This window comes from Paraburkholderia sp. GAS333, from assembly GCF_050435665.1.
In the GTDB taxonomy this organism is placed as follows: domain Bacteria; phylum Pseudomonadota; class Gammaproteobacteria; order Burkholderiales; family Burkholderiaceae; genus Paraburkholderia; species Paraburkholderia fungorum_A.
This window is the reverse complement of record NZ_JBNDKS010000001.1, coordinates 1,377,152-1,434,822: the sequence shown is the minus strand read 5'-3', so window position 1 is coordinate 1,434,822 and position 57,671 is coordinate 1,377,152. Positions and strand designations below refer to the sequence as shown.

The 57,671-nt window shown below is 62.7% G+C and carries 49 protein-coding genes (2 of these 49 running past the window's edge); 22 read left to right on the top strand and 27 right to left on the bottom strand.

Going from position 1 to position 57,671, the window contains the following annotated elements:
• The 3 genes from ABH945_RS06435 to ABH945_RS06425 form a co-directional block, all read left to right on the top strand.
• Positions 1-674 carry the 3' portion of an AraC family transcriptional regulator gene (locus tag ABH945_RS06435; RefSeq protein WP_074764028.1) on the top strand. Its footprint begins 322 nt before the window's first position, so the window shows 674 of its 996 coding nt (coding positions 323-996); its start codon lies beyond the left edge, outside the window; its stop codon occupies positions 672-674.
• Between the two features lie 308 nt (positions 675-982).
• Positions 983-2,434 carry an APC family permease gene (locus ABH945_RS06430; protein WP_429250044.1) on the top strand — a complete coding sequence of 484 codons (1,452 nt, stop codon included), beginning with the start codon at positions 983-985 and terminating at the stop codon, positions 2,432-2,434.
• Between the two features lie 75 nt (positions 2,435-2,509).
• Positions 2,510-3,724 (top strand): porin, encoded by a 1,215-nt coding sequence (locus ABH945_RS06425; protein ID WP_429250043.1) that lies wholly within the window; start codon positions 2,510-2,512, stop codon positions 3,722-3,724.
• A 39-nt stretch (positions 3,725-3,763) separates the two neighbouring features.
• Here the strand turns inward: ABH945_RS06425 and ABH945_RS06420 are convergent, their stop codons facing one another.
• The gene (locus ABH945_RS06420) at positions 3,764-4,129 is read right to left on the bottom strand and encodes a hypothetical protein (RefSeq protein WP_074764030.1); all 366 of its coding nucleotides are present in this window, start codon (positions 4,127-4,129) and stop codon (positions 3,764-3,766) included.
• 164 nt (positions 4,130-4,293) lie between these two features.
• The gene (tam, locus tag ABH945_RS06415; protein ID WP_429250042.1) at positions 4,294-5,109 is read right to left on the bottom strand and encodes a trans-aconitate 2-methyltransferase; all 816 of its coding nucleotides are present in this window, start codon (positions 5,107-5,109) and stop codon (positions 4,294-4,296) included.
• Positions 5,110-5,252: 143 nt separating this feature from the next.
• Here tam and ABH945_RS06410 point away from each other — a divergent pair, with 143 nt between their 5' ends.
• Positions 5,253-6,149, top strand: coding sequence for a LysR family transcriptional regulator (locus ABH945_RS06410; RefSeq protein WP_074764032.1), 897 nt, complete (start codon positions 5,253-5,255; stop codon positions 6,147-6,149).
• Between the two features lie 43 nt (positions 6,150-6,192).
• Here ABH945_RS06410 and ABH945_RS06405 read toward each other — a convergent pair whose 3' ends face one another.
• Positions 6,193-7,023: an oxidoreductase gene (locus tag ABH945_RS06405; RefSeq protein WP_429250041.1), complete on the bottom strand. Its 831-nt coding sequence runs from the start codon at positions 7,021-7,023 to the stop codon at positions 6,193-6,195.
• 223 nt (positions 7,024-7,246) lie between these two features.
• Here ABH945_RS06405 and ABH945_RS06400 point away from each other — a divergent pair, with 223 nt between their 5' ends.
• From ABH945_RS06400 to ABH945_RS06390, 3 genes are all read left to right on the top strand, one after another.
• Positions 7,247-8,155, top strand: a complete 909-nt coding sequence (locus tag ABH945_RS06400; protein ID WP_429250375.1) for an AraC family transcriptional regulator — start codon at positions 7,247-7,249, stop codon at positions 8,153-8,155.
• Positions 8,156-8,222: 67 nt separating this feature from the next.
• On the top strand, positions 8,223-8,846 hold the full coding sequence (locus tag ABH945_RS06395; RefSeq protein ID WP_074764035.1) for a glutathione S-transferase family protein: 624 nt from the start codon (positions 8,223-8,225) through the stop codon (positions 8,844-8,846).
• A 160-nt stretch (positions 8,847-9,006) separates the two neighbouring features.
• A complete protein-coding gene (locus tag ABH945_RS06390; protein WP_074764036.1) occupies positions 9,007-9,366 on the top strand; it encodes a hypothetical protein in 360 nt (119 codons plus the stop codon).
• Between the two features lie 52 nt (positions 9,367-9,418).
• Here the strand turns inward: ABH945_RS06390 and ABH945_RS06385 are convergent, their stop codons facing one another.
• On the bottom strand, positions 9,419-9,778 hold the full coding sequence (locus ABH945_RS06385; RefSeq protein ID WP_074764037.1) for a darcynin family protein: 360 nt from the start codon (positions 9,776-9,778) through the stop codon (positions 9,419-9,421).
• 112 nt (positions 9,779-9,890) lie between these two features.
• Between ABH945_RS06385 and ABH945_RS06380 the strand changes: the two genes are divergently transcribed.
• Complete coding sequence (locus ABH945_RS06380) at positions 9,891-10,529, top strand: TetR/AcrR family transcriptional regulator (protein WP_074764038.1); 639 nt, start codon at positions 9,891-9,893, stop codon at positions 10,527-10,529.
• 96 nt (positions 10,530-10,625) lie between these two features.
• On the opposite strand, the gene fabV is transcribed toward ABH945_RS06380, so the two are convergent.
• Complete coding sequence (gene fabV, locus ABH945_RS06375) at positions 10,626-11,822, bottom strand: enoyl-ACP reductase FabV (protein ID WP_074764039.1); 1,197 nt, start codon at positions 11,820-11,822, stop codon at positions 10,626-10,628.
• Positions 11,823-11,983: 161 nt separating this feature from the next.
• Between fabV and ABH945_RS06370 the strand changes: the two genes are divergently transcribed.
• Positions 11,984-14,506: a penicillin-binding protein 1A gene (locus ABH945_RS06370; protein ID WP_429250040.1), complete on the top strand. Its 2,523-nt coding sequence runs from the start codon at positions 11,984-11,986 to the stop codon at positions 14,504-14,506.
• A gap of 119 nt (positions 14,507-14,625) precedes the next feature.
• Here the strand turns inward: ABH945_RS06370 and ABH945_RS06365 are convergent, their stop codons facing one another.
• Entirely contained in the window at positions 14,626-15,978 is a 1,353-nt protein-coding gene (locus ABH945_RS06365; protein ID WP_074764041.1) for an MFS transporter, read from the bottom strand.
• 136 nt (positions 15,979-16,114) lie between these two features.
• The gene (locus ABH945_RS06360) at positions 16,115-18,004 is read right to left on the bottom strand and encodes a glycoside hydrolase family 15 protein (RefSeq protein WP_429250039.1); all 1,890 of its coding nucleotides are present in this window, start codon (positions 18,002-18,004) and stop codon (positions 16,115-16,117) included.
• 390 nt (positions 18,005-18,394) lie between these two features.
• Here ABH945_RS06360 and ABH945_RS06355 point away from each other — a divergent pair, with 390 nt between their 5' ends.
• The gene (locus ABH945_RS06355; protein WP_074766407.1) at positions 18,395-18,682 is read left to right on the top strand and encodes a hypothetical protein; all 288 of its coding nucleotides are present in this window, start codon (positions 18,395-18,397) and stop codon (positions 18,680-18,682) included.
• A gap of 60 nt (positions 18,683-18,742) precedes the next feature.
• Here ABH945_RS06355 and ABH945_RS06350 read toward each other — a convergent pair whose 3' ends face one another.
• The 6 genes from ABH945_RS06350 to ABH945_RS06325 form a co-directional block, all read right to left on the bottom strand.
• Complete coding sequence (locus tag ABH945_RS06350) at positions 18,743-19,939, bottom strand: porin (RefSeq protein ID WP_429250038.1); 1,197 nt, start codon at positions 19,937-19,939, stop codon at positions 18,743-18,745.
• Positions 19,940-20,042: 103 nt separating this feature from the next.
• Positions 20,043-21,359 carry a c-type cytochrome gene (locus tag ABH945_RS06345; RefSeq protein WP_429250037.1) on the bottom strand — a complete coding sequence of 439 codons (1,317 nt, stop codon included), beginning with the start codon at positions 21,357-21,359 and terminating at the stop codon, positions 20,043-20,045.
• A gap of 10 nt (positions 21,360-21,369) precedes the next feature.
• Entirely contained in the window at positions 21,370-22,974 is a 1,605-nt protein-coding gene (locus ABH945_RS06340) for a GMC family oxidoreductase (protein ID WP_074764044.1), read from the bottom strand.
• Positions 22,975-23,026: 52 nt separating this feature from the next.
• Positions 23,027-23,623: a sugar dehydrogenase complex small subunit gene (locus tag ABH945_RS06335; RefSeq protein ID WP_074764045.1), complete on the bottom strand. Its 597-nt coding sequence runs from the start codon at positions 23,621-23,623 to the stop codon at positions 23,027-23,029.
• Positions 23,624-24,194: 571 nt separating this feature from the next.
• A complete protein-coding gene (locus tag ABH945_RS06330; protein WP_074764046.1) occupies positions 24,195-24,635 on the bottom strand; it encodes a cupin domain-containing protein in 441 nt (146 codons plus the stop codon).
• Positions 24,636-24,639: 4 nt separating this feature from the next.
• The gene (locus tag ABH945_RS06325; protein ID WP_429250036.1) at positions 24,640-25,320 is read right to left on the bottom strand and encodes an FMN-dependent NADH-azoreductase; all 681 of its coding nucleotides are present in this window, start codon (positions 25,318-25,320) and stop codon (positions 24,640-24,642) included.
• 206 nt (positions 25,321-25,526) lie between these two features.
• On the opposite strand from ABH945_RS06325, the gene ABH945_RS06320 reads away from it, so the two are divergent.
• From ABH945_RS06320 to ABH945_RS06305, 4 genes are all read left to right on the top strand, one after another.
• Positions 25,527-25,964, top strand: a complete 438-nt coding sequence (locus tag ABH945_RS06320; protein WP_074764048.1) for a MarR family winged helix-turn-helix transcriptional regulator — start codon at positions 25,527-25,529, stop codon at positions 25,962-25,964.
• A gap of 122 nt (positions 25,965-26,086) precedes the next feature.
• Positions 26,087-27,595 (top strand): efflux transporter outer membrane subunit, encoded by a 1,509-nt coding sequence (locus ABH945_RS06315; protein WP_429250035.1) that lies wholly within the window; start codon positions 26,087-26,089, stop codon positions 27,593-27,595.
• 42 nt (positions 27,596-27,637) lie between these two features.
• The gene (locus ABH945_RS06310) at positions 27,638-28,891 is read left to right on the top strand and encodes an HlyD family efflux transporter periplasmic adaptor subunit (RefSeq protein ID WP_429250034.1); all 1,254 of its coding nucleotides are present in this window, start codon (positions 27,638-27,640) and stop codon (positions 28,889-28,891) included.
• 117 nt (positions 28,892-29,008) lie between these two features.
• Positions 29,009-30,571: a DHA2 family efflux MFS transporter permease subunit gene (locus ABH945_RS06305; RefSeq protein ID WP_429250033.1), complete on the top strand. Its 1,563-nt coding sequence runs from the start codon at positions 29,009-29,011 to the stop codon at positions 30,569-30,571.
• Positions 30,572-30,612: 41 nt separating this feature from the next.
• Here ABH945_RS06305 and ABH945_RS06300 read toward each other — a convergent pair whose 3' ends face one another.
• Positions 30,613-31,680 carry a DNA-binding protein gene (locus ABH945_RS06300; RefSeq protein ID WP_429250032.1) on the bottom strand — a complete coding sequence of 356 codons (1,068 nt, stop codon included), beginning with the start codon at positions 31,678-31,680 and terminating at the stop codon, positions 30,613-30,615.
• 175 nt (positions 31,681-31,855) lie between these two features.
• Between ABH945_RS06300 and ABH945_RS06295 the strand changes: the two genes are divergently transcribed.
• Positions 31,856-33,100 (top strand): tyrosine-type recombinase/integrase, encoded by a 1,245-nt coding sequence (locus ABH945_RS06295; protein ID WP_074764053.1) that lies wholly within the window; start codon positions 31,856-31,858, stop codon positions 33,098-33,100.
• A gap of 115 nt (positions 33,101-33,215) precedes the next feature.
• Positions 33,216-33,812, top strand: coding sequence for a hypothetical protein (locus tag ABH945_RS06290; RefSeq protein ID WP_429250031.1), 597 nt, complete (start codon positions 33,216-33,218; stop codon positions 33,810-33,812).
• An 82-nt stretch (positions 33,813-33,894) separates the two neighbouring features.
• Here ABH945_RS06290 and ABH945_RS06285 read toward each other — a convergent pair whose 3' ends face one another.
• The 3 genes from ABH945_RS06285 to ABH945_RS06275 form a co-directional block, all read right to left on the bottom strand.
• Positions 33,895-36,180 carry an LPS-assembly protein LptD gene (locus ABH945_RS06285; RefSeq protein WP_429250030.1) on the bottom strand — a complete coding sequence of 762 codons (2,286 nt, stop codon included), beginning with the start codon at positions 36,178-36,180 and terminating at the stop codon, positions 33,895-33,897.
• 152 nt (positions 36,181-36,332) lie between these two features.
• Positions 36,333-36,722, bottom strand: a complete 390-nt coding sequence (locus ABH945_RS06280; protein WP_074764056.1) for a hypothetical protein — start codon at positions 36,720-36,722, stop codon at positions 36,333-36,335.
• On the bottom strand, positions 36,715-36,891 hold the full coding sequence (locus ABH945_RS06275) for a hypothetical protein (RefSeq protein ID WP_171910173.1): 177 nt from the start codon (positions 36,889-36,891) through the stop codon (positions 36,715-36,717). Before ABH945_RS06275 ends, ABH945_RS06280 begins: the two co-directional genes overlap by 8 nt.
• 345 nt (positions 36,892-37,236) lie before the next feature.
• On the opposite strand from ABH945_RS06275, the gene bamA reads away from it, so the two are divergent.
• Positions 37,237-39,546 (top strand): outer membrane protein assembly factor BamA, encoded by a 2,310-nt coding sequence (gene bamA, locus ABH945_RS06270; protein WP_429250029.1) that lies wholly within the window; start codon positions 37,237-37,239, stop codon positions 39,544-39,546.
• 101 nt (positions 39,547-39,647) lie between these two features.
• On the opposite strand, the gene ABH945_RS06265 is transcribed toward bamA, so the two are convergent.
• Complete coding sequence (locus ABH945_RS06265) at positions 39,648-40,286, bottom strand: ATP phosphoribosyltransferase regulatory subunit (RefSeq protein WP_216350607.1); 639 nt, start codon at positions 40,284-40,286, stop codon at positions 39,648-39,650.
• Between the two features lie 622 nt (positions 40,287-40,908).
• On the opposite strand from ABH945_RS06265, the gene ABH945_RS06260 reads away from it, so the two are divergent.
• From ABH945_RS06260 to ABH945_RS06250, 3 genes are read left to right on the top strand one after another with little or no spacing between them, the layout of a single operon-like run.
• Positions 40,909-41,484, top strand: coding sequence for a DUF2760 domain-containing protein (locus ABH945_RS06260; RefSeq protein ID WP_429250028.1), 576 nt, complete (start codon positions 40,909-40,911; stop codon positions 41,482-41,484).
• Positions 41,481-43,328: an Hsp70 family protein gene (locus ABH945_RS06255; protein ID WP_074764060.1), complete on the top strand. Its 1,848-nt coding sequence runs from the start codon at positions 41,481-41,483 to the stop codon at positions 43,326-43,328. Before ABH945_RS06260 ends, ABH945_RS06255 begins: the two co-directional genes overlap by 4 nt.
• The gene (locus ABH945_RS06250) at positions 43,325-46,204 is read left to right on the top strand and encodes an Hsp70 family protein (RefSeq protein WP_429250027.1); all 2,880 of its coding nucleotides are present in this window, start codon (positions 43,325-43,327) and stop codon (positions 46,202-46,204) included. The genes ABH945_RS06255 and ABH945_RS06250 overlap by 4 nt, the downstream gene beginning before the upstream one ends.
• A 199-nt stretch (positions 46,205-46,403) precedes the next feature.
• Here ABH945_RS06250 and ABH945_RS06245 read toward each other — a convergent pair whose 3' ends face one another.
• Positions 46,404-47,435: a GGDEF domain-containing protein gene (locus ABH945_RS06245; RefSeq protein WP_253189641.1), complete on the bottom strand. Its 1,032-nt coding sequence runs from the start codon at positions 47,433-47,435 to the stop codon at positions 46,404-46,406.
• A gap of 316 nt (positions 47,436-47,751) precedes the next feature.
• Here ABH945_RS06245 and ABH945_RS06240 point away from each other — a divergent pair, with 316 nt between their 5' ends.
• Both ABH945_RS06240 and ABH945_RS06235 read left to right on the top strand, forming a co-directional pair.
• Positions 47,752-48,969: an amidohydrolase family protein gene (locus ABH945_RS06240; RefSeq protein ID WP_429250026.1), complete on the top strand. Its 1,218-nt coding sequence runs from the start codon at positions 47,752-47,754 to the stop codon at positions 48,967-48,969.
• Positions 48,970-49,066: 97 nt separating this feature from the next.
• Positions 49,067-49,996, top strand: coding sequence for a LysR family transcriptional regulator (locus tag ABH945_RS06235; RefSeq protein ID WP_429250025.1), 930 nt, complete (start codon positions 49,067-49,069; stop codon positions 49,994-49,996).
• A gap of 19 nt (positions 49,997-50,015) precedes the next feature.
• Here ABH945_RS06235 and ABH945_RS06230 read toward each other — a convergent pair whose 3' ends face one another.
• The 8 genes from ABH945_RS06230 to phnX all read right to left on the bottom strand — a co-directional run.
• Positions 50,016-50,684, bottom strand: a complete 669-nt coding sequence (locus tag ABH945_RS06230; RefSeq protein ID WP_429250024.1) for a glutathione S-transferase family protein — start codon at positions 50,682-50,684, stop codon at positions 50,016-50,018.
• 7 nt (positions 50,685-50,691) lie between these two features.
• On the bottom strand, positions 50,692-51,900 hold the full coding sequence (locus ABH945_RS06225; RefSeq protein ID WP_429250023.1) for a Rieske 2Fe-2S domain-containing protein: 1,209 nt from the start codon (positions 51,898-51,900) through the stop codon (positions 50,692-50,694).
• Positions 51,890-52,816 (bottom strand): aromatic ring-hydroxylating oxygenase subunit alpha, encoded by a 927-nt coding sequence (locus ABH945_RS06220; protein WP_083379947.1) that lies wholly within the window; start codon positions 52,814-52,816, stop codon positions 51,890-51,892. Before ABH945_RS06220 ends, ABH945_RS06225 begins: the two co-directional genes overlap by 11 nt.
• 10 nt (positions 52,817-52,826) lie before the next feature.
• Positions 52,827-53,993 (bottom strand): BMP family ABC transporter substrate-binding protein, encoded by a 1,167-nt coding sequence (locus ABH945_RS06215; RefSeq protein ID WP_429250022.1) that lies wholly within the window; start codon positions 53,991-53,993, stop codon positions 52,827-52,829.
• Between the two features lie 46 nt (positions 53,994-54,039).
• Positions 54,040-54,858, bottom strand: coding sequence for an alpha/beta fold hydrolase (locus tag ABH945_RS06210; RefSeq protein ID WP_429250021.1), 819 nt, complete (start codon positions 54,856-54,858; stop codon positions 54,040-54,042).
• Positions 54,855-55,832, bottom strand: a complete 978-nt coding sequence (locus ABH945_RS06205) for an isopenicillin N synthase family dioxygenase (protein WP_429250020.1) — start codon at positions 55,830-55,832, stop codon at positions 54,855-54,857. The genes ABH945_RS06210 and ABH945_RS06205 overlap by 4 nt, the downstream gene beginning before the upstream one ends.
• A 142-nt stretch (positions 55,833-55,974) precedes the next feature.
• Positions 55,975-56,928, bottom strand: coding sequence for a LysR family transcriptional regulator (locus ABH945_RS06200; RefSeq protein WP_429250019.1), 954 nt, complete (start codon positions 56,926-56,928; stop codon positions 55,975-55,977).
• 187 nt (positions 56,929-57,115) lie between these two features.
• Positions 57,116-57,671 carry the 3' portion of a phosphonoacetaldehyde hydrolase gene (phnX, locus tag ABH945_RS06195; RefSeq protein ID WP_429250018.1) on the bottom strand. 248 nt of this gene lie beyond the right edge of the window, so only the last 556 of its 804 coding nucleotides appear in the window; its start codon lies off the right edge, out of view — the gene reads right to left on this strand; it ends in the stop codon at positions 57,116-57,118.

Sequence of the window (57,671 nt, the reverse complement as noted above, 5' to 3'; positions counted from 1 at the left end):
CGCTTGCGCTTGCGTCGTGGCAGAACACGACGACGTGTGAAGTGCTGCGCGACGACGAATGGCCGATCTGGACTTATCAGATCGCGAGTCCGCAAATCTGGCCGCGTCGTCAGGATGCGGAGTACAGCATCTCGACGATGTGCCACATGATCCGGCTCGTGCGCGGCTCGGCATGGAATCCGGTGGAGGTGCATTTCGAGCATGCCGCACCGGCGGACCTCAAACCGTTTGCACGAATCTTTCGCGTACCGGTGCGCTTTCAGCAGCCTTTCAATGGCATTATTCTGCGTCCGCAGGATCTGGACGCGGCGCTGAAAAGTGCCGATACGCAAATGGCGCGGATGATGGAGCGCCACGCGACCGACCTGATTGCAAACGACGCGATTCAGCACGGCATTGTCGAGCAGGTTCGCGATCTGATCACGCGACGGCTCGCGCATGAAAAGCTGATCGTCGCGGATATTGCAAAAGATCTCGGCCTTTCGCATCGCTCGTTGCAACGGCACCTCGCGCAGGAGGGCACGTCCGTGCGTCAGATTCTGCGTGAGGAGCGGCAACGCAGCGTAGAAGGCCTGCTGGAGCGCGACGAACTGACCAATGCGGCGATCGCACGCGCGGTCGGTTACGCCGATGCAACCGTGTTGTGGCGCGCGACGCGCAATTGGAAAAAATAAAAGTACGCGAGCAGAAGTAGAGGCTTTCACTACTGAAAGCCTCTAGCGAAAAACGCAGGCAAAAGCCGAAACACTCCGGCTTCCTAAGCAATCATCGGTCGATTAAGTACAAACCCGCGAATCCCGCAATCGCGCCGGTATTGGCGCGGTTTATCGAAAATTTGGCGCGGTTCGCGAAGTCGTTTTATTTTTTAGCTACCTAACATGCGCTCAGCCCGAAGCATTTGACGTCGGTTAAACGAGCGCCATGACCAGCAATAAAAAGGGTTCTGGCGAGTGTCAAACTAGCCAATAACATAGAGGCAGCGATGAACGAACCCTATTCGCCGACCACCCTGGTCGACGCGGAGAACCCCGTGGAATTGAAGGGCAATACGCTGGGCTTGTGGCAGATCGTGTTTCTCGTGATATCCGCGGCCGCGCCGCTGACCGGCATGCTCGGCGCAGTGCCGCCCGCGATCAGTCTCGGCAACGGTGCGGGTATTCCCGGCGCATTCGTGATTGCCGGTGCGATTCTGTTGATCTTCAGCGTCGGCTTTGCGTCGATGAGCCGGCATGTGGTGCGCGCGGGCGCGTTCTACGCGTATATCACCGCCGGACTCGGGCGTCCGCTCGGCATGGCGGGTGCACTCGTCGCGCTGATGTCGTACACCTTCATCCAGATTGCGCTATACGGGCTCTTCGGTTTCTTCTGCACCGTGATCCTGTCACCACTTCTTCACACCGCATTACCATGGTACGGGTATTCGCTGATCTGCGTGGCGGTGGTGCAATTCACCGGCATTCGCGGCATCGATCTGAATAGCCGTTTGCTCGGCGTGCTGATGTGCCTCGAACTCGGCATCCTGTTGCTGCTGTCGGTCGCGATTCTGATTCACGGCGGCGGCCCTAACGGCCTCACACTCGCGCCTTTTTCGCCGGACCATGTATTCAGCGGCCATCTGGGCATTGCGGTGATGTTCGCGTTCGCGTCGTTCATCGGCTTCGAGGCTACTGCGATCTACGGCAAGGAATGCCGCGATCCGAAAGTCACCGTGCCGCGCGCAACGTATGTGTCGGTCGTGCTGATTCTCGTGTTCTTCGCCTTCGTGACGTGGACGATTGTCTGCGCGTACGGTCTCGCCGACGTCGTCACGGTCGCCACCAAACAACCCGGCGATTTCTGGTTCATTCAGTCGGGCAAGTACCTCGGCGGTGCCGTCACGACCGTGATGAGTTTTCTTCTGCTCAGCAGTATTTTCGCGAGTCTGCTGTCGTTTCATAACACGCTGGTGCGCTATATCCACGCATTGAGTATGGAAGGCATCCTGCCGCAAGTACTCAACCGGGTGCACGAAAAATACCGTTCGCCGTATGTCGCGAGTTATCTGCAAACGCTGTCGGTGTGTGTGCTGCTCGGGCTTTATATCGCAGCGGGCAGCGACGTGTTCAACATCGTGTTTAGCTGGAGTTCGGCACTCGGCACGATCGGCGTCGTGATGCTGCAAGCCGTGACGAGTTTTTCGGTGATCGCGTTTTTCCGCAAGACGCGCAAGGACACGCGTGTGTGGCACTCGTTGATCGCGCCGTTCGTCGGCGGCATCGGCCTCGTGTATATCGGCGTGATTCTGGTGCGCAATCTCGACGCGCTCAGCGGCTCCGATAGCCCGATCGTCAAGTCGTTCCCGTGGATCGTGTTCGCCGTGGCGCTCATCGGCGTGGTGATCGGTCTCATCCTGCGCAAAAAGCGGCCGGATATTTACGCAGGCTTCGGCCAGTAAATCGTCCGCGCAAAACGGCGAAAACCACGCAACGTCCGCGAAAAAAGCAGTCAACCTCACTTCCGGCAGACAACCATGGCAGACAAATTCGTCAAGCGCTCGGCGCTTGCGCTGGCCGCGCTCGGCCTTTCGATCGGCGCACACGCGCAATCTTCAGTTACGTTGTACGGCACAGTGGACGCCGGTCTCGTCTACACGACCAATCAGCAGACGACGCACGCCGACGGCAGCACCAGCGGCCACGCGAACTATCAACTGGCGGGCGGCAATCTGGTGCCGTCGCGCTGGGGCCTGATGGGCACCGAAGATATCGGCGGCGGCACCACGGTTAATTTCACGCTCGAGAACAGCTTTCTGACCGGCAACGGCGCGATGCTGCAATCGAATACGCTGTTCAACCGCAATGCGTGGGTCGGCGTGAGTAACGGCACCTATGGTTCGCTGACGCTCGGCCGTCAATACGATCCTTTCTCCGATTATCTCGGCGCTTACGCGTCGAGTAATAACTGGGCGACGCTCTACGGCTCGCATTTCGGCGACGTCGACAACCTGAACGAAGCGTTCAATTTCAATAATTCGATCAAGTACATCAGCCCGAGCTTCGGCGGTCTGACGGTTGGCGGCCTGTTCAGTCTCGGTGGCGTCGCGGGCAATTTCTCGCAGAACAAGGGATGGTCGCTCGCTGCGAATTACGCCAATGGCCCGTTGTCGTTGAGCGCGGGTTATCTCGAGTTGAATCAGCCTTTGCAGGCTGCGTTGGGGGGCGCCAGCGGCTATATCGGCGACTTCAGTTGCGCGAATGAGAGCGCGTCGTTCTGTCTGCTGCAGGACGCGAGCAAGGTGCGGATTTTCGGGGCAGGGGGATCGTATGCGTTCGGCAAGGCCAGTGTCGCACTGACCTATACGCACACGAAGTTGTCGCAGAGCCAGTACTTTGCGACTGCGGCGCGGCCCGACGGCGCGGATATTTCGTTCGACATCGCCGAATTGAATACGACGTACGCGCTGGCGCCCGATCTGCAATTAGGTTTCGCGTACATTTTCAACGACGCCAAACCGTCGGGCGGTTCGTCGACGCGAATTCACCAGGTGAACCTGGGCGCCGTGTACAGCCTCTCGAAGCGCACAGCGGTCTATGCGGTCGCGATCGGGCAGAAATCGTCGGGTGCGGGCCTGGGGATCAATCCGTCGACAGGAGACACAGAGAACCTTGCGCAGATTCCGAACATCGTCAATTCGGACACAGACAAGCAACTCTCCGTGATTGTCGGATTGCGGCATAACTTTTAAGCCGCGACTGCGCTGCACGACGTGTGCAGCGCGACCGACCTAATCCGCTATACGCTTGTCGGCCAGTGCGCTCTGGCAATCGGCCAGTACCTGTTTGAGCAGGCGCGCCTGCGGATCGATTTCGTCGGTGTCGAGTATTTCCTCGACGGCGTCGCGCGCCCAGTCGGTATCGACAAAACGCGCATGGCGTCTGGCGATTTCGACAGCGGTGGCCGACAGCTTCGCGATGCAAAGCCAGTCGGCTTCGCGCGAGCGGCGGTCGAGCCATTTGTGGGCGGCCTGCACGTGAAATGCCGCGTCGGGCCAGTCCTCATTCAGGTAATAAGCACCAAGACTTCCGCATGTGAGCCAGCACAACAGCTCCAGACGGTCACGTGGACTCAGATGATGGCGTACATCACTCATGGCGACGCTCGCTGCTGAAAGTTGCTTTCCGATGAGGACGACGGTTTGCCGCCCTTTGCTTACAGCAACAATATCACGCTGAATTGACCAGCGGCAATGCCTGAGCGCCCTTGGCTCGCCGTCGCTGCGCAAGCCGTGCAGCCGGTGTGTGGGCTACCGCACGGCTAGCGCGTGGCGACGACGAAAAGCCGTGGAAACGGCAGCAGTACCGTGCCGTCCGCGAGCGCCGGATAGGCCTTCGCGATCTCGTCGCGATATCGCCGCAGGAACGCGTCGCGCTGCGTGTCGTCGAGGCTGGCCAGGAACGGCCGCAGCGCGCTTCCCTTGAACCATTCGACCACCGCATCGGCGCCGCCCGCGAGCGGGTGGTGATAGACGGTGCGCCATACGTCGACACGCGCGCACAGCGGCTTGAGCAGCGCGTAGTACCAGTCGGCACCGAGCCGCAGGGTGCGCTCCACGCCCTTGAGCCTGTCCGCCCACGGCCCTTGCGCCGCGACTTCGCGCATCAGACGGTGCGCTGGTTCGTCGAGATTGTCGGGCATCTGCACAGCGAGGCTGCCGCCCGGCGCGAGTTTGTTCACGAGCGACGGAAACAGCCGCTGATGGTCGGGCACCCATTGAAACACCGCATTCGCCAGGATCACGTCGTACGGCCCAACGGCGTCCCACGTCGATACGTCGCTCAACTCGAAGCGGCATTGCGGCAGGCGCTGGCGGGCCGCGTCGATCATGTCGGCGGAACTGTCGATACCGCTGACGGCCGCGTCCGGCAGATGCGCGGCCAGCATCTCGGTGGAGTTGCCGGGGCCGCAGCCGATATCCACCGCGACTCGCGCCTGGGTGGCGGGGACCGCCGCCAGCAGATCGCGGACCGGGCGCGTGCGCTCGTTTTCGAACAGCACGTATTGCTTCGCGGCCCAGTCCGGGTTCGATGCCGTCGATGCGGATGTCGATGTCGATGTCGATATCGATGTCATATGGCGCTCCTTTGTATTGTTGGGGGCAGGATCGTCTGAGAGATCAGGTTGGCGACATTCCACAGCGATCCAATCCGCTCATTTTCAGTGTCGAATCGGGCAGAGTAAAATGAATTTATCATTCCGATTCCTGCATTTTTCTAATGAAAATCGACACCCTAGGTGTTCAGGCTTTCGTCGCCATCGCGGATCGCGGCAGCTTCCAGAGCGCGGCCGATTCGCTGCATGTCACGCAAACGGCCATCACGCAGCGTCTGCGCAAGCTCGAAACGTTTCTCGGCGTCACGCTGATCGAGCGGACCACCCGCTCCATGGCGCTAACCGAAATCGGCCGCAGTTTTCTGCCGCAAGCACGCCGCCTGCTTGGCGAACTTGCCGACGCACTGGTCGAAATCCGCGAGACCGGTGTGGCGCGTCGCGGCGACGTGTCGATTGCATGTGTGCCGACAGTCGGCGTGCAGTATTTGCCGCGCATTCTTCAGGCTTATTCGGCGCGTTATCCGCATAACCGGATCAGGATTCTCGATCACGCTTCGTCGGCGGTCGAGGAGGCGGTGCTGCGGCGTGAGGTGGAATTCGGCATCAATATCGCGCGCGATCATCATCCCGATCTGGACAGCGTGCCGCTCACCGAAGACCGCTACGTGCTGATCTGTCGCGACGATCATCCGCTCGCGAAACGGCGGCGCATCGCGTGGGCGCAATTGCAGTCGTATCCGCTGATTTTCGCGGGCGAGGTCAGCGGCAATCGCGCGTTGCTCGACGTCGCACTGGAAACGAGCGGTCTCGCGCTGCGCTCGTTCTATGAAGTGCAGCGCAGTTCGACCGCGGTGGGCCTCGTCGCGCAGGGCGTTGGCGCGGCGGTGGTGCCGGGGCTGGCGATTCAGAAGGGCGCATACCCGGCGGTGCGGACGATCGAACTCACGCAGCCCGTGGTGTCACGCACGCTCGTGCTGGTCGCGCGCAAGACCGCGCAACTGTCGCCGGCGGCGCAGGCGCTGTACGACATGATCCGGGAGCAGGCGACGCTGAGCGGTTGATGCACGAGCCGCCCGCAAAGCGTCGCTTGCGAGGCACGGCGCGCTACGCGAAATCGGTCGAACGCGACAGCGCTTCCCACGCGTCGATCTCCGTTTGCAATGCGGTGAGCTTCGCTTTCACCAGATCGACCGCATCGTTGCCGAGCAGCAGATGCACCGGCGGATTCGGCGCCTCGACGATCTTCAGCAACGCCTGCGCCGCCTTGCGCGGATCGCCCGCCTGATTGCCGCTCTTCGACTCGCGCGCCGCGCGCACGGGATCGAACAGCGCGTCGTAATCGGCGATGCTGCGGCCCGAGCGCACCATCGAGCGGCCGGCCCAATCGGTGCGGAAGGAGCCGGGCGCGACCGCCGTCACGTGAACGCCGAACCCGGCCACTTCTTTCGCCAGCGTGTCGCTGATGCCTTCGAGCGCGAACTTGCTGCCGCAGTAATAGGCAATGCCGGGCATCGTAATGAAGCCGCCCATCGACGTGATATTGACGATATGTCCGTGACGGCGTTCGCGCATGGCGGGCAGCACCGCCTTGATCATCGCCACCGCGCCGAACACGTTGACGTCGAATTGCCGCCGCATCGCGTCCAGCGGCGATTCTTCGAGCGTGCCTTCGTGCCCGTAACCTGCGTTGTTGACCAGCACGTCGATCGGTCCGATGGACTCGCTCAACGCCGCCAGCGCGGGTGGGATCGCGTCGAAATCGGTCACGTCGAGCACGACCGCGTGAGCGCGTCCAGGGGCGAGCGCGATGAATGCGTCGCGTGCGCCTGCGTCGCGCACCGTACCGGCGACGATATGGCCCGCGTCAAGCGCCGCTTGCGCGAAAGCACGTCCAAAGCCGGAACTGACACCGGTAATCAGAAACGTTTTACTCATGATGTTTCACTCCTTGAAGGTTGCCGTCGATTGAATCCGGCACAGGACTGAATGGTAAAAGCGGCGGCTTCGCGCGCGAATGCCGGTTCATCTGTGGTGATTGCCTGATTCTATGAACGCGTGGATTTTTCGACGCACCCATGGCACATTGCAACCTGACCGGCAACAGGGGGCCAGAGCCGACGTGAAGCTGAATACAAGTAATCCGACTATCCGGCAGCGCATGGTGAGCCTGCTCGACACGCTGGCGCCGCTGGAGGGCTACAACCTGACCGCGTTGCCCGACGTGCGGTTTCTGCGCTCGAATCGTCCGCTTGCGCGCACCCCGGTGTTGTACGACCCGGGCATCGTGATCGTGTGTCAGGGGCGCAAACGCGGCTTTCTCGGCGAGACCGTCTATCTCTACGATGCACAGCACTATCTCGCGGTGTCCGTGCCGGTGCCGTTCACGATGGAAACCGACGCAAGCGCCGCGCGGCCTCTGCTGGCGATCTATTTCCGCCTCGATTTCCGGCTCGCCGCCGATCTGCTGCTGCAAATCGACGAGCGCGAAGGTGGCGTTGCCTCGACGCCCCTCGGCATGGTGTCGTCACCGCTCGACGCCCGGCTCGGCGCGTCGGTCTTGCGCTTTCTCGAAGCGATGAGCGTGCCATTGGAGGCGGAATTGCTCGGCCCCGCGCTGGTCCGCGAAATCTACTTTCACGTGCTGACCGGAGAGCAGGGCGGTTCGTTGCGCGCCGCGCTCACCGCGCAGGGACAGTTCGCGAAAATCGCGCGGGTGATCCGCAAGATTCACGCGTGTTATCGCGAGCCGCTCGACATCGGGCAACTCGCGCTCGAAGCGAATATGAGCGTGCCCAGCTTTCACGCTCACTTCAAAACCGTCACACGTACGTCGCCGATGCAATATCTGAAGTCGACCCGGCTGCATCAGGCGCGGCTTCTGATGGTGCGCGAAGAGACCACCGCGGCGCTCGCGAGCGTGCAGGTGGGCTACGAAAGCACGTCGCAATTCAGCCGCGAGTTCAAGCGGCTATTTGGCCGCACGCCGGTCGAAGAGGCCGAGCGGATGCGAAAAAACTTCGCTATACCGCCGCCCGCTCCGGGCTCGATTTTCGTGGCGTCGCATTAGTGCGGCTTGCACGCCGCAGGCTGCTGCGGCTCATCCATCTCAACCCTTCGTCAAGACCCGACCCGCCATGCTGCAGATACTCGGCAAGACTTCATCGATCAACGTTCGCAAGGTTCTGTGGACCTGTACCGAACTCGGACTTTCCTTCGAACAGGAAGACTGGGGCGCGGGATTCCGCTCACCGGACACGCCGGAATTTCGCGCACTCAATCCGAACGCGATGGTGCCCGTGATCCGCGACGGCGACTTCGTGCTGTGGGAGTCGAATTCGATCATCCGCTATCTGGCGGGACGTTATCGCGGCGAGTCGCTTTATCCGGCCGATCCGTGCGAGCGAGCGCGCTGCGATCAATGGATCGACTGGCAGGCGAGCGAGTTGAATCGCTCGTGGAGTTACGCGTTTCTCGCGCTGGTCCGCCATTCGCCCGCGCATCAGGACTCGCAGCAGATTGCGTTGTCCTGCGCCAACTGGTCGAAGCACATGGCGATTGTCGAAAGGCAACTGGAACACACCGGCGCGTTCATCGCGGGAAACGCTTTTTCGCTCGCGGACATTCCCATTGCGCTGTCGGCCAACCGCTGGCTCGAAACGCCGCTGGAACATGACGATTTCCCGGCGCTGGCGGCGTATATGACGCGGCTCGGCGAGCGGGAAGGCTATCGCAGCTACTGCCGGAACGGCACGCCATAAAAGCCGTACGCCGGGCATGCGCGCGCCGTTGCATGCCCGCAACGCTTACAACCATCCTTCTGCGATGCTTACGAATTTATATCCGTGCGGGTCTCCCTGCGCACCGCCTGCCGACTCACCTACAATGGCGGCTTTTGCGACATGAACTGAAGGTTCGACGATGCGGGTTTCAAAATTTGCGCTGGCTCTGCTGACGGCGTTTTTCACCCTGTTTTTCACCGTGAATGCCAGCGCCGAAATGACGGCCGCCCAATACAAGAAATGGGCTCACAGCGATAACAACTCGGTTTACGCGGCCTACATCACTGGCACGATCAACGCGTTCGGCTGGGCAAACGGCGATCTGGCGGCGCAGAAGCAGCCGCAACTGTTCTGCCCGCCGCAAAATCTCGCCATCGGCAATCAGAACGTGTACCCGCTGCTGGACTCGTTTTTCACGAACCACCCCGGTATTTCGGACGATTTCCCGATCGGCCTCGTGATTCTCCGCGCGCTTCAGGGCGCGTTTCCTTGCAAATAATGTTTTGTGTGGGCCGGCAGCGCCGGCCGCTTCGCTGAATCACGCAGCAGTTTCAAGCCGCTGCCAGCAATTCACGCGTTTTCTGCCTGGCGTCGGCGTTTTCCACGCCGGGCAGAATCTCGACCACTTCGAACAGACGATCCCAGATCGGCGTATCGCGCAACGCTTCGACGACCCTTTCGTACGCGTCATGGCTTTTTGCGTCCCACACCCAGATATCGGTGACGCGCGCCGAATAGAACTCGATGTCGTAGAAGCGCAGGCTGACTTCGCCCGCATGCTCTTTCAGAATCGGCACGAGGTGCTCGTTGAGCAGGCGGGCGCGCTCGTCGCCGGGGCAGGCGAGCCATTCGGGCCGCGTTTTGACGAGCATGAATACGGTCAGTACGGTGTCCTGGTCAGATGAAGTCATGATGGTCGGTTCCAGATGAGTGTCGGATAAGTGCCGTTGAAGGCGTGCTGTTTTCGCGAGAACACCGTTAGAATACGAGTGAACACTCATATTTAAAACTCGCATTCCAGCCATGGCCAAATCCACCGCAGAACAGCATCTGAAGCCCCGTAAATCACCGGTTCAGCGGCGCTCGGCAAAGACCGTCGAGGCCGTTCTCGAAGCAGCGGCTCGCATTCTGGAAGCGCACGGTCTGAACGGTTACACGACGAATGCGGTGGCGGAGCGGGCCGGCGTCAGCATCGGCTCGCTGTACCAGTACTTTCCAAATCGCGATGCGCTGACGGTGGCGCTGATCGAGCGCGAGACCGCGCAACTGATGGCGGACATCGAGGCCGCAGCGCAGCTGGAAGGCTCGCACGACAGCGTGCGGGCGATGGTGCAGGCGTCGGTCGCGCATCAGATGCGCAGGCCCGAACTGGCGCGGATCATCGACTTCGAGGAGCGCAGACTGCCGCTAGGCGAGCGCGATCAGCGGGTCGCGGACACGATTCACGGGATGCTGGTCAGCGCGCTGACCGTCAAAACGGGCGCACCCGAACTCGGCGACGCGAGCGAAGTCGCGCACGATCTGCTGGCAATCGTGCACGGGATGGTCGACTACGCGGGCGAGCGCAGCGAACGCGACGCGGCTGCGCTGGAAGTGCGCGTAATGCGCGCGGTGGATGGCTACGTGGGGCAGTCGCGCGTCGTCAGCGGCGACGCAACATAGCAGCGGGCCAAAAGAAAAGGGGCCACGCGGGCCCCCTGGGAATAGCAACAGCAACAATGCATCGGCTAAGCGGGGCCGCTACAGCCCCGCATCACCTCAAACCTGCACCAGCTTCGGAATCTGTACGTCCGGGTTGACGTCCGCTTCGTAATCCACGCCGGCAATCTCAAAGCCGAACAGACGCAGGAAATCGGTCTTGTAACCGGCGAAATCGGTGAGTTCGTAGATATTGTCGTTCGTCACCTGATCCCACAGTTCGAGCACCTTGCCTTGCACTTCGGGATCGAGTTCCTTGTAGTCCGCGCGCAGACGGCCTTCGTCGTCGACATGCGGCGCGGCGCCGTACAGGCTGTCCTTGTACAGGCCATAAACCTGCTCGATGCAGCCTTCGTGCGTGCCTTTCTCCTTCATCACCTTGAAGAGCAGCGACAGATATAGCGGCATCATCGGAATCGCCGAGCTGGCTTGCGTCACGACCGCCTTCAGCACCGACACGCGCGCGTCGCCGCCTTTGGCAGCCAGTTTCTCGCGAATCCCCAGCACCTTCTGGTCGAGGTCCTTCTTGGCCGCGCCAATCGAGCCGTTCCAGTAGATGTCGTGCGTGACCTTTTCGCCCAGGTATGTGAACGCGGTGGTCTTCGCGCCATCCGCGAGCACGCCCGCTTCGAGCAGCGCGTCGATCCACATCTGCCAGTCTTCGCCGCCCATCACGGCGACCGTGTGGTCGATTTCGGTCTGCGTGGCCGGTTCGAGCACGGTTTCCTTGATGACTTCCTTGTCCGTGTCGATGCCGCGCAGGTTCACGGCCTTGCCCACCGGCTTCAGCGTCGAACTGAAGGTTTCGCCGGTTTTCGGATGCGTGCGCTTGGGCGCGGCGAGGCTGTAGACGACCAGATCGACCTGACCCAGATCGCGCTTGATCACCTCGATGGTGCGCTGTTTGACTTCGTCGGAAAAAGCGTCGCCGTTGATGCTGGTCGCGTACAGGCCTTTTTCCGTGGCGAATTTCTCGAACGCGGCGGTGTTGTACCAGCCGGCCGTGCCCGCCTTGGTTTCGCTGCCGGCGCGTTCGAAGAACACGCCGAGGGTGTCGGCGTCGCTGCCGAACGCGGCGCTGATGCGGGCGGCGAGGCCATAGCCGGTCGACGCGCCGATCACGAGCACCTTCTTCGGGCCGTTCGCAATGGGACCGCGTGCCTTGACGTACTCGATCTGTTCCTTGACGTTGGCTTCGCAGCCGACCGGATGAGTTGTGACGCAGATAAAGCCACGCACGCGCGGTTTGATGATCATGAAGCACCTCTTGTCAGAATTGGCGACATTATAGTGGCCCTCGCTTTATGCGGGATCGATTGCCAGTCAGGCGAGCCGGGATACCCGCTGAACGCCGCAAAAATCGGCGGCCACCGCGCGTCTTGGTAGGATTGCGCCTTTCCAGGCAGACGGTAGCAAGTGTGAAGCGCATCATCCCCCCCATTCTGGCAGCTCTCGACAAAGCGCTGACCCTCGCGAATCCGCTCGTCGCACAGGCTTTGTGGCACCTGCGCCATCCCACCCGGCGCGGCGTGGCGTGGGCTGTCGCCGCGCTACCGGTGCTGTTGCTGCTGTATGTGCTGATCCTGATTCCGTTCACGCCGAGCATCGGCGATATCCGCAAGGCGAAGATCGAACAACCCGCGCAGATTCTTTCCGCCGACGGCAAACTGCTCGCCGAATTCAAGCCGTCCAACCGGGAGTGGGTGCCGCTCAAGGAAATCTCGCCGAACGTCGTGAACGCGCTGATCGCGACCGAAGATCACCGTTTCTACCAGCATTGGGGGCTCGACTGGCGACGGACGGCGTCAGCGGCGCTGCATACGTTTTCCGGTAACCGCCAGGGCGGCTCGACCATCACGCAGCAGCTCGCGCGCAATCTGTATCCCGACGAAATCGGCCGCGCGCCGACCCTGACCCGCAAGCTGAAGGAAGCGATCACTGCGTTCAAGATCGAAGCGCTCTACAGCAAGGACGAGATTCTCGAAACCTATCTGAACACGGTGCCGTTCCTGTACAACGCGTACGGGATCGAGATGGCGGCCCGCACCTATTTCGGCAAGTCGGCGTCCGATCTGAACGTGCTGGAGAGCGCGACGCTCACTGGCATGCTCAAGGGCAATAGCTATTACAACCCGGTACTGAATCCCGAGCGCGCGCTGGACCGCCGTAATACGGTGCTCGGCCAGATGGTCAAGTACGGCAAGCTGACGCCCGCCGCGTATCAGACACTGAGCCGCCGTCCGCTGCGAATCGATTTCGAGCGTCAGACGGAGCCGCCCGGACCCGCGCCGCACTTCGCTCAGCAGTTGCGTAAATGGCTGGCCGCGTGGGCCGACCGCAACGACTACAACATCTATTCGGACGGACTGGTGGTGCGCACCACCATCGATTCGCGTCTGCAGAGCATGGCGACCCAGGCGGTCACGCTGCAGGGCAACCAGTTGCAGGGCATCGCGAATTCGGCGTGGGGTGCGCGCGCCGGCTGCTCGGGCGCGAAAGACCTGATGCCGGTTTTCCTGCGCGAAACGCCCGACTACCGCGCCGCAAAAGATGCGGGCCTGAGCGACGAAGACGCGCTGAAAAAGCTCAGCGCCGACCGCGCGCTGGTGCAGTCCGTTTGCGACGCAAAAACCCGCGTGCAGGCCGATTTCCTCGCGATGGACCCGCGCAACGGCCAGATCAAGGCATGGGTCGGCAGCCGCGATTTCAGCCAGGACCCGTTCGACCACGTGCAGCAGGCACGCCGTCAGCCGGGCTCGACGTTCAAGCCGTTCGTCTACGCTGCGGCTTTCGAAGCGGGCGCGCAACCGGCCGATACGCTGGTCGACAAGCCGGTGGAAATTCCCCTCGCGGGCGGCGAAGTCTGGCGTCCGGGCGACGAGGACGAACCGAGCGAACGCAAGATCAGCCTGCGTGACGGCCTCGCGTATTCGCGCAACCGCATCACCGCGCAATTGATGGAGCAGGTTGGTCCAAACAAGGTCGCGCGGCTGGCCCGTGCAATGGGCGTGCGCGACAGCGAACTCGACCCGGTGCCGTCGCTCGCGCTCGGCACGAGCCCGGTCACGCTGAAGGAAATGGTGTCGGCGTACGGCACGATCGCCAATCTCGGCGGCTATGTCGAACCGGTGATGGTCACGCGTATCGAGAACCGCAAAGGCGACGTGCTCGCCGATTTCGAACCGGTCGCGCCGAAGCAGGAGTTGCCGGTGTCGACCGCGCGCACGCTCGTCGACGTAATGCGCGACGTGGTGAGCCGGGGCACGGGTTCGGCGATCCGCAGCCGTTTCGGCGTGCGCGGCGACGTCGCGGGGAAAACGGGCACGACGCAAGGCAACGCGGACGGCTGGTTCATCCTGATTCAGCCGCAACTGGTGGCGGGCGCATGGGTCGGTTTCAACGACAGCCGAGTGACCTTGCGCAGCGATTATTGGGGGCAGGGAGCGCATAGCGCGCTGCCGATCGTCGGCGATTTCTTCCAGCGCGCGCAGCGTTCGAGGCTGATCGACACGCGCCTGAAATTCGATACGCAGCAGGAGCCGGGCTGGTTCGCCGAGCGCACGGGCAGGTTGAAGGACTGGTTCGAGCATCTGTTTGCGGGATCGGCGCCGAAGACCGACGCGAAGGTCGTGGCGTCGCGTGGGTCGGCACGGCATGGATCGGTGGCCAGGCCGGCGGAGCCGGTTGCGCCGGCGGCTTCGGTTGACAGGGGCGCGTCGGTTTCAGCGGCGGCATCCGGGTCGACAGTCGAGCCGCGTGCGCTGCCGCCGATCCTGCCGGCGCCGGGGTTGTCGATTGAGCCGGGCAATGGAGCCGTCGACGGCGAAGCGCACGGTAACGGTGAACCGGCTTTCGCGCCGACACCTACGCCGGACGATGCCGTGCCGCCGGACGCAGGAAATTCTTCGAACGTGGGCGCGGGCGGAAATAGCGCGCAGTGACAAGGCCGTAGTTGAGACGGACGGGGCGCGCCATGGCGAGGAGATTGCATGGCGCGGTCAACGATGCCCGCGCCCATCCCGGCTAAAGACCCGCCCGCAGAGAAAAAACCGCCTCCGCGCTACGACCGCGCCACCTTCGCCCCACCCGCAGTCCCCGCGTCAGGCATCCCCGAAGACGCCTCGAGCGACGGGTCGTGATGCAGCAGCAACACGGCAGCCACGCCCACCAGACCCGCGCCCGCGAGGCACAGCAGCCCCGCGCCGAAGCCGCCGGTGCTGTCCTTGATCCAGCCCATCGCGAACGGTCCGAAGAAACCGGCCAGATTGCCGAGCGAATTGATCGCGGCAATCCCGCCCGCTGCCGCCGCACCCGACAGGAACGAAGCGGGCAAGGTCCAGATCACCGGCAGACAGCCGAAAATGCCGAACCCGGCGATCGACAGCGCGATCATCTTCAGCACCGGATTGTCCAGCCCGGCCGCCGCCGAAATCCCGCCCGCCGCGACCAGCAGCGCGATTGCCACGTGCCACTTGCGTTCGAGCTTGCGATCCGAGTGACGCCCCCACAGCACCATGCTGATCACGCCGACGATATACGGCAACGACGTCACAAACCCCGTTTGCAGATTGGTGAGCCCGAACGACTTCACGATTTGCGGCAGGAAGAAACTCAGCCCGTAGTTGGTTGCGTTCGCGCCGAAATAGATCAGCGCGATGGCGAGCACGCGCGGGTTGATCAGCGCTTCCTTCACGCTGAACGCGTGCACCGATTCGCGATGCGCGCGCTCCTGCTTCTGCCGCGCCATCAGCCAGTCGCGTTCTTCGTCGGCGAGCCAGTGGGCGTCGGCGGGCTTGTCGGTCAGATACAGCAGCACACCGAACGACAGCAGGACCGCCGGCATCGCCTCGATCAGATACAGCCATTGCCAGCCGGCCAGTCCGGCCCGGCCGTCCAGCGACAGCAGCGCGCCCGAAATCGGCCCGCCGATCACCGTGGACAGCGGAATCGCCGCCATGAAATAGCCGACCACGCGGCCACGATACGCGGCGGGAAACCACAGCGTCAGCAGGAAAATGATGCCGGGGAAAAAGCCCGCTTCGGCAATGCCCAGCAGAATCCGCAAGCCGAAAAACACGTGTGCGGCCGACATGCCGGTCCAGTGCGCGATATTGGGAATGAACGCCATCGCGCCCGCGAGAATCCCCCACGTGAACATGATCCGCGCGATCCAGCGGCGCGCGCCGAATCGCTCGAGCAGCAGATTGGATGGGACTTCGAAGAAAAAGTACGCGATGAAGAACACCCCTGCGCCGAAGCCGAAAGCGCTCGCCGAAAAATCAAGCGCCTTGTTCATTTGCAGTGCAGCAAAACCGACGTTGACGCGATCGAGATAGGCAATGAAATAACACAGCATCAGGAACGGCACGAGCCGCGCCATCACACGTTTAATAGTGCGTGTTTCGAGCTCCATCGATGTCTCCTCCGGTTTGCGTCCGGGTCGTTAGATTGATGTCGTTACAGACTAGTCGCTTAAAAGCATTTCAGGAAATGTTTTATGAAAGGCTGTGTGTCCGCGCTTACGCAGGGCTTCCGCGGCGGCCGAACGATCAGGTCCACGGAATGTGAACCTTGTCGAGATTGCGGTCCAGCTGGTACGCCGCGCTGATCAGAGCGAGGTGCGTCAGCGCTTGCGGAAAGTTGCCGAGCGCCTCCCCGCTGGTCGCGACTTCTTCCGAAAAGAGGCCGACGTGGTTCGCGTAAGCGAGCATTTTCTCGAACACGAGCCGGCCTTCGTCAACCCGTCCGGCACGCGCCAGTGCTTCGGCGTACCAGAACGAACATGCGCTGAAACCACCTTCGATTCCCGGCAGGCCGTCGAGCGTTGCGCCGCGCGTGTAGCGGAAAATCAGCGGATCGACTTTCAGTTCGGCGCCGATCGCGTCGAGCGTACCGAGCCAGCGCGGATCGGTCGGGCCGATGAAGCGCACCAGCGGCATCATCAACGCCGACGCGTCGAGCGTCTTCGACTCCGGCGTCTGCACGAACGCGTGCAGTTCGTCGTTCCAAAAATGTTCGTGGATGTCCCGATGAATCGCATCGCGCGTATCGAACCAGCGCTTCAGCGGCGCGGGCAGCGAGCGCTTTTCCGCGAGACGCAGCGCGCGATCCACCGTCACCCAGCACATCAGCCGCGAGTGGAGCAGGGGCCGCAAACCGTTGCGGAATTCCCAGATGCCGTGGTCCGCTTCGCTCCAGTGATCGACCACGTAGTCGACCGTGCGCGTCACGTCACGCCAGCCGTCGTACGAAATAGCGGCGCCGTATTTGTTGTACAGATAGATCGCGTCGAGCAGCGCGCCGTACACGTCGAGCTGGGTCTGATCGCGCGCGGCATTGCCGATCAGCGGAACGGCGGGCGTGCCGTTTGCGAGCGTGGCGACTTCGGTTTCGGCGGGCGGCTCGTTGCCGTCAACGGTGTACATCACCTTCAGTGAGCCGTCGGAATCGCAATGGCGGCTGCGCTCGGCGATCCATTTCATGAAGTGCCGCGCTTCGCCGGTGTAGCCAAGACGCAGCAGTGCGTAGACCGAAAACGCGGCGTCGCGAATCCACGTGAATCGGTAATCCCAGCGACGCGAGCCGTCGAGCGCTTCGGCAAGACCGAAGGTCGGCGCGGCCACGATGGCGCCGTATTCGCTGGAACTGAGCAGCTTCAACGTGAGGGCCGAGCGCATCACGACTTCGCGGTAGCGTCCGCGATAGGTGGATTGCGCGGACCAGCCTCGCCAGTAACGGATCGTGTCGGCCAACACCGTTTCGCAGTCGAACGGGTCGTCACGCAACGCGTCGGCGTCGCCGAAGACAAAGCCGGCGGACGCGCCGTTCTCCAGTTCGAATTCGGCATGCGCCGCGCCCTCGCTAGTGTCGATGGAAAGCGGGTGGGTGCTGTTCAGCCGCAGACGCAAGTCGCCTTCGGCGCTGCTGAATTGCACCGCGTGTTGTTCTACCAGTTCGACAGCGGGGACGCTGCGCGCATAAGCGAAACGCGGCTCGCAACGCATCCTGAAACGCATGCGGCCGTGCACCATCCGCACCACGCGAATCACGCAGTTCGGCAGCGGTGCGCCTGAGTTCGCTGAAGGCTTGTCGGGGCCATTCTCATTGCCGTCCTCGTTGCCGTTTTCAGGCACCGGCATGAAGTCCATCAGCTCGCACACGCCTTCGCCGGTCATGAAGCGCGTCAGCAGCACGTTGGTGTCCGGCATGTACATCTGCTTGACGTTGGCCGCGTCGTTCTCCGGTGCGATCGAGAAAGCACCGCCCTGCGACGGCTCCAGCAGACCCGCAAAAATGGCCGGCGAATCGATGCGTGGAAAACACATGAAATCGATCGAACCGCGCAGCGACACCAGCGCGGTCGTTTTCATATTGCCGATCAGGCCGCGTGCGTCGAGCGGCAGCGCAGGTCTCGAAGGGATGGGGCGCTCGTCGGGCATGGCAGCACACTCCAGGAAACGGCATCGGCGGGATTGCCCTGGTGCGGACCACGACGCGTCGTATGCAGGCACACGCCGTGCAATAGAGCAGAGGAAAGTGACAGGCGCCGCACTCCGCGAATCTCAACGGTGTTAGCAACGGCCGTGCCGCAAATCTCACGAACGCCGCGAACCGCCACGCGGACGCGATTGTTCAAGTGTCCGCAACAGTGTTTCCGTACGAATCGGCTGATCTCTTACGCGCGATTACGGATAATTTCGGTCTTGGCGAAAGGTTAAAACGAGGGTAGGTGTGACATGACGAATCGAGATTCAATCGATCTTGACGGTCTATCGATGAAGAACAGTGCGTCGCTCGCGCTGTCGGAGAAGAACCCGTGGCCGGCGCGAATGCGCGGCCTGGTGGTGGCGCTCGCCGCGTGTGCGAGCCTCGCGGGATGCGCGTCGGGAAGCGACGTCGCCGCCACTGACAAGCCCGGCACTTATACGGTGGCGGCCAGCGCGACTGGCGGCAGGATGGCGTGGGCTCGTGCGCATGTCCATGCGGTCAACGAGGCACGCGATTACTGCGAGAAACAGGGTATGCAGAGCAGCGTCACGACCGAAACCGTCAGCGGCGTGCAGACGATGGAAGCACACGCATCGTCGGTGAACTTCGAGTGTCATCCGAAGTTCTAGCGTGAAGCGTGCGATGCGCTGTCGTCAAAGACAAACGCACCGCACGAAATCAGAGACGCGTCAGAACGAAACCGCCATCCCCAGCATGCCGACGAACTGCGAATTCGTCGACGACGGCGTGGTGTTTTGCGAATCGCCCACTACCGGTGCCGCCTCGATCACCGCGCCCGTGCTGTCGAGCGTCTGACCGCTCGCGTGCTGCCACGCTTCGACCGCATACAGCGTCGTGCGTTTCGACAGACGGTAGCTCTGCTTCAACGACACCTGCTGATAGCGCGCCGCGTTTGCGACACCGTTCGCTTTCGACGCAAACGTGTACGAGTAACCGGCGGCCACGTCCGTCGCGGGCGTGATGGTCCAGCGCGCGAATGCGCCGTACGTGTTGAACGTTTCGGTATTGACGAAGATCGAACGCGAGCCCGGCAGATAGCGCACATTCGAATACGTCAGGCCGGTCAGCACCGGACCGAACTGGTAGTTCGCCGAAATCGCCGCATGGCGCACCGAGCGCGCGGTCACGTAGCCCTGATTCACTGCGGAGACGCCGAAGCCGGTCGTCGACGACGAATCGAATGCTGCGGTCGTCTCGCTGGTTTGAGCGTTATCCATCTGCAGATAACCGGCCGCGACGGCAAACGGACCGTTCGTGTAACGCACTGCGCCGCTCCACGTCTGACCACGCCCCGTGCTGCCCGCGATGCCGCCGAACGCATACATCGCGCTCGCCTGCAAACCGAACCACTGCGGCGACACGTACAGCACCGCGTTATTCGTGCGGATCGTCGTGTCGAGACCGTCGATATCGCCAGGATGCGCGCCGGTCGCGCCGGTCAGGTAAGTGCTCGACGAGAGCGGCCCGACGAACTGGAAATAGGCGGTGTACTGGCGTCCGAGCGTGACGGTGCCGTAATCGCGATTCGACAGCCCCACGAACGATTGACGGTTGAACAGCAATCCGCTCGACGCGCTCGCCCCGGTGTTCGGATCGTAGCCCGCCTGCAGATCGAAGATCGCGGACGTGCCGCCGCCGAGATCTTCATTGCCTTTAATGCCGAATTTCGACGAATACAGATTTCCCTGTCGAAGATAAACGTTCGAATGGCCTTTCTGATTGTTCACGTAGGTGAGGGCATCGTCGACCACGCCGTACAGGGTGACGCTGCTTTGCGCACTGGCGGGAAGCGCTGCGGCGCCGGCGGCGGCAGCAAACAACGTCTTGAGGATGACGTTGCGGGTATTACGTTGTTGTTGTTTCATCTGTCCTGCTGGTGATTACCTGTTGCCTGTTATTGCTTTGCCCACGCGACGCGTACGGATCGTGCCGACAGCACGAAACGGACGCACCGCGCGGGTACCGCGCTCAGCGCATTTTTGCCACGTTCGCCGCGGTCGTCGTGGCGGCCGGGTTACCGAACTGCGTGGACAGGAAGTTCACCAGCGTGGCAACGTCGGCATCGCTCAACTGATCCGCGAAACCGGGCATGGCGACGTGAACCTGGTTGGTCTGGCGGCTCACGCCGTGCAGCACCACCATGGTCAGATTGTTGGGCGTCGCTGCGCCGAGGGCGGTATTGTGCAACAAAGACGGATAAGCGCCAGCGGAATCGCCACCCACGCCCGTGCCTTGCCAGCCGTGACAACTCGCGCAATTGCCGTTGTACAGCGTGCGGCCGTCGGCGGGAGCGCCGCCGCCCAGCACCGTCAAGGCCTGATTGCGGATCTGGCTGACCGACTGGATCGGCGAACCGAACGAGAAGCGCGGCTGCGTTTCACCGTTGTTGCGCGGCGGGACCGTACCCAGGAAAACCGCCATCGCCTTCAGGTCTTCTGGCGTAAGAAAGCGCGTGCTGTTCTCGACGACTTCGGCCATCGGGCCCGCGGCGTTCGCCTTGCCGGGCGCTGCACCGTCACGCAGATACGCGATCAGCTCATCCTGGCTCCAGCCGCCGATACCGGCGTTCTTGTCCGGCGTGATGTTGAACGCGGTCCAGTTGCCCAGTTCCGCGCCCGCCAGCGACTTGCTCGACAGACCCTGCATGAAGTTACGCGGCGTATGGCACTCCTGGCAGTGCGCGAGCGCGCCGACCAGATACGCGCCACGGTTCCACTCCGCGCTCTTCGTCGGATCTTCCTGGAAGCGGCCCGAACTGAAGTTGAACAGGTTCCAGAACATCATCGCCCAACGCTGGTTGAACGGGAACGACAGCGTATTTTCGGGCGCGGGCTGCGCAATCGGCGCGACCGTGCGCAGATACGCGCGAATCGCGAGGATGTCCGCGTCGGTCAGTTGCGTGTACGACGTGTACGGCATCGCCGGATACAGGCGCTTGCCGTCCTTCGACTTGCCCTCACGCACCGCGCTGATGAAATCCGCGTCGCTCAACTGGCCGATGCCGTGCACCGGGTCCGGCGTGATGTTGGTCGAATAGATCGTGCCGAACGGCAGATTGAATGGCACGCCGCCCGCGAACGGTTTCGCCTTGTTCGACGTGTGGCACGCGATACAGTCGGCCGCACGCGCAAGATATTCGCCGTGCTTGATCTGCGCGGCGTCGTCGGCATGGGCGAGGCCGGTGAAGGCGAAGCTCGCGAGCGTGGTCAAAGCGGCCGACGGCAGCCATTTCAGCAGCACCTTGCGAAGCACATTGATGCCGCGTTGAGGTTGTGTGTTTGTCATTGTCCGCGCCTCACGCATGCTTCATTTCATCGATCAACTTGTCGGCCAGACGCATCGACAACGCGGCCAGCGTCAACGTGCAATTGACCGTGCCCGCGCTCGCCATCGTGCCGCTCGACGCGATGAAGAGGTTGTGGTGATCGTGCGAACGCAGATCCTTGTCGACCACCGAGTCGCGCGGATCGTTGCCCATGATCAGCGTGCCCATGATGTGGTTGTTGTTGAAGTACGTATCGTCGAAACGCACTTCGGTGCCGCCGAACAGGCTCGCGATATTCGCGTAGTGTCCGCGCGCAACCTTGGCTGCACGGTTGATGTAGTCGTCGATGTGGTAATGCACTTCCGGGCGGGGAATGCCCATCTTGTCCTTGAACTCGGTACTCGCGGTGATGCGGTTTTCCGGGTCCGGCAGGATGTCGAAGAAGCTGTTCACGACAACCCAGCGCGAGCAGTATTCGCGAATCTTTTCGTCGAGTTCCGCACCGTACACGCCTTTGCCGATCAGGTAATCGGTGACTGCGCGCATCGGCGAATAATTGCCGACGTTGATTTTCATCGACGAGTATTCGGAACGCGTCGGACCGTCGCGCAGATTGTTGATGCACGACAGACGCATCGGGCCACGGCCGGGCCACATCGGCTCAGCCGAGAGGAACGTGACCGACGTGCCGGGGTGATCCATCAGATTGCGGCCCACCTGGTCCGAGCTGTTGCCGATACCGTTGGCGAACTTGTCGCTCTTCGAGATCAGCATCAGCTTCGGCGTTTCGATCGCGTTCGCCGCGAGCACGAAAATCTTGCCCGTCACGCGATGCGTCGTGCCGTCCGGGTCCTTGTAATGCACCGCGACGATCTGCGCGTTCGCGTCGTGTTCGATGCGATAAACCACCGCGTTCGCCAGCAGGCGAGCCTTCGCGGCTTCGGCTTTGCGGATCGCGGTTTCGCCGGTGTACTGTGCCTCGATCGGGCAGATCGGCATGCAGTTGCTGTTGCCGCAGCACGCGGGGCGGCCGTCGAACGGCGCGGTGTTGCGCGCGGCCGGTTCGGTCACGTGCGCATAGCCCGCCTTCTCGACCACTTCCTTGAAGCGGCGGTCGAAATCCGACAGCGGCAGCGCAGGGTGAGGGTAGGGCTTCGAGCGCGGCGAACCGAGACCTTCATCGGGACCGCCCACGCCCATTTCGACTTCGGCCTCGTAGTAATACGGCTCGATGTCGTCATAGCTGATCGGCCAGTCGCGGCCCACGCCGTACAGGGTCTTCAGCTTCATGTCGTTCGGCAGCAGGCGCCACGATTGCGCGGACCAGTGCCACGTCGTGCCGCCCACCATCCGCAGATAACCGGCCTTGTACGGCTCCGGCCCACGCTGGATCAGGTAGTCGTTATTCGGCGAGTACTGCGGATGCGGCGCGTGTTCAGTCGGCGGATACGGCGACTGGAAGTCGGACTTGAACGGACTGTTGCGATAGTTCTCGACGACGCGCCAGCGCTCGATGCGCGGACCGGCTTCGAGCATCAGCACGTCGATGCCGGCTTTGGCGAGTTTCTGCGCGATCTGCCCGGCGGCGATCCCGGCGCCGACGATCACGACGTCGGCAGAGTTATTCGATGGCATGGCGGTTCAGACTGGAAGGGGGGATCGGGGTTGCGTGATCACGATGACGCGATCACGACTGCGACAGGCGCGGCGGTTGCGCCCAGTAGCCCGGCACGCCGCGCGCAAAGCTCGGCATGACGATGACGTCGGCGATCGGCGGATACATCAGCGCCTGCTCGTACGCGACCGTGCGCGCCTTCGCGCCGGTGCCGACCACGCCGAGGTACCACGCGGGCATGACGCGTTTCGGCACGCTCGCGAGCGTGGGCTGGCTGCTGTCGAGCACCTGTTGCAGGCCGTTCGCAGGCGTCTTCGAACTGGCGACGAAGTCGTTCAACTGCGTAACCTGCTGCGTGAAATGCGGATCGCCGTCGACGAGGCCCGCGAAAATCGCATGACCGATTTCGACGTCGAGCGAAGTCTTGCCGGTCAGGTATTGCGACAGACGCATGAACGCCGCGAAGTCGGCATCGCTAGCGCCGGCGGGGGCATTTTGCGCAAGGGCGCTGCCGAGACCCGGCAAGCCGGTATGTCGCGCGAGGCCGACGAGGCCTGCTGCGGCGACGATCGCGGAGCCGAAAATGAACTGTCGACGCGAAGGCGTAAACGACAATGAGGACGAAAGCGAAGGCGACTGCGATTTGCCCGAGGACTCATTCTTTGGCATTTCGTTTTTCTCGTGAGGAAGGTGGTGTCCGTAGCACTGGTGCGATGCATCGACGATGCTCGACACCTGGCCGGACGACGCCGCAATTCAGGCCATCGGTCAGCAATGGACAGCCCGACTAGCAACGCATTCACCTGAATGTTCTTATCAGATGCCTACCCGGATCGCGGTCGTCACGGTGGTTTAACTGGTTAGTACACGGAAGACCGGCGGCATTCTACTTCAAGCGAAAAATTGATGCATCTGGCAAATCGGGAAATTATTATTGCTATCTCCGTAAAAATACAGCGGTGTATCTAAACGATTGACGGCTTGCGTACTCACGCTATATGGAGGAGCCCTTGGCGCGCAATAGCTGGAAAATCCAGTCTAGGAAAAAAACGGGCGCTATGGCAACTTTCGACGCAAGAATAAAAACAACAGATTCGACTTGTTAGAGTGACGTGAAGGCCCGTGCGAATGCGTGGGCGAGGGGGATGCGGGGCAAGCAGCCAAAGAAAAATCGGGACGCGTAGTGCGCCCCGACATTAATCCGCGTTTGAAACTGAAGTCATTGCGACTTCAAATACGGTTATTTTTTATCGAACGTGACGAGGTTTTTATCTTTCGTGTCGGCCACGAAAATGGCGAGCAATTTTGCGGGTTCGGTCGCGCTCGCATTTTCACTAACCGTGTGATGAACGCCCGGCTTCTCGGTCCAATATTCGCCCGCGTGATAGACGCGCTCTTCGCCATTGTTGACCTGGCTGCGGATCGCGCCCGACAACACATAGCCCACCACGAAAGCCTGTCCGTGACGATGCGACGGCGATTTGCCGCCCGGCGCGTAGTCGACGACCAGCGCGGTCATGGTCTTGCCCGGCACGTTCGCGATGGCTTCGGCGAACGCAGGGGTGATCGTTTCGCGAGCAACCGCCGCGCTGGCCGGCTCGTCCGCGAACGCAGCGGGCGCTGCACCGGCGAGAGACAAACTCGTCAACGTAACCGCTGCGATAAATGTGCGCATGTTCATCGCGTTACTCCTGACAAGCCGTCATGGCTTCGTTGTTCGCTTCGGTGCTCCTGACCGATTGAGCCCAATCCTCCGCCACCGTGTCCAGTTCGCCGCGTGCCCGCTCCAGCGCCTCGGTACGCGCTTCCGGGTTCGCAAACTGCAGCGGCTGCGCGTCGACGAAAGCCGGATCGGCGACGCCGAGGAAACCGAACGCCGCTTTCAATGCAGGCGTGAGTGCGTCCATCGACGAATATTGGGTGCCCGGACGCAGATCCGCGCCGCGGCTCGTGATGAACAGCACTTTCTGACGGCCGAGCTGGCCGACCGTGCTGCCGTCTTCCGCGAAAACGTAGGTGAGGTTGGTACGCGTCACGCTGTCGATGAAAGCCTTGAACGCCGACGGCATCGACCAGTTGTACATCGGCATCGCGAACACGAACGCGTCGGCGGCGAGCAGGCGCGCGCACAATGCATCCGACGACGCCAGCGTCGCCTTCATCGCGTCCGTGCGCTGGTCGGCGGGCGTGTAGGTGGCAATCGCGAACGCTTCGGTGACGTGCGGCGGGGTATCGACCGTCACATCCAGATAATCGATTTCCAGATCGACGTGCTGGTCGCGCAGACGCTCCAGAAAATAACGGCTCAATGCGCGGGAGTTGGACCGCTCGCGCTTCGCGCTGGCATCGACGTGCATGATCTTCATGATTTCCGTCCTTCCGATAGTGATTTGACCTGACCGCAGATTAGTCGCTTGAGTGGCTTTGTTAAATGACCGGTTTCGGTTAATTTCAGGTGACCACTTGGGAGAGCCCGAACGAGTGCCGCAAATGAAACACAGAAGTGCGGCAATCGATTTTGACAATATCTGACTTTGCAGATAAAGTTCGGCCCATCAACCTGGAGGCCTCGATGAACCACTACTCGCCGGAAAATTTCAGCCTGACGCAGAGCGTGGGGTTCTCGATCACCAAGGCACGGAACGTGTTGATCACCGAGATGGATGCGGCGCTCAAGGAACTCGACATCACCAGTCAGCAGATGGGCATTCTGTTGTCCCTGGCCCGTGAACTCGCGACCACGCCGTTTGAGTTGTCCCGGCTGCTGGGCATCGACACCGGCCTGATGACGCGCATGCTCGACAAGCTCGAAACGAAGGGCTTGCTGGAACGCTCGCGCAGCGTCGAAGACCGCCGCGTCGTCAACCTGACGCTGACGAAAGAGGGGGCCGCCGTCGCCGCGCAAGTACCGGAAATCGCGCCGGGGGTCCTGAACCGGCGCCTGAGGAAGTTCAGCAAAACCGAATTCGAGGAATTGCGCCGCCTGCTCAACAAGTTTCTCGCCGACTAGACGACGCGCCAGGAAGCACCGCAAGGCAACACGATCAGGCCCGACGCGGGAACGCGAGGCAAGGCAACCCGCTGTGACTATCCACAGCGTTTTTAACACCCAAATATCTGACAGGTCAGAAAATGAAATCACAGTTAATCAGGCAGGCAGCCGGGCCGCGCGTCGCGAAGGCCGGCGTGACGGTGATCTTCGCGGCGGTGCTGTCGGCCTGTGCGAATTACGCCGGCATTTCCAGCGATAAACAGATGGCGCAGCCGCAGACCTACGCGACTCAGCAAAGTCTTCCGCAAGACAACGGGCATTGGCCGGCTGCCGATTGGGCCGACCAGTTCGGCGACGCTCAACTGAAAGATCTGCTCGCGGAAGCGCTGAAAGGCAACCCGTCGATCGAACAGGCAAGGGCGCGAGTCGCCGCCGCTGCCGCCTATAGCGACACGGCCAAAGCCAGCACGATGCCGCAGGTCGGCGCGACCTATTCGTTCACGCGACAACAGTATTCGAGCACTGCGCTCGTGCCGCCGCCGTATGCCGGCTCATGGCAATCGGAGAACAAAGGCCTGCTTTCCGCTTCGTACGATCTCGACCTGTGGGGCAAGAACCGCGAGGCGCTGAAGGCGTCGTTGTCGCAATTGCAGGCGAGTCAGGCCGACGCCGAAGTGGTCAAGCTGTCTCTCACGTCGGCCACGGCGCGGGCGTACAACCAGCTTGCACGGCTCTATGCGTTGCGCGACATCGCCCAGCAGGAAATCACACAGCGCGAACAGATCGACCGCATCACCGCGCAGCGCATTGCCAACGGGCTGGACACGCAGGTCGAGCGCAAGACCGCGCAGGCCAATCTCGCGACCAGCCGCGCGACGCTGGCGGCAATTGACGGCAGCATTCTCACCACACGCTATCAACTGGCCGCGTTGCTCGGCGCCGGGCCGGATCGTGGTCTCGCGATTGCGCGGCCTGCGCTGGGTGTCGGCGATGAAGTGCATCTGCCAGACAACCTGCCCGCCGATCTCGTGAGCCGCCGTCCCGACCTGGTCGCCGCGAAATGGCGAGTCGACGCGTTGACCCACGACGTGAAAGAGGCGAAGGCCGAGTTCTATCCCGACATCAACCTGAGCGCGGCGATCGGGCTCGACGCGTTCGGCTTTGGCCGCTTTTTGACCGCGGCGAGCCGGACGGCGTCAGCGGGTCCGGCGATCCATCTGCCGATTTTCGACGGCGGCCAGTTGCGTGCGCAGTTGAAGGGCCGTTATGCCGATTTCGATTACGCCGTCGCCAGCTACAACCAGACGCTCGTCACCGCGCTGTCAGAGGTTGCGACGCAACTCGCGCAGATCCGCTCGACCGACCAGCAACTCGCCGACGCGCAGGCCGCCCAGGACGCTGCCAGCAGCGCCGACCAGTTGGCGCTGACGCAATACAAGGCCGGTCTCACGAATCAGTTGACCGTGCTGAACGCCGACACGACCGCGCTCGCCGCCGATCAGCAGGTCGCGAATCTCAGAATGAACCGGCGCGATCAGCAGATTGCGCTGGCGGCGGCGCTCGGCGGCGGTTATGTCGATGGCGACGACGCCGTGGCGAAATCCGCGCAATCCGCCCAATCCGATCAACCCGTCGTCGCCGCGCGCTGAGACGCGCCCGCGACATCCACACAGTCAGTCAGGAGCCAGAAAATGAGCGATACGATCGACACGGTCCGCACGAAGGAGCCCGCGGATCACACCCAGGATGCGGCCAGTCAGGCGCAGCCGTCCATGAAACGCAAAGTGCTGCTTAGCCTGCTCGCCGCGAGCGTGGTGGTGGCGGGCGCGGGTTACGGCGCGTACTACTTCACGGTGGGCGGCTATCACCAGTCCACCGACGACGCGTACGTCAGCGGCAACCTCGTTCAATTGACGCCGCAAGTCACCGGCACCGTGATCGCGGTGAATGCCGACGACACGCAGATCGTCAAACAGGGCGCACCGCTCGTCACGCTCGATAACGCGGACGCGAAAATCGCGCTGTCGAACGCAGAGGCGACGCTCGGCCAGACGGTGCGCCAGGTCAGCGGCCTCTACGTGAACAACGACTTCTACGCGGCGACGGTCGCCCAGCGTCAATCCGATCTCGCCCGCGCGAACGACGACCTAAAACGCCGTCAGGCGGTGGCCGACACGGGTGCCGTGTCCGGTGAAGATATCGCGCATGCCCGCGATGCGGTCAGCGCCGCGCAAGCCGCATTCGACGCCGCCCGCCAGCAGGCCGAAGCCAATCACGCGCTGACCGACCGCACGTCGATCGAACAGCATCCGAACGTGCAGGCCGCCGCATCGAAAGTGCGTGACGCCTACCTGAATTACGCACGCAACACGTTGCCCGCGCCTGTGACCGGCTATGTCGCGCGGCGCTCGGTGCAGGTCGGTCAACGCGTCGCGCCGGGCACGCCGCTGATGGCAATCGTGCCGCTCGACGGCGTGTGGGTCGACGCGAATTTCAAGGAAGGCCAGTTGACCCACATGCGCATCGGCCAGCCGGTCACGCTCTCAGCCGACGTGTACGGCTCGGGCGTCAAGTATCACGGCCGGGTAGTGGGCTTTTCAGCGGGAACGGGCTCTGCATTCGCCGTGCTGCCCGCACAGAATGCAACGGGCAACTGGATCAAGGTCGTGCAGCGGTTGCCCGCCAGGATCGCACTCGATCAACGCGAACTGGACGCGCATCCATTGCGGATTGGCCTGTCGATGCAGGTCGATGTCGACACGCACGAAGAGTCGGGCGCGCAACTCGGCGCGGCGGTCAATACGTCGTATCGCACCGACGTTTTCGCGCAATACGGCGATGAAGCCGATGCGGAGATCGCGCGCATCATCGCTCAGAACATGCCGGCGACGCGTGCAACGGTGGCTGGATCGCCCGCGAAAAATTCGCTACGTAAAGCGGGCTGATAAACGCAGATGCAGATTAGCTCTTGCAGCAAGCAAAAATCTCAGCAACACGGGTCATATTTTTTGCCCATTTAACTGATAAGTCAGATATTTTTTCCTTTGTCGACAGGTGACGAAATGAATGGATCGGGCAACGCAGCCACGCTGCCGCCTTTAACCGGCGGCAAGCTCGTGCTGGCAACCGTCGCCGTGGCGCTGGCTACGTTTATGAACGTGCTGGACTCGTCGATCGCGAACGTGGCGATTCCGACGATTGCCGGCAACCTGGGCGTCTCGGTGGACGAGGGCACGTGGGTGATTACGCTGTTCGCCGCCGCCAATGCAATCTCGATTCCGTTGACCGGCTGGCTCACGCAACGTGTCGGACAGATCAAGCTGTTCGTCTGGGCCATCCTGCTCTTCGTGCTGTCATCGTGGCTGTGCGGGATCGCGCCGACGCTGCCGATACTGCTCGGTGCGCGCATTCTGCAAGGCGCGGTCGCGGGCCCGTTGATTCCGCTGTCGCAGGCTATTCTGCTGGGCTCGTATCCGAAGGAAAAAAGCTCGCATGCGCTGGCGTTATGGGCGATGACCGCCACCGTCGGCCCGATTGCCGGCCCGGCGCTCGGCGGCTGGATCACCGACAGCTATTCGTGGTCGTGGATTTTCTACATCAACATTCCGGTCGGCCTGTTTGCCGCGAGCGTGACGTGGGCGATCTACCGTACCCGCGAAACGCCGACCAAGCGCTTGCCGATCGACAAAATCGGGCTGATCTCGCTGATCGCGTGGGTTGGCTCGCTGCAGATCATGCTCGACAAGGGCAAGGATCTGGACTGGTTCAACTCGCCGGTCATCGTCGGATTGACCGTGTTCGCCGCGATCAGCTTCGTGTTTTTCGTCATCTGGGAGTTGACAGAAAAGAACCCGATCGTCGATCTGAAACTGTTTGGCAAACGGAATTTCCTTGGCGGCACGATTGCGATTTCGGTCGCCTATGCGGTGTTTTTCTCGAACCTCGTGCTGTTGCCGCAATGGATGCAGGGCTATCTGAATTACCGTTCGGTCGATGCAGGTCTTGCCACGGCGCCGCTCGGTATCTTCGCGGTGATTCTCGCGCCGGTCATGGCGAAGATCATGCCGAAATCGGACGCGCGGGTATTGGCGACGCTGGCGTTTCTCGGTTTCGCGGGCGTGTTCTTCATGCGTTCGCACTACACCACGGGCGTGGATACGTGGACGCTCGTTCTGCCGACGTTGCTGCAGGGCGTTCCGACTGCGCTGTTCTTCGTGCCGCTGACCGCGATCATTCTGTCGGGTTTGCCTGCGGCGAGAATTCCGGCTGCGGCGGGGCTGTCGAATTTCGCCCGCGTGTTTGCGGGCGCGGTGGGGACCTCGCTGGCAGCAACGGGATGGAACGACCGGACCATCCTGCATCACGCGCAACTGGCCGAGCAGACGAGCGTCAACAATCCCACGTTCGTAGCCGCGCTGGATTCGCTGCAACACTCGCTGGGCGGCAGCGCGTCTCAGGCCATGGCGTACTTCGAGCAATCGATGAACGCTCAGGCGGCCATGCTCGGCCTGAACGATATTTTCTGGCTGTCGGCGGTGATCTTCGTGCTGATCATTCCGCTGATCTGGGTGACGAAGCCGGATCAGTCGGCCTCGTCTGCTGCAGCGGGCGCGGGTGGTCATTGAGCTTGTAGCTGCAAACGCGGACGCCGGTCACGGTTTGCGCGTCACGGCTTCTGACTGGCCGGGCGCTTCACAAACGGTCCGCCTGAAAAATCAATCGACGCGCGGCTTTGCGCATCGCCTCTGACGCGGGAGCGGCGCACAAGGTGAGGGCGGACGTGTGCCGCTTCGGCCCGCGCCGCTTCGAGTTGCTGCGACATGGTTTCGACCCGCTGACGAAGCAGATCACTCGCGCTCAGCCGCTCGGCAAGCAACGCATCTTTCTCGACGATTTGCGCGTCGCTCGCCAGACACCGTGCCGCCGACGCCGCCAGTTCGGCCTTCGTGGTGGCAAGTGCGTCCCGCAAAGCATCGCGTTCGGAACGGTGCTCGGCCTCCAGCAACGCGGTGCGCTCATTGGCTGCCTGCAACTCCTTGCGCATCCGGGACGCCGCCGCCCGTTCGCTTTCGATTTCGAGCAACGCCCGCTTTTCAGCCGCCGCGAGCCGCTGCTCGTTCTGCTCGTGCGATTGCCGAAGTTTCGTCAGTTCGTCGGCGAAATCGCGCCTTGCATCGGCTAGCGCGACAGCTCCCGCCGCGATTTCTTCCTTCGATAACGCCAGTTGCTTCGTCAGCATGTCGTTGGCGGTTAGAAGCTCGACCAGACGCGCCTCAAGTCCGCCAATCTGCTGACCGAGCGCGACGGCGTTGTCCGCCGCGCGTTCGGCTTTCGACGCCGCTTCGTCGCGTTGCGATTCTGCGTCCAGCAGGCGTTCACGGGCGGCGGCGAGTTCAGCCTGCACATCCTGACGGAACACGTCCAGACCGGCGTTCGCGGCATCGCTCGACAAGCGCCAGAGGTTGGCCGCCAGTTCACCGGCAGCAGCCGCGACTTCAGCCGGCAAATCCGGGCGTCCGACATCGACCCGGGTTTTCTCGCGGACCTCGACCCAGAAATCGCGCAGCGCCTTGGCCGGCGCGCTCATGCTGCCTTTGCGCACCAACTGGTAAAGCCGGTTGGCCGTCGGCGTTTCGCCGTACCGGAAGAACATCAGCGCGCAAACCTCGCGATATAGCGCCTGCGTGTCGGACGCGTGTTCGCGAACGGCTTCGATGTCGGATTCGAGGGTCATGGTCTTGGTAGCCGGGTGTAAAACGTTGATATGTTGATAATACAACGTATTTTATAAAAATCACTACCCCATGCGTTCTGATACACGACATTAGTACTATAATGTCGTGTATTGTGTTTTATGGTCTAATCTGACGTTTTCGCCGCGTCTTCAAGCCCTCTGGAGCCTCCAAACCGTGTCCAACGCCCAGCTCGCCACCGTTCAGCCCGTCGAATCGCTTGCTGTGCCGGAAAGTCTCGACGGCCGCGACGGCACCAATCGCGGCGCGATCGAAAATTCGCAACTCTCGGCCCGCAACGATCTGGACGCGGTCCGCGCATGGCTGTCGAATTACGCAGAAACCAAAACCACCTTCGACAACTACCGCAAGGAAGCTGAGCGCCTGCTGCTGTGGGCGGTCGTGCAACTTGGCAAGCCGCTGTCGTCGCTCACGCATGAAGATCTGCTGCGGTTCAAGATTTTCCTGACCGATCCCGAGCCGGCCAGCCGCTGGGTGTCGGCCAACGGCGGCAAATATCCGCGCAGCGACGAACGCTGGCGTCCGTTCAACGGGCCGCTGTCGCCGGCCAGCCAGCGTCAGGCGCTGATCATCCTCAATGCGATGTTCACGTGGCTGGTCAACGCCGGTTATCTGCGTGGCAATCCGATGGCGCTGTTACGGCAACGGGCCAAACGCTCGGCACCGCGCGTCACGCGCTATCTGTCGACTTCGCTCTGGGATGAAGTCAAGCTGTTCGTCGAACAACTGCCGCAGGACACCGACGCCCAACGCGCGTACTACGCGCGCTGCCGCTGGCTGACCACGCTGTTCTATCTGCAAGGCATGCGCATTTCGGAAGTGGCCGGCGGTCAGATGGGTAGCTTTTTCAGGCGGCTCGGCACGGACGGCAAAGACCAGTGGTGGCTGGAAACGCTGGGCAAGGGCGACAAGGAACGGATCGTCCCGGTGTCGGTGGAACTGATCCAGGAATTGCGCAGCTACCGCTTGTCGAACGGTCTCGCCGCCCTGCCCGCGCGCTCCGAAGAAACGCCGCTCGTGATTCCGTTCAAGGGCAGAAATCGCTGCCTGTCGCGCTCGGCGATTCACGACGCAATCAAGGGAATTTTCGGCGGCGCTGCGCTGTGGTTGCGCACGAAGGGCTCCGAATTCGCCGACCGTGCCGACGAACTCGAACGGGCATCGGCGCACTGGCTACGCCACACCGCCGGTTCTCATCAGGCGGACGGCGGCGTCGATCTGCGTACCATCCGCGACAACCTCGGACATGTGTCGCTGAACACGACCAGTCTTTACCTGCACACGGAAGACGATGTGCGGCATACGGAGACCGTCAAACGTCACCGTATGAACTGGGGCTCGCCCGAGACCGGTAACGATAAAACCCGTGACGACAAGACAGACGACGCCGAGTCCGCGTAATACCTCGTAATGTTTTCCGCTTGCCGAATCGCTGTTTGTCTATCAAGAACAGCGACCCGTGTCCGTTATTAGTAAGTCGCTCGACAAAAAATAACCAGACAAACGGGGAACACATTTGAAAACGCGATCAAAAGCGCTAATTGCTTCACTCGCATGCGCCGGCGTTCTGGCGGGATGCGCAACCAATGGCCAGGGCCTGCTGGTTGTCGATCCGCGAGTCAATGCGGCGCCGATGCAGCCTGAGCCGGGTGTCGTGATCGAAGAGGCCTATCAGCCGATGCCGACCGACGTCTATATCGCCAACGTCGCCGAGCGCGATGTTTTCGTTTCAGGCGGCAACACCTATTTCTGGGTCGTCGGACATGATGGCGTGCGGCATCGTCACTTGTACGCGCACGGCGATCATCGTGCGGACGTGTTTCGTCGCCGGGAAGAATTGCATCGGGTGATGGCGAATCATGCCGGACATTTGCCGGATCATGCGATCGCGGGGCATCCGCATATGGACGGTCCGGGCGCGCATGGCGGCCCGGAGATGCACGGTGGTCCCGAAATGCACAGTGGCCCCGAAGCACACGGCGGCCCTGCTCCGGCCATGGACGCACACGGTCAGCAGAGACCCGGTGAGATGATGCCCGTCGCGCACGCGGCTCCGCCCGCCAGGCCGGCGCCGGCAGCCAAGCCGTCGAAGCAGCCGCCCAAGAAGTCGTAATGACCTGACGACTTAGCGACGAAAGCCGCGGCAATCAAAAAAGCCGGACCACAGGGTCCGGCTTTTTTGATTTGCACTAGCGTCACGGATAGTCGCTAAAACGCGAGGTCGGCTCAGTCACCGTCGACGTCGGCGTATAACCCGGCACGTTCGCGCGGAACTGGTTGAGCAAGCCGTTATCGACCTGCGAAAAGCCCTTCAACTGAAGCTGCATCAACACACGCGTGCCCGAACTCGGCGATGTCGTGGAACTCGTCGCATTCGTGTACTTCTCGAACGCCACGCCCAGCGACCAGCAATCGGCGTCGTACTGCAAACCCAGCAAGCCCGCGATCAACCGATGCGCACTCATGTCGTAATTGACCCGCGCGACGCTCACCACGTTATGCGCGAGCGGCCACTGCCCTGACACGATGAACTGATTGACCGGCTGATAATCGAGCGTGGTATTCGCACGGGTATAGCGATACGCGACATTCAACACATGCTGCGCGGCGGGCGCCCAACCGAAACCGGCCTCCGCATGCGACAGATAATGATCCGCCTGGTTGTATTCCACCGCCTGTTCTGCGGAGAAATTCCCGCCCAACTTATAGGAAGCGCCGACGATCACGCCGGTACGCGCGACCGTGCTGATCGGATCGTCCGGTTCGAGCGTTACTTGCGGCGTGCGAAAGTCGTATTGCTGCGCGAGGATAAAGCGGGCTCGCTCGTCGCCAGTCGCAGCGTCGATGAAACGCGTGGTCAACGCGGCCGTCACGCGATTGGCGTCGGACACTCTGTCGTTGCCGACAAAACTGTTCGGCATGAACAGTTCAGTCAGACCGAAGTCGGCGGTCGCGGTATCGAATAGCGGCGCGAAGTTCTGATTGCGATACGGCGTGTACACATAGAAGAGCCGTGGCTCGAGTGTCTGGATATACGACTGCCCGAAGAGTCGCACACTGCGCTCGAACCGCATGCCTGAGTCGAGCGTGAAAGTCGGCACGTTCACGCTGAATGTTTTCGGCTCTCCGGCGGGCACGTCCGTGCCGATCGACGTCAGATCGTAAGCCGCGAAATGCCACGCGAGCTTCGGCGTAATAAACCAGCCAGGGCGCTCGATTGGATAGCTAACGTAAGGGTTGAAAACGAAACGATTACCCTGCGTCATGTCCGACGTTGAAATTGTGAAACGCGTGGCATCCGTTTCCGCGCCGAAATCGAATCCGCCCACGTCGTAGCGGGCATAACGAACGTTGAGCTGCGGCTCGCGGTTATACGTGTCGTCGCTCGAAAAAGATTGCCAGCGTTGTTCGCGAGCCAGCACCGTCCACGGTCCGTTCGAATAGGTGAGCCCCGCTTCCTGCTGATACAGCGTGGTCGAGCCGGTGGGAAACGCCAACCCCGACGCCAGATCGGTCACGACCGTCGAATCGGAGACGCGGTTGTAATTCACGTACGCGCCCAGACCCGAACCGAGATTCCAGGTCTGATTCAGCGCAATCGAATAACGCGCCGTGTTGGTGATTGCATCGTGCGGCAAGTAGGCGAGCGAGATCGTGCCGGAATCGTTCGGCTGCAGGTAACGGAAATCCGCCGTCAGCATTTCGCCTCTGCGCGACATGATGCGCGGCGTCAGCGTCAGATCGTAATTCGGCGCGAGGTCGAAGTAATACGGCAGCGAGATGTCCGCGCCGTTGGTCGAACTGAACGAAAACGTCGGCGGAAGAAGACCGCTGCGCCGTGCATTCGACAACGGAAACGACAGCCACGGACTCGCCAGCAACGGCACGCCCTGGAAGAACAGCACGCCATCGTGCGCAATGCCTTCGTCGTTACCGGTATCGATATCGAACTCGGAAGCTTTCAGATACCACGCCGGTGTCGCATCGCACTGGCAGGTGCTATAGGTGCCGTGATGCACGACCGTACGTTCGCTGTCGATCAGATCCGCGCTTTGCGCACTGCCCCACCCTCCGGTCAATTGAAAGCGGTACTTGGGCACGCTGATCGTGCCTTCGCTAGCGTCCACGAAGAAATGGGCGTCGGGTCCTTCGAATACGTTGCCGTTATCGACCAGTTGCACGTGACCATAAGCATCGGCCTTATCGCTGTCGATGTCGTAATGCAGCGCGTCGCCTTTCACGATCGACGCATAGCGCCGTAGTTGCGCGTGGCCCTTGAGCGAAACATCGGTGCCGGTGGTGGCGGTCATCGAATCGCCGATCGCTGCGGTCACGGGTTTGTCGCCCGCACGCAAAGGCTGTTCGCTCAATTGAGGCGCAAGCCGGAAGCCCCACACACCGTCGAGCGGTTCGGCAACCGCAGCCGCGCCGACCAGTTGCGCATGACCGGCTAGCGGCGCGCAGCCTGCCGCACACAGCATGAAATAAACGAGTGGCCTTAAACGCAAACGACGTAACGGAGGAAATACACTGCGTAATATCAAAACAGGTAATGACCGGAAAGAAAGAAGGACGCAGTGATGCGAAGAAAGGCCCGCGATGCACGCGTGAAATACGCCGTGCGTGCGTGAAATTACTGGAGGGTTACACCCTCGGCATGCGACTCGTTTATCCCTGCCGCACCGCCGAGCGCCTGTAATAGATAAGGAATCTGTCCTGCCGGTAATGAGAACGACAGCCCCGCTGTGCCGGATAAACGGAAGCGGATCACGATGGTTTCCTGTCCGTTCAAACGACCGACCTCCCAGCCCTGGCAGTGCAGTGCGAAGCCCATTTCCCGATCGTTGTGAGCCACGCGGTCGGCGTGTTCGATTGCATTGGGAAGCGCCACCAGCAGGTCCTGGAGCACCGAGCGATGCACGGCCGCCGTGGGTTGATTGCCGTGAATCAGCAGATATTGGCCGTCAGCGGTCAATTGCATGTCGCTGATCGAATTCAACATGAAAGGCGAGACTTCAGACATGGTGCTTACCCTCCTCGACAGTCGCGTTGAAGATGCCTGCCCGCAACGGGCGGCTCGATATGTCACGCCGTGTAAGCAGCGACGCCATGGCCAGTCGCACGGAAAAAATCGGTGTTGAGCTGACGCGCAAGACTGCCGTAAGCACCGCCGGTGAAAGGTATTCAATCATGGTCACTTCTCCAAAAACGCAATACGCAGGTAAAGCAGGTCGCCGAATCGACAATTCACGATAGCAGCGCAAATGCGGCGCCGGGTTACACGCGTACTACGCTTGCCTGGGTTCTGTAACGCTTTATTTCGGCGCGGGCGCCGCAAACCTCGCCCACAGGCGCTTATGCGCGCTGCGCACCCTGACAGCCCTAATGCGCGGAAAGTTTTCAGTAACGAGAGACGGAACACCCGTCCCTATACTTCGCGCTTTCCAGAGCTTGGGGACGATCGTTTTGCTGACGTCACTCTTACTCTGGCGTTCCCGTTTGCGCTGCGCGCGCCGCATCAGGACTGAATACCCAAGATGAAATTACAGGTTTTAACGAGCCGGGTCGCCGGCGCGCTTTCGCTTGCCGGCCTCTCGCTGGCGACCGGGTCGGCCCACGCCGCACAGTCATTCGTCGTACAGGACATTCGCATCGAAGGGTTGAAGCGCATTGAACCGGGCACCCTGTTCGCCTATCTGCCGATCAAGCAGGGCGGCACCTTCGACGACGATAAGGCTTCCGAAGCAATCCGCGCGCTCTACGCAACGGGATTTTTCAACGACGTGCGCATTTCGACCGAGGGCAACGTCGTCATCGTGTATGTTCAGGAGCGTCCGGCAATCGGCACGATCGATTTCGCGGGTATCCACGAGTTCGACAAGGAGAACCTGACGAAAGCGTTGAAATCCGTTGGACTGTCGCAAGGGCTTTACTACGATAAAGCGCTTGTCGATAAGGCCGAGCAGGAACTGAAGCGTCAGTACCTGACGCGTGGCTATTACGCGGCTGAAGTCACGACGACGATCACGCCGATCGACCGTAATCGCGTAGCGATATTGTTCTCGGTGGCCGAGGGCCCCAATGCAAAGATTCGCCAGATCAACTTCATCGGCAATCAGGCGTTCAGTAGCGATACGTTGCGCGATGAGATGCAGTTGTCCACGCCGAACTGGTTCTCGTGGTACACGAAAAACGATCTGTACGCGAAGGACAAACTCACTGGCGACCTCGAAAACGTCCGCTCGTATTACCTGAATCGAGGCTATCTCGAGTTCAATATCGACTCGACGCAGGTCTCGCTGACGCCCGACCGCAAGGAGATGTACCTCACGGTCTCGCTGCATGAAGGCGAGCCGTACACGATTTCGTCGATCAAGCTGTCCGGCAATCTGCTCGCTCGCGAAGCGGAGTTGTCGAAGCTCGTGAAGATCAAGGCGGGCGAGCGTTTCTCGGCTGAAAAGCTGCAAGCGGCGACGAAGGCCGTCGTCGACAAGCTCGGCGAATACGGCTATGCATTCGCCACGGTCAACGCGTTGCCGAAGATCGATCAGCAACACCACACGGTGGATCTGACGCTCCAGGTGGACCCGAGCCGTCGCGTGTATGTGCGGCATATCAACGTGGTCGGTGATACGCGTACGCGCGACGAAGTCGTGCGCCGCGAAATGCGCCAGCTTGAAAGCTCGTGGTTCGATTCGAACCGGCTGGCGCTGTCGAAGGACCGGATCAACCGCCTCGGTTATTTCACCGATGTCGACGTGACCACGGTGCCGGTCGAAGGCTCGGCCGACCAGGTGGACATCGACGTCAAGGTCAGCGAAAAACCGACCGGCGCCATTACGTTGGGCGCGGGCTTTTCGTCGACCGACAAGGTGGTGTTGTCCGCAGGCATTTCGCAGGACAACGTGTTTGGTTCGGGCACGAGTCTCGCCGTGAACGTCAACACGGCCAAAACGTACCGCACGTTGACCGTCACGCAGACCGATCCGTATTTCACCGTCGACGGGATCAAGCGGATTACCGAAGCCTATTACCGCACCACGTACCCGCTGTACTACAACTCCGATACGAGCTTCCGCATTCTCACGATCGGCGGCGACATTAAGTTCGGGATTCCGTTTTCCGAAACCGATACGGTCTATCTCGGCATGGGTCTCGAACAGAACCGCATCTCGACGGATTCGACGACGCCGCAAAGTTATCTCGACTACGTCAAGGAATTCGGCAATGTCGTGAATAACGTGCCGCTCACGGCAGCGTGGGCACGCGACAATCGCGACAGCGCCCTCGTGCCGAGCCGCGGCTATTTCCTGCAGGCCAACGGCGAAGTCGGCACGCCCGCAGGCGACACCGAGTACTACAAAGCCGACCTTCAGGCGCAGTATTACTACTCGTTCGCGCGCGGCTTCATTCTCGGCCTGAATCTGCAGGGCGGTTACGGCAACGGCTTCGCGGGCAAGGCTTATCCGATCTTCAAGAACTATTACGCAGGCGGTATCGGTTCCGTACGAGGCTATGAGCCGAGTTCGCTCGGCCCGCGCGACGCCAGCACCGGCGACCCGATCGGCGGCTCGCGGATGGTCGTCGCGAATATCGAAATGACGGTGCCGCTGCCGGGCACCGGATGGGACCGCACGCTGCGTGTATTCAGCTTCGTCGACGCGGGTAACGTGTGGGGCAACGAAGGCGACAGCGTCGGCGCGAATGGCTTGCGCTACAGCTATGGCGCGGGTCTCGAATGGATTTCGCCGATCGGTCCGCTCAAGCTGTCGGTCGGTTTCCCGATCGTCCGGCACTCGACGGATAAGTATCAGGTCTTCCAGTTCCAGATCGGTACGTCGTTCTAAACGACGCGGCACGCGGCGGGTGTATCCGCGAACGGAGACGGACCGCCTGGGCGAACAGGCTCGGGCAGTCCATCTCCGTCACCGCGAGATCATCGCGAGGGTCACGGCGACAAAGCAAGCCCTTGTGCTTCTATCGCAAGCAGCAAACGCTCTGCGCCTATGCCAAAACCCGCGCCTTCGCGATAAGCGCCGCCGCCCACCACCTGCTGTTGCGCGCCGAGTTCGGTGCAGCGCATTTCGAAGCCCCTACCCTCCAGGTAATAACTGAGTCCGCGTCGCGCCGCGCTGTCGGCGACGTACTGCACGCCGAGCGAATCGAGGAAGCCAGCCGCGATCGCCTGGCTGCGCACGCTGGCTTTTCCCGGATTCGCGCACAGGTATTCAAAGCCGAGTTGCACGAACTCGCGATATCGGCCGGCTTGCGGACGCTCATACCGATAACATCGCGCGATATAGAAGAACATGCGTTCAGCGCTTCTGCCGAGCAGCGCGTCGCGGCGCTCCTGGAACAGTGCGGTGGCTTCAGGAATCAGGCAGCACGGCCGGCCTTTCTTGTCCTCAAATGCCCACATCTGGCCGATGACTTCACTGCCGCCAGCTTTGTCGATAAACGTATCCTGCCCCCACAGCGCGGGAACGATGGCCTCGTCGGCGCCAACCTCAATGAAGGTAGCTCCGGAAACGGCTTTCGAGTGCACGGAATCGCGCGGCTTCCTCGCCGACGATAAAACGGGTTCCACGAATCATGGTCATGGCTCAATCTCTCGCTGATAGAAATAAAAAAGGCGCCGGAGGCGCCTTGGTCGTTGTGCAGGAAATCGGCCCGGTACAGCCAGCCGGTTCTTTGCTATGGACGTAACGAACCACGGCGCAATGTCGAGCGGCCGTGATGGTGGTAACTGGAGAGCAGTACGTTACGGGGGTCCATAGCAGTGATGGTAGCGGCGTTCGCGCGGATGCGGCAACTGCTGTTTTCACGGTTCCAACATTGATAGCGGGAATAATTCCGGGCAACCGTTTTTGCGGCGCTTGAGTTTTTCGGTTCGCAGCCCCCTTCCGTCGAAAGCCCGCCCCCCACGTCAGCCGCCATCACGCCCCACAAACCGCCAATCTCGCCGCATTGCCCGCTAGAATGGCCGGTTTTGCCCGACCCGGACGCGCCACAAGGCAAAATACGGGTTTTGCGCGCCTTACCGGCGCATGGCGGCATCGAATGGATCACGCGTCGGCGGCAGGCTTGCCGCCGGCCTTCGCAAATTCGCCCGGTGACGGCCGAGCCAAGCCCCAACGGGGTTCGGCGACCGGTGACGGGCGCGGCAGTCAGGACAGCTCGTCCTTTAACAGAGCACCTCAGGAGCATTTATGACCGATTCGAACCCATCTTTCCTCGGCAGGATTTCGCTTGCCGTGGGCACGTTTTTCAGCATCCTCGGCGACGGCAAATTCGCCGCCGACGTGTTGCGTCTGCGTAACGGCGGCGTTAGCCAACCCGCAGCCGCGCCTGCACCGGCACCGGCACCGCAACCGGCTCCGCAGCCCGCGCCCGTGCTGAAAGAAGCCACGCCCGACGCCGCGTTGCAATTGCTCGGCCTGCTGCAACGCGACGCGCGTTTCATCGACTTCGTCGAAGAAGACATCAAGAACTACAGCGACGCCGACATCGGCGCGGCCGCGCGCCTCGTCCACGAAGGCTGCCGCGCCACGCTGCGCGAGCATTTCACGATCCGTCCGGTGCGCGACGAAGCCGAAGGCAGCCGCGTCACGCTGCCCGAAGGTTTCGACGCCAGCTCGGTCCGCCTGACCGGCAACGTGGTCGGCAAGGCGCCGTTCAGCGGCAGCATCAGCCATCGCGGCTGGCGTGTCGACGACGTGCGTCTGCCGAAACTGACGGATAGCCACAACGCGAAAGTGATCGCCCCGGCGGAGGTGGAACTGTGAGCGACGCACGCTACTCCATCGGCATCGACCTCGGCACTACGCACTCTGCGCTGTCCTACGTGGACACCAGCGCGAGCGACGGCGAGAAAACCACCCAAAGCGTGCTGCCCATCGCGCAACTCACCGGCGCGGGCGCGGTCGATTACCTCGATCTGCTGCCCTCGTTCCTCTATCTGCCGCATCCCGATGAACTCGCGTCCGGCGACCTGCATCTGCCGTGGACCGGCGCGCGCGACTTCGCGGTCGGCGAGTTCGCCCGCAACCGGGGCGCGGCCACGCCGATCCGGCTGGTGTCGAGCGCGAAAAGCTGGCTGTGCCATCCAGGCGTCGACCGTCGCGCCGGCATTCTGCCGAACGACGCTCCGCCCGAAGTCGCGCGCGTGTCGCCGCTCGAAAGCTCGGTGCGCTATCTGACGCATCTGCGCGAAGCCTGGGACCATGCGCACCCGGACGCGCCGTTCGGCGAACAGGACGTCACGGTGACGATCCCCGCGTCGTTCGATCCGGCCGCGCGCGAACTGACCGCCGAGGCAGCCGTTGCCGCGGGCTACGGCCGCATGACGCTGCTCGAAGAACCGCAAGCCGCGCTGTATAGCTGGATCGAAAAGAGCGGCGGCCAGTGGCGCAAGCAGGTCAAGGTCGGCGACATCATCCTCGTGGTCGACGTGGGCGGCGGCACGACCGACCTTTCGCTGATCGCGGTGATCGAACGCGAAGGCAATCTCGAACTGCATCGCGTCGCGGTCGGCGAACACATCCTGCTCGGCGGCGACAACATGGACCTCGCGCTTGCGCACGTGGTCGCCCGCAAGCTCGCGGCACAAGGCACGCAAGCGGACGCGTGGCAATTGCGCGCCCTCACCTACGCGTGCCGCTCGGCCAAGGAAACGCTGCTCAGCGATCCGGCTGCCGACACCGTGCCGCTCGTGGTGCCGAGCCGCGGCTCGAAGCTGATCGGCGGATCGATCCGCACCGAACTCACACGCGCCGAACTCACGCAGACGATTCTCGAAGGCTTCTTCCCGCAGGTGGACAGCGCCGCGCGTCCGGTCACGCGCGCGCGTGCCGGCCTGACGCAGCTTGGCCTGCCGTACGCGCAGGACGCGGGCATCACGCGTCATCTGGCCGCGTTCCTGGGACGCCAGGTCGGCGCGCTGGCCGAACTGGAAGGTCTGCAAAACCATGGCGCGGAAAACGCCACTTTCCTGCACCCCACGGTCGTGCTGTTCAACGGTGGCGTGTTCAAGTCGCCGCTGCTGGTCGAGCGGCTCATGGGCACGCTGAACAACTGGCTCGCAGCGGAAAGCGCGGCACCGGCCCGTCTGCTCGAAGGCGCGGATCTCGATCTCGCGGTTGCGCGCGGCGCGGCCTACTACGGCTACGTGCGACGCGGCCAGGGCGTGCGGATTCGCGGCGGCACCGCCCGCGCGTACTACATCGCGATCGAATCGGCGATGCCTGCCGTACCCGGACTCGAGCCGCCGATCCAGGCGCTGTGCGTCGCGCCGTTCGGCATGGAAGAAGGCACCGACGCCGAACTGCCCGCGCAGGAATTCGGCCTGGTGGTCGGCGAGCCGGTGCATTTCCGCTTCTTCGGATCGTCGGTGCGTCGCCAGGATCAGGTCGGCACGCTGCTCGACTTCTGGGGTCCCGACGAGCTTCAGGAACTCGAAGAAATTCAGGCGACGCTGCCTGCCTCCGGCCGTCAAGCCGGTGAAGTCGTGCCGGTGAAGCTGCATGCACGCGTGACCGAAGCGGGCACGCTCGAACTCGAAGCGATTCCGCGCGGTTCCGACGAGCGCTGGAAAGTCGAGTTCGATGTTCGCGGCAACGCGAATGCATGAGTGAGATGAAGCGGTACAGCGTCGGTATCGATCTCGGCACCAGTAATACGGTGCTGGCTTATGCGGAAACGGAGTCGGCGGCGGACGGTGGTTCTGGTTCGCCGCAAATTCGCGTGTTCGGGATCGAACAGCTGGTGAGTCCCGGCGAGGTCGCCGCACGGCCGCTGCTGCCTTCGGTGCGTTACCACGCGGCCGAGGGCGAGTTGAGCGCGGGCGATCTGCAATTGCCGTGGACGGCTTCGGCTTCTGTCCAGGCCTCTGGCAATGCAGACGCTCAAACCCAACCGGTCGTCATCGGCCGCCTTGCGCGCTTGCTTGGTGCTCAGGTTCCGGGACGGTTAGTTGCAAGCGCGAAGAGTTGGTTGTCGCATGCATCGGTTGACCGTATTGCGCCGATTCTCCCGTGGGGTGCCCCCGACGACGTCCGCAAAGTCTCGCCGGTCGAAGCCAGCGCGAGCTATCTCGCGCACCTGCGCGCGGCGTGGAACCAGCAGTTCCCCGACGCGCTGCTCGAACATCAGGACGTGGTGCTCACGGTCCCCGCCTCGTTCGACGAAGGCGCTCGCGCGCTCACCGTCGAAGCGGCGCGCATGGCCGGTCTCACCACGTTGCGGCTGCTGGAAGAACCGCAAGCCGCGTTTTACGACTGGCTGTTCCATCATCGCGAGAGCCTGTCGGACGAACTGGCGGACACGCGCCTCGTGCTGATCTGCGATGTCGGCGGCGGCACGACCGACCTCACGCTGATCGAAGTCGGCCCTCCCGGCGACGACGGCCAGCCACAACTTACGCGCATCGGCGTCGGCAATCATCTGATGCTCGGCGGCGACAACATGGACCTCGCGCTCGCGCATCTGGTCGAAGCGCGGCTGCCGGGCGGCGACACACGCACGCGTCTGTCGGCAGCGAGCCTGTCGCAACTGGTCGAGCGGTGCCGTGGCGCGAAGGAACAACTGCTCGGCGCGCAAGCGCCCGAGTCGACGTCGATCACGCTGCTCGGCGCGGGCTCGAAGCTGATCGGCGGCGCACGCACCGCGCAGGTCACGCGCGACGAAGTCGAGCGGGTGATCGTCGACGGCTTCTTTCCGAAGGTGGCATCGGACGAACGGCCAGGCCGGCCGCGTGGCGCGATCGTCGAATTCGGCCTGCCCTATGCGACCGATGCCGCCGTCACGCGTCACATCGCGGCGTTTTTGAGCCGCTTTGCTGCGCCGTCGCGCAAGGCGCTGGGTTTAGCCGACGACGAGAACGACAGCAACCAGCCGCTGCCGATCCCGGACACCTTGCTGCTCAACGGCGGCGTATTCCGCGCCGACGCCCTCACCCGCCGCCTCGCCGATACGCTCGGCACGTGGCGCGGCGACGCGCTCAACGTGCTGCACAACGACAACCCCGACGTGGCGGTGGCACGCGGCGCGGTCGCCTATTCGCTGGCCCGCGCGGGCAACGCGCCGAAAATCGGCGGCGGCTCGCCGCGCAGCTACTTCCTCGTGCTCGACGAAACCGGCGAGCGCAAACGGGACGCCGGAGCCGTCCCACGCGGCATCTGTCTGCTGCCGCGCGGCACAACGGAAGGCCACGAAATCCTGATCGCGGATCGCACGTTCGCGCTGCGCCTCGGGCATCCGGTGCGCTTCCACCTGGTTTCATCGAGCGCGGATACGGTCTACCAACCGGGCGAACTGGTCGATCTCGACGGCGGCGACTTCATCCGCCTGCCGCCGATCGCCACCGTCGTGCAGCCGCACAGCGAACGCGCCGCACGCGAAACCATCGTGCAGATCGCGACGTCGCTCACCGAAGTCGGCACGCTCGACGTGCACTGCATCGAACTCGACAATCCCGCGCAGCGCTGGCTGCTCGAATTCCAGTTGCGCAGCGACACCGCGCAGGTGAATCTGCCGGTCGGCGACGCGTCCGCAGCGCGGCACCCGTCGCTCGACGCCGCGCTCGAACTGATCGACCGCTGCTTCGGTTCGCGTGCGCAAAAGCTCGATCCGAAAGAAGTCAAACGCTTACGCGCGCAACTCGAGCAGTTGCTCGGCCCGCGCGACACCTGGAACAGCGCGTTGCTGCGCGAACTGTTCGGCGCACTGTGGGAACGCGCGCGGCGTCGGCGCCGTTCGGCGGATCACGAACGGACGTGGCTCAATCTGGCCGGTTATTGCGTGCGGCCAGGCTTCGGCTATCCGCTGGACGAATGGCGGGTCGAACAACTGTGGTCGCTATTCGACGACGGCATCCAGTACGTCAACGACAGCCAGGTCTGGTCCGAATGGTGGACGCTGTGGCGCCGCGCCGCGGGCGGTCTCGACGAGACCTCGCAGTTGCGCGTGCTCGATGCAATGGCATATCTGCAAACGGCCGCGCAATCGCGTCACAAACTGCCGTTCGACGTCGCGAAAACCGGTCTCGCCGACATGCTTCGCCTGAGCGCTTCGCTCGAACGGATTCCGGTCGAACGCAAGATCGAACTCGGCGAGTCGCTGCTGACGCGGCTGAAAAAACCTGCCGAGAATCATCAAGGCTGGTGGGCGGTCGGGCGGATCGGCGCGCGGCGGCCGTTCTACGGCAGCGCGCATAGCGTCGTGCCGCCGGAGATCGCCGCTCAATGGCTGAATGCGATCCTCGCGCTCGACTGGAAGAAGGTCGATCCCGCTGCGTTCGCCGCCGTGCAGATTGCGCGGATGACAGGCGACCGCTCGCGCGATCTCGCCGACGACGTGCGTCACGCCGCGATACGACGGCTCGAAACATCGAACGCACCGCGTGCATGGATCACGATGGTCAGCGAGAACGTCGAACTCGATAACGCCGACGAAGGCCGCGTGTTCGGCGAATCGTTGCCGGCGGGGTTGAAGCTGATTGCGAGTTGAGGGATTGATTCGACGCACGCGTAGCTGACAGTCGAACTCACCGCCAGGCAAAAAGACCGGAAATTCCGGCCTTTTTGCTTCTTCAAGCGCCGGCCAGATCCAGGCGAACGTGCGCCACGCGGCGCTGGCACGCCTACTACGGCCCTGTCGGCGAATGCGGCGTGGCCAATGTCAGGCCCGCCACAGGCCACCTCGAAAACTACGCCATCGTCACCTGATTTCTGCCGCGATGTTTCGAGCGATACAGCGCGCTGTCCGCGCTCGCAAAGCCATCGCGATGCGCGGGCCGCGATGATTCCGTGATGCGCGTGAGCGACGCCCCCACGCTCACCGTCACCACGCCGAGCGGCGAAGCGCGATGCTCGATGGCGAGATCCTCGACGCCCTGGCGCAGCGCGTTCAGCGTGTCCGCGAGCGATGCGGCTTCCGCGCGCAGCACCAGCAGCCCGAACTCTTCGCCGCCCATCCGGCCCACCACGATGCGCTCGCCGTCCGCCGCCGCCTGCATCACCGAAGCAACCCGGCGCAGACAGTGATCGCCCGCCTGGTGGCCGTAGGTGTCGTTGTACTGCTTGAACCAGTCGACATCGACCACCACCGAACCCATCACGTCGCCGTCCTGCGCTTCTTTCCAGCGGCGTGTGATCGTCTCCAGCAGAAAGCGGCGGTTGTACAGCTGAGTGAGCGGATCGATCGCAGTCGCCGTGCGCATCTTCAGATCATTTTCGATCATCGCGCGCAGGTGGTAGAACACGCCGCGCTGACCGGCGTCGAGCTTGCCGGGCGACGGGTCCATCGCGCACAACGCGCCGACGATCTCGCCATTCGGCGCACGCAGCGCAATCGCCGCGTAAAAGCGTACGAACGGGTAGCGCTTCACCAGCATGCATTCGCCGAAACGGCTGTCGTCGTGCGCGTCTTCGATCACGAACAACTCGGCATCGCGCACCGCGTAGTCGGCTAGCGAGCGGGCTCGTGTGACCAGCGGCATCGACATGCCGACCTCGGCGCGATAGTGCTGATATTCCTCGTCGAGCAGCGTGATCGCGGTGATGGCCGCGCCCGTCACGCTCTTGAGGATTTCCGCTGCGTGAATAAAGCATTCGCGCATCACCTGATCGTCGTGCAACAACCATTCGATGACGGACGACTCCACTTCGGGTTCGCCGGCGGCGGAAGGATCGACTGCCATCCGGCTGGCCAGACGGTCGTTACTGTAAGCGAGTTGCACGGCGAGATTCCCGAGTGTAATTAGCTTAGGTCAACGGCATCGACATCCGAAACTTGAGGCATACCGCATATCGTCCGCGAGGTTTGCGCGCGCTTGCGCATGGTCGGAACACGCGAATCGGCGCGCACGACCCACGAAGTACAATTCACCCGCAAACCGCGCCGCGCCTTTCGTCTGGCCGGGCGAGCCGGGCGCGCGATTCAGCAGACAAATGCTTTAACGGGCGCTGACTTTCGATGTCTTTCAGAGGCTTACTTCTGGCGCCGTCGAAACCTGCCAGCGTCCGGCCAACATGACAAAAACGGAGACAAATCGCATGACGAACACCTGGCTCATCACGAACGTCCGCCAGGGCCTCGGTCCGCACGTTGACAGGAACGTCGACGTGTCGATCGTCGACGGCCGCATCGCGGCGATCGGCCCCGATCTGCCGCGCGAGCCGGGCGTCACGCCCGAGGACGGCGCGGGCGCGCTGCTGCTGCCGGGTTTCGTCGAAGGTCATACGCATCTGGACAAAACGCTGTGGGGCATGCGCTGGTATCGCAACGAGGTCGGGCCGAAGCTGACCGACCGGATCGAGAACGAGCGGCGTTACCGCGCGCAAACCGGACACGACGCGGGTGCGCAATCGCTCGCGCTGGCTCGCGCGTTTCTGGAGGCGGGCACGACGCGCCTGCGCACGCACGTCGATATCGATACCGATGCCGGGTTGCGTCATCTCGAAGGCGTGCTGGCGACGCGCGAAACATTGCGCGACGTGCTCGACATGCAGATCGTCGCGTTTCCGCAATCGGGGCTGCTGGGTCGTCCCGGCACCGATGCCCTGCTCGCACGCGCATTGCAGGCAGGCGCCGATGTACTCGGCGCGCTCGACCCGGCGCTGATCGACGGCGATCCGGTTGCGTCGCTGAATCTAACGTTCGAGCTCGCGCAGCGGCACGGCAAGCCGATCGACATTCATCTGCATGAGCCGGGCGAACTCGGCGCGTTCACGCTCGGACTTCTGCTCGACCGCGTGGAGACGCTCGGCATGCAGGGACGCGTGGTCGTGAGTCACGCGTTCTGTCTCGGCGCGCTGCCCGAGCCGCAACGCGATGCGCTGCTCGCACGTCTCGCCGATCTGCGCGTTGCACTGTTGACCACGGCGCCGTCGTCGACGCCGGTCCCGCCGCTCAAAGCGTGTCTGCAACACGGCGTCACGCTGTTCGGCGGCAACGACGGCATTCGCGACACGTGGACGCCCTACGGCTCGCCGGACATGCTCGAACGCGCGATGCACATCGCGGCGCGCTACGGCCTGCGCCGCGACGACGATCTGGCGCTCGCGTTCGACTGCGTCAGCAGCGTCGCCGCGCAAGCGTGCGGCTTCGGCGATTACGGCTTGCAGGCAGGCGCGCGCGCCGACCTCGTGCTGCTCGACGCCGACACGCTCGCGCACGCGATGGTCGCGCGGCCGCCGCGCAAGCTGGTGGTGTCGAACGGACGGGTGGTCGCGCGCAACGGCGCGTATGCAGCCGGCGCGATCGAGGCTTGAGAACGGAGTTGACGCGCCGACAACGCACAGTCCGGTGCATGTAAACGGGCCGTGCTTTTCACGTCATCTGCCTTAACGAATACGTTTTTTCATTCACATGATCAATCTCTTCCAGGCCATGCAGGCTTTCGTCAGGGTCGCGGACTCGGGCAGCTTTGCGCAGGCCGCGGCGAACCTCGGTGTATCGACATCGGTCGTGACGCGCCATGTGTCGAGCCTCGAGCAGCACCTCGGCATTCGCCTGTTCCAGCGCACCACGCGCAAGGTCGTGCTGACCGAAGCGGGCGCGCAATACGCGGACGGCTGCCGGGTTTTGCTCGCCGAACTCGAAGAAGTCGAAATGCGCGCGACCACCACGTCGAAGGAAGTCACCGGCGACCTGCGCATCGTCGCGCTCGGCAGCTTCTCGCTGTTTCGTCTGACGCCGTTATTCGCCGATTATCAGACCCGTTTTCCGCAAGTGAATCTGCGAGTCACGCTGACCGAGAAACGGGTCGATCTGCTGGAAGGCGGCTTCGATGTGGGCATCGTCACCGAGCACATGATCCGTTCGGAGTCGCTGGTGGTGCGTCGGCTCATCAACTCGTACGCGGTGCCGGTGGCGGCCGCCGCGTATCTGGCGCAGGCGGGTCAGCCGCAAACGCCCGCGGATCTCGCGCAGCATCGCGTGATCGGCGCGCCGCTCGACACGAGTCCGCAGACGTGGCTGTTCAGGAAGGACAAGCCTGGTCGCGGCGGCAAGGGCAACAAGGAAAGCGACAGCGAAGAAAGCATCGCGCTGGATGCGTCGTTCACGGTCAACAGCATGATCATGCAGAAGCAGGCGGCGCTGGGCGCGATGGGCATTGCGCTGTTGCCGCTCGAAATGGTCGCCGACGAATTGCAGGCGGGCACGCTGCAACGCGTGCTCGGCGACTATGCGGTGATCAACGGCGATGTCGCGGTGTCGCTGGTTTATCCGAGCCGGGAGTTCGTGCCGCGCAAGGTCCGCGAGTTCATCGATCTGGCGGTGGGGTATTTCGAGTGAACTCGCGGGGCGGCTTTTTTCAGGCTGCTGCGTAGACGCCGGCCATCGTGGTGAACCCGGGCAGACGTTTGATCCGCGCGATCCAGCGCAACAGCGCCGGATAGTCGATCGATTCGATTTCCGCTTCGTCGAGCAGCGCGACCGGCACGAAGCACGCGATATCGGCAATGGTCGGCGACACACTCGCGCAGACGTACGGCGTGCCCGCGGCCTCGTTGAACCAGCAGGTTTCGTCGAGAATTCGTAAAAGCTGCTGCGCCTTTTTCCTCGCTTCCAGCGGACGGCATTGATCGTGCGGCGGCGTGCCGTGCAGCACCTGTGCCCGCAACGTGAAGACTATGCCGCTCAGTTGCGCGGCGAAATCGAGCCACGTCTGAACCTGCGCGAATTGCAGCGGATCATCGAGAGGCAGCCAGTGCGTCTGCTCTTCTCCCGGCTCAGTCGTTGCACCCGTATGGCGTCGCGCGAGATACATCAGAATCGCGTGCGCGCCGTGCAGCAAGGCGCCGTCGGCGTCGAGCACCGGCAGCGTGCCCAGCGGATTCATCGCGAGAAAGCGGCGCGTGCCGTTCTGTTTCGACGGATAAAGCTCGACACGCACCCGTTCGTATTCGACTCCAAGCAGGCCCAGCATGAGCCTGACCTTGTAGCTTTCTCCGCACAACTCGTCGTCGTAAAGTTTGAACATTGCGGCCTCACAGATCGAGCGTCAGCGCGGCACCGGCCGCGCGCGACACGCACACCAGCATGCAGTCACCGGCCGCGCGTTCGTGCGGCGTCAGAAAATCGTCGCGGTGCAGCGGCACGCCGTCCAGCACGCGGGTTCGGCATGTACCGCACACACCCTGCTCGCAGGATGTCGGCACATCGACGTGGTGGTCGCGCAAGGTTTGCAGCAGGCTTGCGTCGGCGGCCACGGTCAGCTTTTTTTTACTGCGCGACAGATGAACCGTGAACGCGTGATCTTCAACTTCAGTTGCCGTGGCGGAATCTGCGACGCCTGGCGTCAACGTTCGCGCAGGAGAAACGGGCCGGGATACCGCAGGCTGCAAGAAAACCGGCTGCGCGTTTTTCAGTAGCGCGGGCGGAATGCCCAGCGGCTTCTGACTCATTGCGGTTTCGCTACTGCGTGGCGGAACGGCCTGCAACTCCAGCGCATCGCGCAGCACGTTGAGACGTTGTTGATGATGCCGCTGCACGGCCCGTCGCCCGCTATCGTCGCACACGGAAACACCCAGCGCGACACCGTGCAGATACGTGCGCCCGTCGCGCGCGGGCTGCACGAGAAACACCACACGTTGCCGCGCATCATCGAGTTGTTCGACGACGACCGCACGCGGACCCGCGTCGAACGCAACGCATTCGGTGGTCGTCCACGGATCGAATGCGGCATGGTCGAAACAGTAGTCGGCGAGCGCGCGCTGCACAGCGTCGCTGGACACATCGAGCGCGACCGTGCGCAAGCGGATCGGACGATCGAAGTCCGCTTCGCCGTCGAGTTCATCGATTGGCGTGAACGGAGGCGGCGTTTCATCTGTATATGCGATACAGGTCCACACAAAACCGTGGCGCACTTCAACCGGCCACGTTTTCACCGCGACTGCGGGCGGCGCGGCATCGGGATGCGCGGGCACGAAGCGACACGCTCCGTCGCCCGAACCGAATTGCCAGCCGTGGTACTGGCATTGCAACGCGTCGCCGCGATGATGTCCCATCGACAGCCGCACGCCACGATGCGGGCAGCGGTTTTCCCACACGTTGATCGCGCCGTCTTCGGCTCGCCAGACAACGAGTTCGTAGCCCGCCAGTTCAGTGTGATAGATCGCGCGTTCGCCGAGCCGGTCCACATCGCATAGTGCAAACCAGCCGGACGCAGCGGACGCCAACGGGTTCTTATCGGCCATGAGTCGTTCCATAAGTAATCTGTTGCGCCGACAGCCAGCGGCGATACGCGACCGACATCGCATCGGCGCGCACCGGATGTTCGATGCCCGCGCCGAGCGGCAGGCGCTTCGGCACCTGGTTCACCAGAATCTTGATGTCCTGCGCGAAGATGGTTTGCTGGAAGCCGCGCAATTCGTCGTCGCTACTGGCGTCATCGAGATAGCTCATGACCGTGTGCGCGATGCAGCGCTCTTCGTCGACCGGCTGCACGAACAGCGCAATCACGTCGAACCGTTCGGGCTGAGGCGGGCAGGTCTTGTACAGAATCGCGCAATACGGACGCGCGACGCGATACACGTACTGAACGTCGAGCGCGGCGCCTGCCGTCATTGCCGCGCGCGGCTGGTAAAAGCGGCAGTCGTGCGCGTATAGCTCGTCATTGATTTCGTCGCGTTCGATACGATACGGCGCGACTTCCGTGTACGGTTCGACGCCGAGATAGCCCGTATGCACGAACGGAAAGTGGCCCATGTCGAGGAAGTTTTCGACCGCGCGCAAACCGCTCACGTGCACGCTGAACGCCCCGGCGTGCAGCAAACGGCGCTCGGGTTCGTCGGCCTCGGGAATCGCCAGAAGATCGCGGCGCGGCTCGCCGAGGCAGACCCACAGCACGCCGTAGCGCGCCTTTGCGTGGCAGTGAGCGAGCGTGTCGAGTCGCCATGCGCGGTAGCGGTCCGTCGTGCTGGCCGATGCCGATGCCGACGCATCGACGCCAAGACCGAGATCAACGCCCAGCAACCGCGTGCTCATCACCGCAGGTGCAGTGCCGGATACGCCGAACGCATCCAGCGCCGCCACCGGATGCCAGTCGTTCCACACGACCGGATCGCGCATCGCATCGTCCACTGCTGCCGACACACTGTTTGCATCACTCATAGCCGCTCCGTTATTGCGCGACGCTGCCCTGCACGCCGTCGACAAACCAGTTTATCCGGTTGGTATCGTCCGCGGAAAGCACGGTGCCGGCGGGCACGCGCAGTTTGCCGCTCTGGTCCTTCAGCGGACCCGCGAACGGATCGAGCTTGCCCGCCACCAGTGCCGCGCGTTTCTCCGCAAGCGCGCGCTGCGCGTCCGCCGGCACCGCCGACGTGTTCACGTGCACGAGGTCCGTGATGCCTTCTTTCACGCCCCAGTACACCGGTTTATTGGTCCACGTGCCGCGCTTCACTTCGTCGATCACCTTGCTGTAATAGATGCCCCAGTCGTACGCGACCGAGCCCAGATGCGCATGCGGCCCCCACTGGCTCATATCCGAATCCCAGCCGAATGCGTGGACTTTGTGCTGCTCGGCGACGGCCATCGTCGCGGTGGAATCGGTGTTCTGCATCAGCACGTCGGCGCCGAGTCCGATCAGCGTTTCGGCGGCCTGGCGTTCCTTGCCCGGATCGAACCAGCTATTGATCCACACCACCTTGACGGTCGTCTGCGGCGCGACCGATTTCGCGCCGAGCGCGAACGCGTCGATATTGCGGACCACTTCGGGAATCGGCACCGACCCGACAAAGCCGAGCGTGTGCGATTTCGACACGTATCCCGCGACCACACCCGCGAGGTACGCGGACTCATACACCTTGCCGTTGAAGTTGCCGAGGTTCGGCGCGCTCTTGTAGCCGGAGCAATGCAGGAACACGGTGTCCGGGTAGTCGTGCGCGACCTTCATCATCGAGTCCATGTAGCCGAACGACGTGCCGATCACGATCTTGTCGCCCTTCGCCGCACGATCGCGAAACACGCGCGCCGCGTCCGCGTTTTCGGGGACGTCGTCGATGCGCGTCACCTTGATCTGCGAGCCGAGCTGCTTCTCCGCCGCGCTGATGCCGAGATCGTGCGCGTGGGTCCAGCCTGCGTCGCCCGGGTTGCCGAGGTAGACGATGGAAACGTCGAGCGGCGCATCGGCGGCGTCAGCGGGAGCGCTGCCGGCCGCGAACGTGCCGCACAACGCGACGACCAGCGCGCCGTTCGCAAGCTGCGCGAAGCGGGTTGAAAAGCATCTAGCGATGCTTGCAGAAGCGCGTGCGGAAAAAAACCGGCCAGGGCGAGGAAGTCGGATCATGACGAGGTTCCAGTAGTAAGCGAAGGGGAAATCGTGGTGGTTTTCTTCAGCGGGGCTGAGATGTAGCGCCGTCGGCACGAATGCCGATTTCAGCGAGCGCGTCGCATACCAGCGTCGCCAGTTCGGCGGGACGCGCGAGTTGCGGCACGTGACCGCAATCGATCGAGCGCACCATCGCGCCCGGCACGAGCGCCTGCATCCTGCGTTGCAGAGGCAGCAACACCGAGCGGTCGCGCAGCGCTTCGACATAAATGCGCGGGACACGGCCGAAACGTCCGGTGCTCAGCGTCGTCAGCAAGGCACGGCCGCTTTCCCGTTGCGGAGTGAGTTTCGCGGCGGCGCGTTCGGCGGCTTCGTGCGGGCAGTCGTGCAGAAAGATTTCCAGCGCGGCGGCGGCGGGCACGACGGTGACCGTACGATCCTCGCTCCATTGCAGATACGGCGCGATGCCTGCGGCGTTCGGCACGTCGGCGGCACTGGCGTCGACGAGGTCCGCGTAACCCATGCCGGCGGGCAGCATCATTCCGGCGACATAGACGAGGCACGCGACCCGCTCCGGCAGCGCTTCGGCGAGTTGCGATGCGGGCACGCCCGCGCCGCTGTGCGCGACCACGACGACCGGGCCGTCGAATCTGTTCAGGGCTTCGGTCAACGCGTCGACATAGGTTTGCAGCGTGATTTCGACGCCGGCGTCGCGTTCGGGATCCGCGCCGTTGCCCGGCAGATCCACAGCCTTGCAGGTCCAGCCGCGCGCGGTCATTTCCGGCAACCAGGCGTCCCATGCCCAACTGCCCTGCCACGCGCCGTGGATCAGCAGCATGCCGGCCACGTGCGACGATTCTGTCGATTGAACGGCGGCGGTCATCCGTAGGTTCTCCGGTAGCAGGCTTCGAGATGACCGGCCACGGTGATCGGCGGATACTTCGGCGCTTCGCCCGGTTCGGTGCAGCCCGGCAGACACTCGACCACGTAGTCGGGACGTCCGGTGAAGAAGAACGGGATCGAGTAGCGCTCGCGCCCCGATGCATTGACCACGCGATGCAGCGTCGAGCGATAGCGGTCATTGGTCCAGCGCGCGATCATGTCGCCGAGATTGACGACGAAGGTGCCCGCGAGCGGCGGCACATGAATCCAGCCGCTGTCGCCGTCCTGCACCTGCAAACCGCCGCTGCCGTCCTGCCAGAGCAGCGTGAGGCAGCCGAAATCGGTATGCGCGCCGCAGCCCTTCTGGTCCGGCAACGCCTGCGCCGGTTGCGGCGGATAGTGCAACAGACGCAGTGTCGCCATCGCGTCGTCGCAGAACACGTCGAAATGATCCTCGGGCAGATCGAGCGACAGCGCGAGACCGCGTGTCAGCCGCCTGGAGAGGTCGTACAGCGCGGCGAAATACGCTTCCATCGCCGGACGAAAACCCGCCGACTGCTGCGGCCACTGGTTCGGCCCGCAATTGAACGCGCGCGCCACCACTTGCGGATGATCCAGCGGCAGTTCGTTGCCGATATAAAAACCTTCCTTCAGATCGGGCGGCGTGCCTGCCTCCAGCACCTGTCCGCGCAACGGCTCGTAGCCGCGATTGCAGAACGACTTCGCTTTGTCGACAAGGCGTTTTTCGGCGTCGTCGAGCGCGAAGAAACGTTCGGCCTCGAGGCGCGCGGCGTCGATCAGCGCGTCGGCGACGCCATGATTGGCGATGTAGAAAAACCCTTTGTCGATGCAGGCAGCATGCAGCGCGGCGCCGACGGCCGCGCGCTGCTGCAGATCTGGCGACGCGAGCCCCGCGACGTCGATGACAGGCAGGCTCGTATGCGGCACCGCTCTGGCTGATAGCACTTCGGACATTGCGCCTCCTTTGAACCGGTCGATTCCGTTGCAACCGAGTTTAGGGGGCGGCGGGTGTCCAATAAAGCGCAGAAAAACGTGCATGCCGATGCCGAAACGGCATCAGGCGGTTCGTGCAAAATAAAGGTTCGGTTCGAACGGGTCAGATTGCCGGTTCATCGTCCTCGCGGTCGGCCAGCGCCTCCGCGAGCAGCCTGACGAAAGCGTCCAGCGCGGGCGTCAGCGTGCGGCCCGCTCTCGCGTAAGCGCCCAGTTCAGACACCAGCGGACGCGGCGAGCGCAGCGGAATATGCTTCAGCGTGCCGTCGGCGAGATCGCGTTCGAGACCGAGTCGGGTCTGGAATCCGACACCGCGTCCGCGAGCCGCCATGCGCCGCATCAACTCGATCGAATCGCTTTCGAGCACCGTTTGCAGCGGCTTCGCGTAGTGCCGGATCAGCGGTTCGAGCAGCCCGCTGATCGACAGTTGCGCGTTGCCCAGAATCAGCGGATAGCGCGCGCACTGCGCGAACGTCACACTGGTTTCGCCCGCCAGCGGATGATCGGCGGCGACAATCGCGCCCAACTGGAACCGCCCAACCGCGAGTTGTTGCAGATCGCTCGTGCGCGGCAGCGAAAACGCGAGCCCGAGGTCGGCGTCGCCATCGAGAATCGTGCGGGCAATCGTCGCCGAACCGGCGGTATGCACCTGAAAACGTATCGCCGGATAACGCGTCAGCATCCGCTCGACCAGGTCAGGCAGAAAGCTGGAGTTGAGTCCCTCGACCGTGACGATGCTGATCTCGCCACGCCGGATTCCGCGCAGCGCATCCATTTCGCTTTCGAAACGGCGCGCGTCCTGCAACACGGTGATGACGTGCCGCGCGAATACTTCGCCCGCAGCGGTCAACGAGAGTCCCGACGCGAGCCGCTCGAACAGTTGCGTGCCGACTTCCGCTTCGAGTTTCAGCAATTGCCGGTTCACCGCCGACGACGCCACATGCATCTGCCGCGCCGCTTCCCGGATCGAACCGCAGCGGCGGATTGCATCGAAATAGCGCAGCGAGCGGGCGTGGATGTGCCAGGCGAGGGTATCGGCGGGGGTCGGCTTCGGCATGGTTGGTCGTGCGCTTGCGTGGTGGTTGTGCCCATGATGGACTGGACCGACCGGCATCAGTGAATCTCCGGCCCGACAGGATGATACGTTTTCGACCTGGCTGTATCGAGCGCGCAATAAAAAAGCGCACTGGCCGCCAGTGCGCTTTTCGCCCTACTACAGCACCACCATTCGAGGCGTCACGCCATCACGGCCGCTCGCCGCGCGCGAGACGCGCTTCGATGTCGTACACCACCGGCATCAGATCCGCGACGCTGTCGATCACGTAATGCGCGCCCGCCGCCTGCAATTTGCCGATCGCCGCCTGACGGCGCGCGGCGAATTCCTCGGCCGGGAGTGCCTTCACATCGGCTTCCGCCATCCCGAACGCGTTCCCGCTCACCGACACACCGACCGTCCACGTCCCGCCATTGATGCCCTCTTCGATGCCGACCTCCGTGTCATCCACCTTGATCGCATCGCGCGCCAGCCATACGCCGAGTTCCGGCAGCGTCTTGTAGATCATGTACGGCGACGGCCGCCCTTCCGGCGTATCGCCGGTACACACGATGCTGTCCGGCGAAAAGCCCTGCGCCGCCGCACCCGGCACGATTTCGGCCATGATCTCGCGGGTGTAGCCGGTGGTCGTGCCGATGCGGATGTCGTCGTGACGCAATGCGCTCGCCACTTCCGCGACGCCCGGAATCACCGAACTGTAACTTGCGGCCACCGCGATATTCTTCGGCACGAAGACGTCGTACACC

Excerpts from the sequence above, each read along its gene's own strand:
- ABH945_RS06365 (WP_074764041.1), bottom strand. The coding sequence starts at position 15,978 with ATGGAGCTCGAAACACGCACTATTAAACGTGTGATGGCGCGGCTCGTG.
- ABH945_RS06215 (WP_429250022.1), bottom strand. The coding sequence starts at position 53,993 with ATGATCCGACTTCCTCGCCCTGGCCGGTTTTTTTCCGCACGCGCTTCT.
- ABH945_RS06240 (WP_429250026.1), top strand. The coding sequence starts at position 47,752 with ATGACGAACACCTGGCTCATCACGAACGTCCGCCAGGGCCTCGGTCCG.
- ABH945_RS06250 (WP_429250027.1), top strand. The coding sequence starts at position 43,325 with ATGAGTGAGATGAAGCGGTACAGCGTCGGTATCGATCTCGGCACCAGT.
- ABH945_RS06200 (WP_429250019.1), bottom strand. The coding sequence starts at position 56,928 with ATGCCGAAGCCGACCCCCGCCGATACCCTCGCCTGGCACATCCACGCC.
- ABH945_RS06335 (WP_074764045.1), bottom strand. The coding sequence starts at position 23,623 with ATGCCAAAGAATGAGTCCTCGGGCAAATCGCAGTCGCCTTCGCTTTCG.
- bamA (WP_429250029.1), top strand. The coding sequence starts at position 37,237 with ATGAAATTACAGGTTTTAACGAGCCGGGTCGCCGGCGCGCTTTCGCTT.
- ABH945_RS06285 (WP_429250030.1), bottom strand. The coding sequence starts at position 36,180 with ATGCTGTGTGCGGCAGGCTGCGCGCCGCTAGCCGGTCATGCGCAACTG.
- ABH945_RS06280 (WP_074764056.1), bottom strand. The coding sequence starts at position 36,722 with ATGTCTGAAGTCTCGCCTTTCATGTTGAATTCGATCAGCGACATGCAA.
- ABH945_RS06300 (WP_429250032.1), bottom strand. The coding sequence starts at position 31,680 with ATGACCCTCGAATCCGACATCGAAGCCGTTCGCGAACACGCGTCCGAC.
- ABH945_RS06230 (WP_429250024.1), bottom strand. The coding sequence starts at position 50,684 with ATGTTCAAACTTTACGACGACGAGTTGTGCGGAGAAAGCTACAAGGTC.
- ABH945_RS06395 (WP_074764035.1), top strand. The coding sequence starts at position 8,223 with ATGCTGCAGATACTCGGCAAGACTTCATCGATCAACGTTCGCAAGGTT.
- fabV (WP_074764039.1), bottom strand. The coding sequence starts at position 11,822 with ATGATCATCAAACCGCGCGTGCGTGGCTTTATCTGCGTCACAACTCAT.
- ABH945_RS06305 (WP_429250033.1), top strand. The coding sequence starts at position 29,009 with ATGAATGGATCGGGCAACGCAGCCACGCTGCCGCCTTTAACCGGCGGC.
- ABH945_RS06405 (WP_429250041.1), bottom strand. The coding sequence starts at position 7,023 with ATGAGTAAAACGTTTCTGATTACCGGTGTCAGTTCCGGCTTTGGACGT.
- ABH945_RS06355 (WP_074766407.1), top strand. The coding sequence starts at position 18,395 with ATGCGCGGCCTGGTGGTGGCGCTCGCCGCGTGTGCGAGCCTCGCGGGA.
- ABH945_RS06325 (WP_429250036.1), bottom strand. The coding sequence starts at position 25,320 with ATGAAGATCATGCACGTCGATGCCAGCGCGAAGCGCGAGCGGTCCAAC.
- ABH945_RS06390 (WP_074764036.1), top strand. The coding sequence starts at position 9,007 with ATGCGGGTTTCAAAATTTGCGCTGGCTCTGCTGACGGCGTTTTTCACC.
- ABH945_RS06420 (WP_074764030.1), bottom strand. The coding sequence starts at position 4,129 with ATGAGTGATGTACGCCATCATCTGAGTCCACGTGACCGTCTGGAGCTG.
- ABH945_RS06315 (WP_429250035.1), top strand. The coding sequence starts at position 26,087 with ATGAAATCACAGTTAATCAGGCAGGCAGCCGGGCCGCGCGTCGCGAAG.
- ABH945_RS06310 (WP_429250034.1), top strand. The coding sequence starts at position 27,638 with ATGAGCGATACGATCGACACGGTCCGCACGAAGGAGCCCGCGGATCAC.
- ABH945_RS06340 (WP_074764044.1), bottom strand. The coding sequence starts at position 22,974 with ATGCCATCGAATAACTCTGCCGACGTCGTGATCGTCGGCGCCGGGATC.
- ABH945_RS06330 (WP_074764046.1), bottom strand. The coding sequence starts at position 24,635 with ATGAACATGCGCACATTTATCGCAGCGGTTACGTTGACGAGTTTGTCT.
- ABH945_RS06345 (WP_429250037.1), bottom strand. The coding sequence starts at position 21,359 with ATGACAAACACACAACCTCAACGCGGCATCAATGTGCTTCGCAAGGTG.
- ABH945_RS06225 (WP_429250023.1), bottom strand. The coding sequence starts at position 51,900 with ATGGCCGATAAGAACCCGTTGGCGTCCGCTGCGTCCGGCTGGTTTGCA.
- ABH945_RS06385 (WP_074764037.1), bottom strand. The coding sequence starts at position 9,778 with ATGACTTCATCTGACCAGGACACCGTACTGACCGTATTCATGCTCGTC.
- ABH945_RS06400 (WP_429250375.1), top strand. The coding sequence starts at position 7,247 with ATGGTGAGCCTGCTCGACACGCTGGCGCCGCTGGAGGGCTACAACCTG.
- ABH945_RS06260 (WP_429250028.1), top strand. The coding sequence starts at position 40,909 with ATGACCGATTCGAACCCATCTTTCCTCGGCAGGATTTCGCTTGCCGTG.
- ABH945_RS06425 (WP_429250043.1), top strand. The coding sequence starts at position 2,510 with ATGGCAGACAAATTCGTCAAGCGCTCGGCGCTTGCGCTGGCCGCGCTC.
- ABH945_RS06320 (WP_074764048.1), top strand. The coding sequence starts at position 25,527 with ATGAACCACTACTCGCCGGAAAATTTCAGCCTGACGCAGAGCGTGGGG.
- ABH945_RS06235 (WP_429250025.1), top strand. The coding sequence starts at position 49,067 with ATGATCAATCTCTTCCAGGCCATGCAGGCTTTCGTCAGGGTCGCGGAC.
- ABH945_RS06220 (WP_083379947.1), bottom strand. The coding sequence starts at position 52,816 with ATGAGTGATGCAAACAGTGTGTCGGCAGCAGTGGACGATGCGATGCGC.
- ABH945_RS06275 (WP_171910173.1), bottom strand. The coding sequence starts at position 36,891 with ATGATTGAATACCTTTCACCGGCGGTGCTTACGGCAGTCTTGCGCGTC.
- ABH945_RS06410 (WP_074764032.1), top strand. The coding sequence starts at position 5,253 with ATGAAAATCGACACCCTAGGTGTTCAGGCTTTCGTCGCCATCGCGGAT.
- ABH945_RS06430 (WP_429250044.1), top strand. The coding sequence starts at position 983 with ATGAACGAACCCTATTCGCCGACCACCCTGGTCGACGCGGAGAACCCC.
- ABH945_RS06210 (WP_429250021.1), bottom strand. The coding sequence starts at position 54,858 with ATGACCGCCGCCGTTCAATCGACAGAATCGTCGCACGTGGCCGGCATG.
- tam (WP_429250042.1), bottom strand. The coding sequence starts at position 5,109 with ATGACATCGATATCGACATCGACATCGACATCCGCATCGACGGCATCG.
- ABH945_RS06350 (WP_429250038.1), bottom strand. The coding sequence starts at position 19,939 with ATGAAACAACAACAACGTAATACCCGCAACGTCATCCTCAAGACGTTG.
- ABH945_RS06360 (WP_429250039.1), bottom strand. The coding sequence starts at position 18,004 with ATGCCCGACGAGCGCCCCATCCCTTCGAGACCTGCGCTGCCGCTCGAC.
- ABH945_RS06380 (WP_074764038.1), top strand. The coding sequence starts at position 9,891 with ATGGCCAAATCCACCGCAGAACAGCATCTGAAGCCCCGTAAATCACCG.
- ABH945_RS06205 (WP_429250020.1), bottom strand. The coding sequence starts at position 55,832 with ATGTCCGAAGTGCTATCAGCCAGAGCGGTGCCGCATACGAGCCTGCCT.